Source organism: Nostoc sp. ChiQUE02 (assembly GCF_034531305.2).
Taxonomy (GTDB): domain Bacteria; phylum Cyanobacteriota; class Cyanobacteriia; order Cyanobacteriales; family Nostocaceae; genus Nostoc.
Genome location: NZ_JAVRBN020000016.1, coordinates 1 through 57,671 on the forward strand (window position 1 = coordinate 1; position 57,671 = coordinate 57,671).

Here is a 57,671-nt window from a genome sequence, read left to right on the forward strand (position 1 = left end):
GATGAAGTCTTGAAATTTAATTCTTAATTCTTTTCTTTTTACTTTTTACTTTTACCTTTTGACTTACTAGCCCCTGCCTCCACAGTAATAGGATATTTTTTTAGTTGGAAGTCCCTTAAGGTGCGATCGCTCTGTAAAATTTAGTTCTAATGATGCAAATTTAACTTTTCCGCTTTTCAAGAAAACCCATTCTCTTTATTGTTCAGTCGTAAATACAATATCTTCATACAGCAGTTCAATCGGGCACTCAAATTCAATGCTCGATAGAGTAACGATATCTCCAACCCTGTAGGGATAGTAAAGCCACATCCTCCCCTCACCCCGACAGAAACGCTCAACGGAGATTTTTTCTGAGTCAATCAAGATATACTCTTGCAAACTGGGTATTGTCAAATAATACGTAAATTTTTCACCCCGATCTTTAGCGCTTGTACCTGGTGAAAGAACTTCGATAATTAGCTTGGGATGTTGAATAAATTTGCGGGCATTGGGGTCTTGAGGGTCGCAACTGACAATAACATCAGGATAATAATAGCGGCTCTGAGGAGTGAGTTGCACTTTCACGTCTAATACATTCACTCGACAACCTCCAGAACGCATATGAATGAGGGCGTAAAGCAGTGTACAAGTTAAGTGCAATGTCGTTATGGAGAATTGTACCGCCTGTCATGGCAAATACTTCGCCATTGGCATATTCGTAGCGGGGGTCTTGCTGAGGTTCCCATTCTAGATATTCCTCAACGGTCATTTTTAACGGCTGTTGGGGGATGGCGATCATAACTAAGATTTTTTCACGCTTGGTCTGATTGTAGCTAAATAGTATCAGCAACAAACAGCGGTATCTGGAAAACCTCTCTCTAAATCTCTCATAAAACTAAAGAGACTTTTAATTTTCCCCCTTCCCGCGTCGGGAAGAGGGTTAGGGGGTTAGGTTTTTCGCAAAGGTTCATATTGAGCAATTCCGAAAAATCATTGCGATCGCTCAATCATGTTAGATTATAGTTTGTTGTTTCTCTCAAACACAAAATTTGAGAGTTTCCTACCCATCTCCTCATTGTGGGAATGAAAAAAAAGGAGTTAAAAGTTAAGTTTTTTGAAAATCATGTGCAGCAACACACCTATTCGCAACACCTTATAAGGCTTACCAGACAACACTTATAACCACAATTGAATATCATTGTCAAAGCAAAAATTAAAAAAATATGAATTGCATTTTTACCCTCAAAAAAATGATATGTTAGATACAGAATTGAATTTCGCACGTTTCTGGAGTAGAACGATGTAGACTACTCCAGTTTTTCACCCTCAAACCCTTGGCATTTATTGCTTTGACGGAAGTTGAGGGCAATCTGAGTACACATTTAAATAACCCAAACCTAGTTTCAATTTAGTTAAAGTTATTGCTAGGATTGGGTTTTGGCTGAGTACAAAGAAATCATGAACCCCTATCTATAAACACTAGAACCCCAACCAAAAAATACTAGAACCCCTACCCGAAAAAAACTTTTTTAATTCTTGTAATGCTTGAAGAATTAGGGTTTTTAGTATTTGAGTACAAAAGTAATAAATCCAATAAATTCTATCCTAGAGAGACGCAACATCTGGCTGGGAGACGGCTGATATAAATCTTATATCGCCAATCACCTAACGCTCTGAAACAAAACAAAGCGAAGGGTGAGTGGAGGGATGACATAGCACCATGCCTGAAGTGAAGAGAAGTCGCGGCTGTAAGCACAAATTCTACCCAAGAACCGAACGTTGACACACACCAGCCGAACATCAAATATCTATCGCCTGCCTGACTTGAAAACAAGTCGCCCCAACCCAAGGGTTTGCAGGCAGTGTGGAAGACGCGACTTCAATTCTGGGCATAGAGAGCAGCAACAACATCTCCCACAGTGGCAGCCAAGTCCACCGACCTTTTGCGAAATTCAATGACATCACCGTCTACACGACTCCTCAACTCCAATGCTACGGAATCGCCAACCCAAGCAAAATCAGGTGGTTGCGGCTGCGACAGCACCAGCAGCACCACAGTGGAAAGGGACGAAAAGCTCCAAGAACGCATTGCTAAACATCCCTGCTACAGCGAAGACGCTCATCACCACTACGCCCGGATGCACGTTGCCGTTGCTCCAGCTTGCAACATTCAATGCAACTATTGCAACCGCAAATATGATTGCGCTAACGAAAGCCGTCCTGGAGTAGTTAGCGAATTGCTAACACCAGAAGAAGCAGCACACAAAGCTTTGGTCATTGGTGGTAAGATTCCTCAAATGACAGTTGTGGGAATTGCTGGCCCTGGCGACCCATTGGCGAACCCAGAAAAGACTTTCCGGACATTTGAGTTGATTGCAGAGCAAGCACCAGATATCAAGCTGTGCTTATCAACCAATGGTTTAATGCTGCCAGACTACATCGATCGCATTAAACAATTAAATATAGATCACGTGACGATCACCATTAACATGGTAGATCCAGAGATCGGTGCTAAGATTTATCCTTGGGTTCACTACAGACGCAAGCGTTACAGAGGTCTTGAAGGTGCGAAAATCCTCCACGAAAGACAAATGGAAGGATTACAAGCCCTGAAAGATGCTGATATCTTGTGCAAAGTTAACTCCGTGATGATTCCCGGAATTAATGACCATCACTTAGTCGAAGTGAATCGAGTCATCCGTGAGAAAGGTGCATTCTTGCACAACATCATGCCATTGATTTCTGCACCAGAACATGGCACACACTTCGGTTTAACCGGTCAACGCGGTCCCACACCCAAAGAACTCAAAGAAGTTCAAGACAACTGCTCTGGTAACATGAAAATGATGCGTCACTGTCGCCAGTGTCGTGCCGATGCAGTCGGATTGTTAGGAGAAGACCGCAGCCAGGAATTTTCCAAAGAGAAATTCTTGGAAATGGCTCCCGAATATGACATGGAACAACGCGCTACTGTTCACGAAGGAATTGAGAAGTTTAAAGAAGAACTTAAAGTAGCCAAAGATAAGGCACTAGCCGGTAAGAAAATTGCCAATAGTCCGAAAGTTCTAGTTGCAGTAGCAACCAAAGGCGGCGGATTAGTTAACCAACACTTCGGTCATGCGAAAGAATTCCAAATTTACGAAGTGGGTGGAAACGAAGTTCGCTTTATTGGTCATCGTAAAATTGACCAATACTGCCAAGGTGGATACGGCGAAGAAGCTTCTTTTGAGCATATTATGAAAGCGATCGCAGATTGCAAAGCAGTTTTAGTCTCCAAGATTGGTAACTGTCCTCAAGAAAAATTGCAAGAAGCTGGAATACAGACTATTGAAGCTTACGACGTGATTGAGAAGGTTGCTTTGGAGTTTTACGAGCAATACGTTAAGGAATTAGGGAATTAGAGAATAGGGAGTAGGGAGTAGGGAGTAGGGAATTTCAATATTTACCACTTACCACTCCCCATTCACCAGTACAGACGCGATTAATCACGTCTCTCCCACTCCCCATTTCCCACTCCCCACTCCCCATTCCCCAAAAGGAGAATAATCATGGCTTACAAAATTCTTACTAGCCAATGTATTTCCTGCAATCTCTGTCTAACGGTATGTCCCACAAATGCAGTAAAAGTGGTTGACGGACAGCACTGGATTGACCCTGAACTTTGTACAAACTGTATTGGTAGCATTCATACCGTGCCTCAGTGTAAAGCTGGTTGTCCCACCTGTGACGGTTGCGTTAAGCAGCCTAGCGATTATTGGGAAGGCTGGTTTGCCAATTACAACCGCGTAGTCGCTAAATTAACAAATAAACAAGATTACTGGGAACGTTGGTTTAACTGCTATTCCCAGAAATACTCGGAACAGTTGCAAAAGCGCCAACCCCAAAAAATGGCAGCAGAAGCTTAAATAATTCGTAATTCTTAATTGAAGACAACAATGCAAAATAACTGCATCTATCTCGATAATAATGCCACCACTAAGGTAGACCCAGAAGTTATAGAGGTAATGCTACCTTACCTGACGGATTATTACGGCAACCCCTCCAGTATGCATACCTTTGGTGGGCAAGTCGGTAAAGCAGTGAGAACAGCAAGAGAACAACTTGCAGCTATCCTGGGAGCCGATGAGTCAGAAATTGTCTACACAAGTTGCGGTACTGAGGGAGATAACGCGGCGATTCGAGCCGCACTGTTGGCGCAACCAGAAAAGCGACACATCGTCACTACTCAAGTTGAACATCCAGCAGTACTCAATGTCTGCAAACAATTAGAAACCCAAGGTTATAGTGTTACCTATCTATCAGTAAATCATCAAGGGCAGCTGGATCTAGATGAACTAGAAGCTTCCTTGACGGGTAACACCGCCTTGGTGACAATTATGTATGCTAATAACGAAACCGGCACGATTTTCCCGATTGAACAAATTGGGTTGCGCGTCAAAGAATATGGTGCTATCTTCCATGTAGATGCGGTGCAAGCAGTGGGAAAAATCCCGTTGAATATGAAAACTAGCACCGTGGATATGTTAACCGTGTCTGGTCACAAGCTACACGGGCCCAAAGGAATTGGTGCTTTATATATCCGACGCGGGGTTCGGTTCCGTCCCTTCATGATTGGGGGACACCAAGAACGCGGACGTAGGGCGGGAACAGAGAATGTTCCAGCAATTATCGCCTTGGGCAAAGCTGCGGAACTAGAACTGTTACACTTAGAAGAAGCGATCGCAAGAGAAAGAAGACTGCGCGATCGCCTGGAACAAACTTTACTCGCTACAATTCCCGATTGTGTAGTCAATGGTGACATAACGCAGAGATTGCCCAACACTACAAATATCGGCTTCAAGTATATTGAAGGTGAAGCTATCTTACTATCCTTGAACAAATACGGTATCTGTGCATCATCCGGTTCTGCTTGCACCTCCGGTTCACTGGAACCTTCCCACGTCCTTCGGGCAATGGGCTTACCCTATACAACTTTGCACGGTTCCATCCGCTTCAGTCTTTGTCGCTACACCACAGAAGCAGAAATCGATCGAGTGATAGAGGTAATGCCCAGTATTGTGGAACGTTTACGCGCTCTCTCACCCTTCAAAAATGATGACGCAGGTTGGCTGCAAGAACAGGAGCAAGCATTGGCGCATCGCTAATTAGGGAATAGGCAGTAGGGAATTTACTACTCATCACTCACTACTCCTGTACAGACGCGATTAATCGCGTCTGTACCCACTCCCCACACAGCAAGGGCTAAACGCCCGGCTACCGCTAACAGCACTCACCACTCAGAACTTAATAATATGTGGGACTACACCGATAAAGTATTAGAACTGTTTTACGATCCCAAAAATCAGGGAGCAATCGAAGAAACGAGCGAACCTGGAGTTAAGGTTGCAACGGGAGAAATCGGTAGCATTGCTTGCGGTGATGCTCTGAGATTGCACCTGAAAGTGGAAGTAGAATCTGATAAGATTCTAGATGCTCGTTTTCAAACCTTTGGTTGTACTAGTGCGATCGCATCTTCTAGTGCATTAACCGAAATGATCAAAGGTTTAACCTTAGATGAAGCTCTGAAAGTGTCCAACAAAGACATTGCAGATTACCTTGGTGGTTTGCCAGAAGCAAAGATGCATTGCTCTGTGATGGGACAAGAAGCGCTAGAAGCCGCTATCTACAATTATCGTGGCATACCTCTAGCTACCCACGATGATGACGATGAAGGCGCGTTAATTTGCAGTTGCTTTGGCATCAGCGAATCTAAAATTCGCCGCGTGATTCTAGAAAATCATCTCACTGATGCTGAACAAGTAACAAATTATGTAAAAGCTGGTGGCGGATGCGGTTCCTGTCTGGCTAATATCGATGATATTATTAGATCAGTTCAACAGGAATACGCCTCACCTGCTCTCAACAATTACGGCGTACAAGTTGCCACAGAAATTGTTACATCTAAGCAACGATCGCTAACAAACGTGCAAAAGATTGCTCTAATTCAAAAGGTTCTTGATGAAGAAGTCAGACCCGTACTCATTGCAGACGGGGGAGATGTAGAACTATATGATGTAGATGGCGATCGCGTTAAAGTTGTACTGCAAGGTGCTTGCGGTTCCTGTTCTAGTAGTACAGCAACTCTGAAAATTGCGATTGAAGCCAGATTACAAGATCGTGTCAGCAAGAGCCTTGTAGTCGAAGCAGTTTAGGAATTGCTGTAGGACTTAACGTACTCTACAAATACGCTCTAATATGCATTCAGCCAGGAACAGAAAGTAGGATTTGAACCATATAATTGTCTCCACATCAATGCTTCAATCCTACCAGCAACCGATAGCTAAATTAGCTATCACGGCTAACAGCATATAGGCTTCATAGATTAAGCGCCTACTTGCAAATTTCATCATCCAACTCGCTTCAAAGGAACAGGATATGAGCACATTGTACGACAACATTGGTGGACAACCAGCTATTGAACAAGTAGTAGATGAACTCCACAAACGCATTGCTACAGACAGCCTCCTCAGTCCCATTTTTGCTGGTACAGACATGGCAAAGCAACGCAATCATCTAGTTGCTTTCTTAGGTCAAATATTTGAAGGGCCAAAGCAATACGGCGGTCGTCCAATGGACAAAACCCACGCAGGATTGAATTTACAGCAACCACACTTCGATGCGATCGCCAAGCATCTCGGTGAAGCAATGGCTGTGCGTGGAGTGTCAGCAGAAAACACCAAAGCTGCACTAGATCGCGTCACAAATATGAAGGGCGCTATTTTGAACAAGTAATAGGACTTATGCATTGATTGTTGACAAATAGCAACATCAAGTCCTATTGAATCTTGCAAGCTGAAACACATTATGACGTATTTGTAAATTGCGTGATTTTCTTTGTTCTTTGTCAAAACAAATGACAAAGGACAAAGGACAAAAGACAAAAGACAAAAAGAAAAAAAATTTAACGAGCAAAGAGATGTACTTACTTTCAATAACTTTGGCTGTGGAGCGATCGCCCCCAGCAGGCATTTATGCCAATGCTACCAACGATGCTCTACACGTGCTCACTACTGTCGCTCAACAGGGGTGAACGCAACAGACAAACGCAAAGACCCACCAACCAACCAATTGCAGGGAAACAGGAACCATGACAGACGAAAACATAAGACAGATAGCTTTCTACGGTAAGGGCGGTATCGGTAAATCTACCACCTCCCAAAACACCTTGGCAGCTATGGCAGAAATGGGTCAACGCATCCTCATCGTCGGTTGCGACCCTAAAGCTGACTCCACCCGTTTGATGCTACACAGCAAGGCTCAAACAACCGTTCTTCACCTCGCCGCAGAACGTGGTGCAGTAGAAGATATCGAAATCGAAGAAGTAATGCTGACCGGTTTCCGTAACGTTCGTTGCGTAGAATCTGGTGGTCCAGAACCCGGTGTAGGTTGCGCTGGTCGTGGTATTATCACCGCCATCAACTTCTTAGAAGAAAATGGCGCTTACCAAGACCTAGACTTCGTATCTTACGACGTATTAGGTGACGTTGTATGTGGTGGTTTCGCAATGCCAATCCGCGAAGGTAAGGCACAAGAAATCTACATCGTTACATCAGGTGAAATGATGGCGATGTATGCTGCTAACAACATTGCTCGTGGTGTTCTTAAGTATGCTCACACCGGTGGCGTGCGTTTGGGTGGTTTGATTTGTAACAGCCGTAACACAGACCGAGAAATCGAATTGATCGAAACCTTGGCAAAACGGTTGAACACCCAAATGATTCACTACGTACCTCGTGACAACATTGTTCAACACGCAGAATTGCGCCGGATGACCGTTAACGAGTACGCTCCAGAAAGCAACCAAGCTAACGAATATCGGATTTTGGCTCAAAAAATTATTGACAACAAGAACCTAGCTATTCCTACACCCATCGAAATGGAAGAACTAGAAGAATTGTTGATTGAATTCGGTATTCTCGAAAGCGACGAAAATGCTGCCAAATTAGTTGGTAAGACTGCTGCTGAAGCTCCTGTAAGCTAATTCGCTGCTAAGAAATAACGCTTTAGCACAAGGAAAAAGGAAAAAGGAAGAATTTCACATTTGACCTTTGACCTTTTACCTTTCCCTCTAATCTCCCCCCTAATCTTAGAGGGGACTCCTAGTCCCCCTATGCCCCGATCCTTACGAGTCACAGAGGCTAAATATGACACCTCCAGAAAATCAAAACATCATCGAAGAAAGAAAAGAACTAATTAAAGAAGTTCTAGACGCTTACCCCGATAAAGCTAAGAAAAAACGGGAAAAGCATTTAAGTGTATACGAAGAAGGTAAGTCCGATTGCGGCGTTAAGTCTAACATCAAATCCCTTCCTGGTGTAATGACTGCTCGTGGTTGTGCTTACGCCGGTTCTAAAGGTGTGGTTTGGGGTCCTATTAAGGATATGATCCACATCAGCCACGGGCCTGTAGGTTGCGGTTACTGGTCTTGGTCTGGTCGTCGTAACTACTACATCGGCACCACAGGTATTGATACCTTTGGTACCATGCACTTCACCTCTGACTTCCAAGAAAGAGATATCGTTTTTGGTGGTGACAAGAAACTTGTCAAGCTAATCCAAGAACTAGATGTACTTTTCCCACTCAACCGTGGTGTTTCCATTCAATCAGAATGTCCCATCGGTCTAATTGGGGATGACATCGAAGCAGTTGCTCGGAAGACATCGAAAGAAATTGGCAAGCCAGTTGTACCTGTGCGTTGCGAAGGCTTCCGGGGTGTTTCCCAATCCTTGGGACACCACATTGCTAACGACATGGTTCGTGACTGGGTTTTCACCAGATCCGACCAAGCGAAAAAAGACGGTACACTCAAGTTTGAAGGTACTCCTTATGATGTAGCCATCATTGGTGACTACAACATCGGTGGAGATGCTTGGGCTAGCCGCATCCTGTTAGAAGAAATCGGCTTGCGCGTAGTCGCTCAGTGGTCAGGTGATGGCACCATCAACGAAATGTTGATGACCCCCAATGTGAAGATGAACCTCATCCACTGTTACCGGTCGATGAACTACATCAGCCGTCACATGGAAGAAGCTTACGGTATACCCTGGTTGGAATACAACTTCTTCGGCCCCACCAAGATTGCTGAATCTTTACGGGAAATCGCTTCCAAGTTTGACGAAACAATCCAAGCAAACGCTGAGAAGGTTATCGCCAAGTATCAGCCAACAATGGATGCGGTAGTTGCTAAGTACCGTCCCCGCTTGGATGGTAAGACTGTTGCCATCATGGTTGGTGGTCTACGTCCTCGCCACGTTGTCCCAGCTTTCCAAGACTTGGGCATGAAGATGATTGGTACAGGTTATGAGTTCGCTCATAATGACGATTACAAACGTACCACTCACTACATCGAAAACGGCACTATCGTTTATGACGACGTTACCGCTTACGAATTCGAGGAATTTATCAAAGCGCTGAAGCCTGACCTAGTAGCTTCTGGTGTGAAAGAGAAGTACGTCTTCCAAAAGATGGGTCTTCCTTTCCGTCAAATGCACTCTTGGGATTACTCCGGTCCTTATCACGGTTATGACGGCTTTGCCATCTTCGCTCGCGACATGGACTTAGCACTCAACAGCCCAACCTGGGGATTAATTGGCGCTCCTTGGAATGAAAAAGCTCAGGCTAAGAAGGCTGAAGCTAAGGCTAAGGCTGCCGTTTAGGAAAATGGGAGAGTGAGATAAGTAAGGATAACCTGGGGCTAAAACCCCAGGGGGGAGTTGGGAATACAAAATTCAAAATTGAAAGATTAAAAATTTATTTTGATTTTTGCATTTTGAATTTTGAATCATATTCCCACTCCCTTGTACAGACGCGTAGACGCTCGAAGAGCGGCTTCTCGCAGAGTATAATCGCGTCTCTCACACCTCAATTAGTAAAGAATTCAGTAAGCTTGGAGTCCAGAAGAAATGCCTCAGAATCCAGAAAAAATTCAAGATCACGTCGAGTTATTCCACCAACCTGAGTACCAACAGCTATTTGAAAACAAAAAGCAGTTTGAAAATGGTCACGAAGCCGAAGAAGTACAACGGGTTGCAGAGTGGACAAAAGGTTGGGATTATCGTGAAAAGAACTTCGCTCGTGAAGCTTTAACCGTTAACCCTGCTAAAGGTTGTCAACCACTAGGAGCAATCTTTGCTGCTGTTGGTTTTGAAGGTACTCTACCTTTCGTTCAAGGTTCTCAAGGTTGCGTTGCTTACTTCCGCACCCACTTAACCCGTCACTACAAAGAACCATTCTCTGGTGTATCTTCCTCAATGACTGAAGATGCAGCCGTGTTTGGTGGTCTGCAAAACATGATTGACGGCTTGGCAAACTCTTACCAACTGTACAAGCCTAAGATGATCGCTGTCTGCACCACCTGTATGGCAGAAGTAATTGGTGATGACTTACAAGCCTTCATCAACAACTCTAAGCAAGCTGGTTCAGTTCCTCAAGATTTCCCAGTACCTTACGCTCACACCCCTAGCTTTGTCGGTTCCCACATCACTGGTTACGACAACATGATGAAGGGAATTCTTTCTAACTTGACCGCAGGTCATAAGAAAGAAACCAGCAATGGTAAAATCAACTTCATCCCAGGTTTTGACACCTACGTAGGCAACAACCGCGAAATCAAGCGGATTGCTTCCTTGTTCGGCTTTGACTACACAATTCTAGCTGACAACAGCGATTATTTGGATTCACCAAACACAGGTGAGTTCGATATGTATCCAGGTGGAACAAAGCTAGAAGATGCAGCAGATTCAATCAATGCTAAAGCTACGATCGCTCTGCAAGCACACTCTACACCCAAAACCCGCGAATACATCGAGAAAGAATGGAAGCAACCAACCTCAGTTTCCCGTCCTTGGGGCATTAAGGGTACTGATGAGTTCTTGATGAAACTCAGCGAACTGAGTGGTATTCCCATTCCTGAAGAATTGGAAATTGAACGCGGTCGTGCAGTTGATGCCATGACTGACTCTCATTCATGGATTCACGGCAAGCGCTTCGCTATCTACGGCGAACCAGATTTAGTATACAGCGTAGTTGGCTTTATGCTGGAAATGGGTGCTGAACCTGTGCATATCTTGGTTCACAACAGCAACGAAGTATTTGAAGCAGAAATGAAAGAACTGCTTGCTTCTAGCCCCTTCGGTCAACATGCAACTGTTTGGCCAGGTAAAGATTTGTGGCACATGCGTTCTCTGCTGTTCACCGAACCAGTAGACTTCCTGGTTGGTAACACCTATGGTAAGTACCTGTGGCGCGACACCAAGATTCCCCTCGTGAGAATCGGCTACCCCATCATGGATCGCCACCACTTACACCGCTATGCCACCATTGGTTATCAAGGTGTGATCAACCTCCTCAACTGGACTGTAAACACCCTGTTTGAAGAAATCGATCGCAACACCAACATTCCTTCTAAGACAGATATTTCCTACGACTTGATTCGTTAGAAATTGCGTAGAAACACAACGTGTTAATTAAAGGGTGAAGAAGGGGAGTCGGGAGTAGGGAATAGGGAATAGGGAAATATCCAAACCCAACCCCAATTCCCAATTCCCAATCCCCAATTCCCCTTTTTCTTGATAGCATTTACCCAAGGATTTATCAATGGAAACCATCAATCATACTCACGAACATACTCACACTCATCCTCATCCTAATTACCATCCACCTAACCAGAAAAAACCAGGATGGTTCAACAATCTTCTTAATCCGTTGCGCCGTGTGGTAGATGGAATTCAGGTTAAAAATAATCGCATCGCTCATCTAATTTGCCAAACAATTCCTTGTTGTTGTCCTTTTGAGCGACAAATTAAATTATTTGGGAAGTGTATTGATATCCCACCACTATGTAAACTCAATCCTTTATATGATGAATTTGTAGGATTGCGTTTCCGCGCTCTATCTTACCTGACCGATGTATGTGGAGAGGATGTCACAAGATACATTTGTTAGTCATTGGTCATTGGTCATTAGTCATTAGTTGTTAGTTATCCAAATGACAAATGACAAAGGACAATTAACAATTCAGTACGAGAAGAGAGATGAAAAGCACCCAAGGCAAAATCAACGAGCTGCTGACTGAGACAGGATGCGAACATAATCAGCACAAACAAGCGGAAAAGAAAAACAAATCATGCGCCCAACAGGCACAACCTGGCGCGGCTCAAGGTGGCTGCGCCTTTGATGGTGCAATGATTGCTTTAGTGCCGATCGCAGATGCTGCTCATTTAGTCCACGGGCCGATCGCCTGTGCTGGTAATTCCTGGGGCAGTCGTGGTAGTCTGTCGTCTGGCCCGCAACTCTACAAAATGGGCTTTACCACTGACTTGGGTGAAAATGATGTCATCTTCGGTGGCGAAAAGAAGCTCTACAAAGCGATTCTGGAACTTCACGAGCGCTACCAACCAGCAGCAGTATTCGTCTACGCCACTTGCGTTACAGCCCTAATTGGCGATGATATGGATGCTGTCTGCAAAGCGGCGGCTGAGAAAATTGGTATTCCTGTTGTTCCTGTGATTGCTCCAGGATTCATTGGCAGTAAAAATCTGGGCAATCGTTTTGGTGGCGAAGCTTTATTAGAATATGTTGTCGGAACAGCAGAACCGGAACATACAACGCCCTATGATATTAACTTAATCGGTGAATACAACATCGCCGGTGAAATGTGGGGAGTAACACCACTGTTAGAAAAGTTAGGCATCCGTATTTTGTCTAAAATTACGGGCGATGCTCGCTACGATGAAATTCGCTACGCCCACCGCGCCAAGCTCAACGTCATGATCTGCTCGCGAGCGCTGCTGAACATGGCGAGAAAGATGGAGGAGCGTTACAACATCCCTTACATTGAAGAGTCTTTCTACGGCATTGATGATATGAATCGCTGTCTGCGAAACATCGCTGCTAAATTAGGCGACGCTGATTTACAAGAGCGGACAGAAAAGCTAATTGCAGAAGAAACGGCTGCTTTAGATTTGGCATTGGCTCCTTATCGCGCTCGACTCAAAGGTAAGCGGGTTGTGTTGTATACAGGTGGTGTCAAGAGTTGGTCGATTATCTCGGCTGCTAGAGACTTAGGCATTGAAGTTGTTGCTACCAGTACTCGCAAAAGTACTGAAGAAGATAAAGCCAAAATCAAGAAGTTGATTGGCAACGATGGCATCATGCTGGAGAAAGGCAACGCTCAAGAATTGCTACAACTGGTTAAAGACACTCGCGCAGATATGCTGATTGCTGGTGGACGTAACCAATACACAGCTTTGAAAGCTCGAATTCCTTTCCTTGATATCAACCAAGAACGCCACCATCCTTATGCAGGTTATGTGGGAATGATTGAAATGGCGCGGGAATTGTACGAAGCTCTGTATAGCCCGATTTGGGAACAAATACGCAAACCCGCTCCTTGGGAAGAAGAGGAGGAAGTTTAATGGCGATCGTTACCGCTTCTAACAAAGCACTGACAGTTAATCCCCTCAAGCAAAGTCAAGCTTTAGGTGCAACCTTAGCCTTTTTGGGATTGAAAGGGACAATGCCCTTATTCCACGGTTCTCAAGGTTGTACTGCTTTCGCCAAAGTTGTGCTGGTGCGGCATTTCCGGGAAGCGATTCCTTTAGCTACCACAGCGATGACGGAAGTCACTACAATCTTGGGTGGTGAAGAGAATGTGGAGCAAGCAATTCTGACTCTGGTGGAAAAGGCTAACCCGGAAATTATTGGTTTATGTACCACTGGGTTAACGGAAACTAGAGGAGATGACATTGAAGGTTTTCTGAAGGAAATCCGCGATCGCCATCCAGAATTGAATGATTTAGCGATCGTTTTTGCACCTACCCCAGATTTTAAAGGTGCGTTGCAAGATGGTTTTGCTGTTGCTGTCGAAAGCATAGTTAAGGAAATTCCTCGCGCGGGTGGACTCAGAACTGAACAAGTCACAGTTTTGGCGGGTTCTGCTTTCACACCTGGGGATGTACAGGAAATCAAAGAGATAATCACATCCTTTGGACTAGTGCCAATCTTTGTACCTGACCTTGGCGCTTCTCTAGATGGACATTTAGAGGATAGTTATAGTGCAGTTACAGTCAGTGGGACTACCTTAAAACAGCTACGAGAAGTAGGTAGTTCTGCTTTTACCCTGGCATTGGGTGAAAGTATGCGGGGGGCTGCAAAGATTCTGGAAGAACGCTTTGGCACACCTTATGAGGTGTTTGGCGAACTGACTGGATTAGAACCAGTAGATGAGTTTATCCAAGCATTGGCGATTCTGAGCGGTAATAGCGTACCCGAAAAATATCGCCGCCAACGCCGTCAGTTGCAAGATGCGATGCTGGACACTCACTTTTACTTCGGTGCAAAACGAGTTTCTCTAGCACTGGAACCCGATTTGTTGTGGTCAACAGTGCATTTCCTGCAATCGATGGGAGCGCAAATTCATGCTGTGGTGACAACCACGCGATCGCCTCTCTTAGAAAAACTCCCGGTTAAAAGCATTACCATCGGCGACTTGGAAGACTTTGAGAGTCTAGCAGGCGGTTCTGATTTGCTGATTGGTAACTCGAATGTGGGTGCGATCGCAAAACGCCTCTCGATTCCTCTTTATCGTCTCGGATTGCCCATTTATGACCGCTTAGGTAATGGTCAATTTACCAAAGTTGGCTATCGAGGCACGATGGAGCTTTTATTTGGCATCGGCAACCTGTTTTTAGAGGCAGAAGAAGCGAGAGTTAAGCAGTTCCAAGAGTTCGGAGTTGTGAGCGCTGAGTTTTGAATTCTTCTTCAAGAATTCAGGAGTCAGAATTCAGAATGCTTTTCATAAAGAGTAAAACCTGCCACTGATTGTTTGCCTTTGGTGTTTCCGTAGGGAAAACCACTAAATATGCAGATTTAATTCTGCCAGTCGAACTCTAATTACTCCTGAATTCTGACTCCTGACTCCTGAATTCCTTCTTACCAATTCAAAATTCAAAACTTTAGAGAGGAGAATTACAATGAAAATAGCCTTCACGACGAGTGACCGAGTTCATATTAATGCTCACTTCGGATGGGCAAAAATGATTGATGTTTACGAAATTTCCGATGAGGGATATCACTTCGTAGAAACCCTCACCTTTGAAGGCGAACTCAAAGAAGATGGGAATGAAGACAAAATCACCCCAAAACTTGAAGCAATAGGCGACTGTACGATTGTTTACGTAACAGCAATTGGTGGTAGTGCCGCCGCTCGGTTAATCAAGAAAGGTGTCACCCCAGTGAAGGCGCGATCGGAAGAAGAAGAAATTAGTGAAGTGCTAAATAAGCTAGTCAAAACCCTCAAAGGTAATCCTCCACCTTGGTTGCGTAAAGCTTTACAGCCAAAAACCACAAACTTTGCTGATGAAATTGAAGACGAAGCAACAGTATGACCACAAATAATAGTGTTAACGGAACTGCTACAACTGAAGTCTTGAACTCACCTTTTCTTAAGGTATTAATTAAACAAATCCGTGGTCAAGACAGTTATGGAGTTTATCGTAGTTGGTCGGATGAGTTGATTCTCAAACCCTTTATTGTCACCAAACAAAAGAAACGGGAAATTTCCGTTGAGGGCGAAGTCGATCCAATCACTCAAGCTCGGATTATGGCATTTTTTCGAGCTGTAGCTGCTGGGATTGAACAAGAAACAGGTTTGATATCCCAGGTTGTAGTTGATTTGAGCCATGAAGGATTTGGCTGGGCGCTAGTTTTTTCTGGCCGTCTTTTGCTAGCTGTGAAAACTTTGCGAGATGCTCATCGCTTTGGCTTTGACTCGCTAGAGAAATTAGCAGAAGAGGGAGAAAACTACGTCACAAAAGGTCTTGATTTGGCGAAACGCTTTCCGGAAGTTGGCAAAATTTAAAAATTTTAGATTTTGGATTTGGGATTCATGTTTTAATCATTAGCTTCATCACCATTTGATTAAAACAATATCATCCAATCCAAAATTTAAAATCTAAAATCCAAAATCCAATGTGGAGTAGCTGATTGTGCAAGCAGAAGAAACGAGTATTGAGGAACTACAAGCAAAAATCAGACGCCTCAACAGTAAAGCAGGTCAAATGAAAATGGATCTGCATGATTTAGCTGAAGGGCTACCAACAGATTACAACCAACTTATGGATGTTGCAGCCGCAACTTATGAAATCTATCGCCAGTTAGATGAACTTAAGCAACATCTAAAAAAATTGGAAAATGCTAAATGACCTAAAAGGAAAAAGATACAAGCCCCTAAAATCATGGGGATTGTTAATTTTGACTTTTGACTTTTGAATTTTGAATTCGGAGCGAAGCGACGTGACTGGAACTATTGATGAATTCAAGAAACTCGTAGATGCAGAAGAATTTTTTCAATTCTTTAACATGTCCTACGATTTAGAAGTTGTAAATGTACATCGTCTACATATTCTGAAAAAGTTTTCTCAATACATGCAGGAAATTGATGATAATTCTCCTGATTTGAGTCAAGAAGAGAAACTAAATCAATATTCTTTGGCTTTGCAAAAAGCTTATCAGGTATTTATCGAATCGACAGCTTACGAACAAAAGCTGTTCAAAGTGTTTAACGACAAGCCGAAAAATGTAGTCACACTGACAGAAATCACTTCTGATTAGGAGGTATAAATTGGTTAACCTAACGCCTACCGAATTAGAACGCTATCGTCGCCAAATGATGCTTCCGAATTTTGGCGAAACAGCACAGAAACGCTTGAAGTCAGCGACAGTTCTGGTGACAGGTGTGGGGGGATTAGGCGGTACGGCGGCGCTTTACTTAGCAGTAGCGGGCGTTGGGCGGCTAATCCTAGTCCGGGGTGGTGACTTGCGGCTGGATGATATGAATCGTCAGGTTCTCATGACTGATGATTGGGTAGGTAAGCCAAGGGTATTCAAAGCTAAAGAAACTCTGGACGCGATTAATCCTGATGTCCAAGTGGAAGCTGTTCATGATTACATTACCCCGGAAAATGTAGATTCGTTAGTGCAGTCCGCCGATATGGCTCTTGATTGCGCCCACAATTTTACAGAGCGCAATTTGTTAAATGAAGCCTGTGTGCGATCGCGTAAGCCAATGGTGGAAGCTGCAATGAATGGGATGGAGGCTTACCTGACGACGATTATTCCTGGTGTGACTCCTTGTTTATCTTGTCTGTTTCCAGAAAAGCCTGATTGGGATCAGCGCGGCTTTTCAGTTCTAGGCGCTGTTTCTGGAACACTAGCTTGTTTAACGGCGTTGGAAGCTATCAAGCTAATCACCGGGTTTAGTCAGCCTCTATTGTCGCAATTACTGACAATCGACCTAAATCGGATGGAATTTGCTAAACGCCGTTCTCACCGCGATCGCTCTTGTCCAGTATGCGGTAATAGTGCGCCTTGGAGACACGCACAATCCAATTCGATGGAACCTACAGCCACAGGTATTGCACAAAATAGTTAATTTTCGTCATTAGTCATTGGTCATTAGTCATTAGTGAATAACAAAGGACAACTGACAAAGGACAAAGGACAACCCCACCTGAAATCAGAACAACTAATCGCTACAAATCAGGAGACTTAATGGCCGTTATTTTATCAGAAAAAGCAGAATTTCATCTGCGGGCATTCCTCAAAGGTTCCGCACCCGATGCTAATGGCGCAACTAAAGGTGTCCGCATCTCTGTAAAAGATGGTGGTTGCAGTGGCTATGAATATGCGATCGATATCACCAGTAAACCCCAACCAGATGATTTGGTAAGCCAGCAAGGCAAAGTGCTAGTTTACGTTGATGCCAAAAGTGCGCCCTTATTAGACGGAGTTATCGTTGACTTCGTTGAGGGAGTGATGGAAAGCGGTTTTAAATTCATCAACCCCAATGCAACTGATACCTGCGGTTGTGGAAAGTCTTTCAAAACAGACGACGGTACGCCTACTGGTGTACCTTGCAGCTAACGGAATGATGTTAGGGCTAGGTCAATTGTAGAGACTTCCCGTAGACGCACTCCGCAGAGTTTCAATGCCTTTGAGGTAGCCTCTAGTTCGCTTTGCATTTCTCACCCTTATAGAGAAGCTGACTAAACTTAGCATCTCTGTAAGAAGAAAGGAAGCAAAAAGTAGGATAGGTTGCTCAAAAACTTCGGAAATTAAACCAACTGTATAACGTTTGAGGAGAATCTGAAAATGGCTACCTATCAAGTTAGATTAATCAACAAAAAAGAAGACATCGACGCCACAATTGAAGTTGATGAAGAGACTACCATCTTGGAAGCAGCAGAAGAAAATGGTATTGAATTGCCCTTTTCATGTCATGCAGGATCTTGCTCTAGCTGTGTAGGTAAGGTTGTTGAAGGTGAAGTTAATCAAGAAGATCAAAACTTCTTGGATGACGATCAAGTTTCTAAAGGATACGCTCTACTTTGTGTAACTTATCCTCGTTCTAATTGCACAATCAAAACACATCAAGAAGCGTATCTCGTATAAATTATTACTTTGGTCGCTGTCTTTGGCAACCAAATAAAGCATGAAGGATGAAGGATGAAAATATACTTCCTTCTTCCCTTCAAAATTATTAATTTATAATTCAAATGTTTTCCCCCTTTAGTGTAAATGGCTGTTCATTAGAATTATTGAGAACAGGAGAGCGAGGAATCGTCACTTTCTGTAAAAGTCAGGATGAAACAATCTTAAAAAAACTGATATCAATAGGGGTAACACCAGGAACGATTATTACTTTAGAACAAAACTTTCCATCATTCCTTATTAAAATAGAAAACACATCTTTAGCACTAGATATAGAAAGTATTCGGGCTATTTATGTCCGCATTATTGATAATTTAACTAATTAAAATATATAAGAAATAATATTTTCTTGAACAAAAATTTTTGACTTCGTAATTAAGACCATACATAGCAATTACGAATTAAATTTACCTCACTCCTGTATTAATTAATTCAAGGAGTGAGGTCATTAAATTGAGAGATATAAATGCAATTCGATATTAGTGATAGAGGCGCTTGCAATAAAAGGCAACTTGCCCATTTTTACTCAACAGCAACTATCACATCTGATGATTTAATCACGGCATAAGCCTCCTTGCCTTCTGCAAGTCCCAGCTTTTCTGCTGATGATTTTGTGATTATTGACACTAATTCTACTCCTGGTGCAATTTCTAAAGTTACCTCAGTGTTAACTGTACCAGGCACAACTTTTTTTACAGTACCTTTGAGAGAATTACGAGCGCTAATTTCCATGTTTCGTCTGTTTTTACTTATTTATACTTAAACAAGCTAGCAAATTTGGCTTGAAAAAAGAAAATGTTTTAAATTTCTTAATAACTCTCAGGTCTATAAAGTAAATATCAGCATCATAAGTCGGTTTTATGAAACCAATATTCAATGGAAATGTAGCATCAAATTTGAGCAAGACAATGTGCTTAAGACCATTATTAAAGCTAGTAAAACTTACGCAATAATTTACTATTTACGCAAAAATTCTATCTGCTATTAGTCTAGATAATTAAATTATATTGTAAAAAATACTGCATTTTAATTGTTTTTAAATATTTTTTCCTAGATATATCTAGGGATCTTTATAAATGATTCATAATTCTAACTTATCAGAGTGATAATATATAACTAAGCTAAATTGTTGCTAGTTAACTTAGTATTCAAGCAAAGCAAAACCAAATTCCTGGGTGAGGACGGGGAGTAGATAGTGGAGAAAGATTTTTGTGTTTTGCCAAACTTTTGATACCTAGCAAAGTTGCTTTGGTAAACTACTAAACTTTAGCTACTCGTATAAGATTTTAAAGTAATGGTGGGTAATGCCCACCATTAAGTTTTCCAAGCATAAAATTGCTTAGAAAATACTTAATTATGTGACGTTGAAAGAATAATTATGAGTCAACTAAACAGGCAAGACTTGAGTGAAGCAACAACTCAATGGCTAATAACAAAAGGCTATAACCCTGGGGATATTTAAATCAGCCAGGGGAAAATGGCGATACAGCCTTGATGAAAGCCACAAGAGAGGGAGTTTATGCAGTCGTTAAAGAACTGATTGATGCAGGTGTAGATATCAATGCTCGAAATAGCGATGCCTCCGGCGGGCTACACCTACGCAATAATGCTTTGTGGTTTGCTTGTTTTGGTAATCACTACGATTTAATTAATTTGCTGCTGGCTAGCAACATTAACATTGACAACCAAAATGATAACGGTGCAACCGTTTTAATGTATGCAGCATCAGCCGGAAAGACAGAAGTCGTCAAGTTACTTTTACAACATCATCCTAATTTATATTTGAAAAACTTAGACGACTATAAAGCCATCTATTTTGCTAGCAATGTAGAAGTTTTAAGGATACTTAAAAATGCCATCAAGTCAGATATCGGGCAAAGCTTATCATGACGCTACTAAGCATTCTTACTTATCGGTGCAACTCGATCCAAATTATGTAGATGCTTCAACACAGCCATCTTCATTTAAAGTTTATCCAAAGTTTTATCGGAGAGTGAAATTAAATCTCAATAATCCTGTTCATTCTTTTATCTCGTTAACTAGTGCAATAACCCTGGAGAAAGTGTATAAAGATGGTCCTTATAAACTGCGGGTAAATCCATCAGCAGGCGCTTTGTACCCCACAGAAGTTTATGTACAGGTTCGCGGTGTAGAGGGAATAGTAGATGGTATATATCATCTAGAAGTTGAGAATAATTATCTAACTCTCATCTATGAATTAATTGATGATGGGTTAGAAAGTTATATTATACCTGGGAAACGTATCAACGGATTCATCTTTTTAATTAGTTGCGTTTATTATAGGTCTAGCTGGAAATATCAAAATAGAAGCATGAGATATTGCTTATTAGATAGCGGACACCATTTAGGTGCGTTCGCCTCTGGCGTGGCGGAGCCTCTCGCAGCTTCAGCTTTTCTCCACAACCGAGATATACAACTAATTTTCGACTTTGAGAAAATCGCTCTCAATTCTGATTTGGGATTTGAGAATAAAGAGTTTATTACTGCTTGTGCGGTGTCAGGAGAAGTACAAGATAAGAAAGTCAGAAGCTTGAGGCTGAAAGTTCCTTTTGTCTCTGGTACTAATTATTTTGAATCAAATCAATTTATTGAAGATGCCTATCAAGCAACTACTCTACAAAAGAGTCGCCAGCAGAAATTAGAGTATCCTCAATTTGATTTTGATAAGGATAAATTTTATCAAACTATTTGGAATAGACGTTCTATTAGACGTTTCCGGAAAGAGTCTATTTTTCAAGAAGATTATTTATATATAGTGCAGCAACTTGAGCAGTCAATACCGACAGAAAACTATGAGGAAATAGAAATTTACTCAGTGGTGCATCGAGTAGAGGGAATGACACCTGGGTTATATAAAGGGACATATCTGATTAAAACAGTTAATTTTAGTGAAAAGACAGGTTACTTATGTATTAATCAAGCCATTGCTAGAGATAGCGCTGTAACTTTATTTTTTGTGTCAGATTATTTAAACTATCAAACTGCTATGCAAATAGCTGGTTTTCTTGGACAGAGACTTTATTTAGCTAGTAATTATTTGGGAATTCACTGTAGTGGAATAGGTGCTTATTATGATGATGAAACTCAAGAATTATTAGAAATAAATAAAGATGTACTTTATGGAATGGTAATTGGAAGATAAGTAGGAAGCTAAAGAGAGATGCCTAGAAAGACGTATTACTTAAATGGTGATGACTCACATCCAATACAACCGACATCTGCGGATATTATACTGCGGCAGCAACTAGAGTATTCTATTAGTAGATACTTTTATGATGCTTGCGATCGCACAATTCAAAATCTTCTATCTAATTGTCGGTGGTATGTCACAACCCATGCTAATGCTCTGACATTGGTAATTGAATGTCCCGATCAAGTTAGTAATTGGCGTATTCTGCAAAAAATTGTGCCAATGGGGACATTACTCTACGGAATTGTCAGCAGTGCTAAAATCCGTGTTTACCCTCCAGAGAGTCAAGGCGTACCTTTTGAAATGAGGGTAGATGAACTTTCTGTTTATCGGGATTGGGCGTAATTCGATTTTGGATTTTGGACTTGTCGTGAGCGTTCAGTCGAACGATTTTAGATTTTGGATTGTTAATTAAAAGTTGATATTCTGTTGGATAAGTGCGGTTATTTCTTCAAAAACCAAATCGGCAGAATGTTTGACAACAGGGCTTAACTCCAGTCCAAAACCAAGATTTGCCGCCTCAATTAAATAAACTGTCACCTCTTGGGGAAAGTCATTTTGAAAGATTTTCCGTCCGGCGGCTAAAGCATTATCCCAACGAAAATCGTGCAAGTTATAACTAGGTTCTGGCAAAGTTTCCAGTTCTTTTCCTGGAACTTTAAACACAGCACCCGGTTCAGAACCTGTTGAACTTGCATCAATAATTACTAATTCTTTACTACCTCTAGCTTGAAACATTACTTCCATCCCTGCGGTGCCACAATCATAAACTCGCACATGAGGATGAGGATATTGAGCAAGATATTTCTGTAAGCGTTGGGCGATGATTACGCCTACTGCGTCGTCACTACGATTGAGATTTCCGCAACCAATAATAGTTAGCATGAGATGATATTTAATTGTTTAAGCAGTTGCTCTGTTCAGTTAAAGCGCATTCGCTTGGAGGATGAAAAACTATCACAATCTCACTTTTGGGAACTCACATTTTTTCTCAAAAGGCGTAGGCGTAGCCCGTCGTAGACATCGCTACAATTTCACTAATTCCAGAATATGGGCAACTTGCAACTATAATTTTATAAAAATTTACAGGCAAAAACAAAAAATTAATATTGACTGAATATTAAAAACACTGTCTGCAATAACCCAATGACAAAACCCAAAACACCACCTAAAGTCACAATCGCTTGCAATTCATTTTTCACAATTCCCTCGATTGCAGCTTCTAAATCAGCCGGTGAAGTTGATTTCACACGGTCAACGATCACTTCATCTATCGACAAAATTGGAATGACCTGCGCCACAATTGCTTCTAAATCTTTTTCCAAATACTTCTCTAAAATTAGAGCCAATTCTTGACTCATGACTTCTAAAGAAGTACTTACAACTGGTGAAGTACTAAGACGATTCAGCAGGACTACAGCAATATTTTCCCAATCAACAGAATCAGTTAATCCTTGTAAAAAATCACTACCACTATTTTGCAGGTAATGGCGGACACTTTCGCGGGTGGTCTTTCGTAGTTGCCGCACCGTACCCATTGGCAAGTTTTGTAATGATAAATTTTGCAGTAATTTCCTAATGCGATCGCGCATTTGCAAATCTTGAGTCAATTCCTGCAAGCGAGTATTGGTAGCCTCCTTTTCATCCAAGCAAAAAGTCCGTAGCCGCGTCAGAGTGTTACGTAAGCCAAACAAATTTGCTACTACCCAATAAGTCCCACTGGTTTTTTCGCGGAAGCCTTCATCGATAATTTGAATCGTGCGATCGGTCAAAAAATCAACTATCGCTTGGCGCAACATATCTGGCGGTAAAACTACTTCCAACAACCAATCAACAAGCCGCGTAGCTTGTTCTTCACTCAGTTGAAATTCCAGCAATATCTGGTCAAAAATTTGATTGATCTGCGCTTCCAAAAAATCTTCACGTCGTGCCAAAACCTTGAGTAAGCGTGGCAAGGATTCCCCAAGTAAATCACGCAAAATTCCCGCTACAATTTTGGCACTTTTCTGGTTTTTATCTGTTTTAATTTGTTCAATCGCCAGTCGTAACAACCAGAGAATTGCTGCTTGCACGCGTTCTGTTTGCAACAAACGCCGCGCCAGATTTTGCAATTCTTGTGGTGTCAGCAGTGACCCCATGATTGTATTAGAAATGTTCTTAGCCAGACGTTCCTGGTTGCGGGGAATCAATCCAGGGGTGAAGGGTACTCTTCGTCCAGCAATATAAATTGCTCGGTAAGGACGGAACAACATTTTTATGGCTATATCATTTGTGAAATAGCCAATAATTCCACCCAGTACCGGGGGAGACACATAAAGCCAAAGATGAGACCAGTCCACAGGGTTTTGGATTTTGGATTTTGAATTTTAGATTCTAGATTAGAAATTAGGGATTGGGGATTAATAATTGGTATTTGGCAGTTATTAATTGTTAGTTGCTTGTTCACTAACCACTAAGGATTTTCCATTACCCATTTCGCAATCCCCAATCCAAAAGACGCTTGCAGACTCGCTAACGCAAATCCAAAATCTAAAATTTGCTGACTACCAGCACTCCCATCATACCGTTCGCAATGGGGTAGTGTGTGGCAACAGCAAAACCAACTTGATGAGCTAACTCTACTTGCTCTTTCCCTATGGGAAAGCGGTCTAAGCTAGGACTGATGTAAGCATATTCTTCTTTTAACCCTAAATAATTGGCAACTGGCACCACAAAATTGTCCAGATACAACTGCTGAAAGGCACGTAGTTGAGGATTACTCGGTCGATGAAAGTCTAAAATTGCGGCTTTAGCACCCGGCTTCAAAACCCGGTATAACTCTTGGAGACTGCGGGGAATATCTTTAACATTTCTTAAACCATAGCCCATTGTGGCAGCATCAAATTGATTATCCTCAAAGGGTAAATAAAGCACATCAGCTTCTACCCAGGCGATCGCAGGTTCGGGATACTGCCAATGTGAGCGTTCTTTAGCAGTTTCTAGCAGGTTTGGGGAAAAATCCACTCCGTACACCTGTCCTGTTGCTCCCACGCGTCGTGCCAAACGTAAGGCTAAATCACCACTACCGCAACACAAATCTAATGCAGTATCACCCGATTTAGCTGCACTCCATTTCACTGCCATTTCCTTCCATATTCGGTGCTGTCCCAGACTCAACCAATCGTTCAACTGGTCATAAACTGGAGCAATACGGTTAAAAATGGCTTGGATTTCGTTAGTCATTGGTCAATAAGTCATTGGTCATTGGTCATTAGTCATTAGTCATTTGTCAAGGATAAAGGACAAATGACAAAGGACAAATGACAACTACACAGTGGTTTGATGGCAAGCACTACTAGTAAGAGCGATCGCCACCAGTTGGGCTGATAAATTAATTAGCATTAATTCATCTTCCCGCAAAGTGCAAGGTTGTTTCCACTGTAGCGACAATACGCCCAAAAGTTGATTACGGTAGCTAATTGGGATCACTAAATGTGCTTGCACACCCGTATTCTGGTAGTGAATAGCATCAATTAATTTAGTGTCTTTAAGTACATTTAAGGAAACTTGCATTTGCCCAGTGGCGATCGCTTCCCTTGTTAGTGGGTCTTGAGATAGCCAATTCTCTATTGTACCTGTATAGCTGTAAGTTCCTTGAGTTGCAACCAGAGTATTTCCATCTGTAAGTTGTAGGATACAGCCTTCTGCCCCAAAAGTCTCACTCACAGCCCTAGCAATTGGAGCAAGAGTTTCCTCTAAGCTAGAAGCAGCTTGAGTTACCTGTACCAAAACACTCAGCAGCGCCATTTGAGCATGAGCACGGCGTAATTCTTCTGTACGTTGCTTGAGCAAGTCGTAGGTTTCTGCTGCTCTTTGCACCACTGCCTTCAGTTCCCCTGGATCCCAAGGCTTGGTGATATATTTGTAGACTTGCCCAGCATTAATCGCTTCTACCAAGTCTTCAATATCAGTAAATCCGGTGAGAATAATTCTCACCGTATCGGGAAACTGAGGTACAGTCTTGCTGAGAAACTCAGTTCCTTTCATTTCTGGCATCCGTTGATCGGAGATAATCACTGCTACCTCCCCTTCTGCTGCCAAAACTTGTAGGGCGTTCACCCCACTATCAGCTTTCAGAACATTAAAGTCGCGTCGAAATGTGCGATAAAGTAGATCGAGATTATCTGGCTCATCATCAACTACCAGGATTTTCAGCTTTTTTGGTCGTTCGAGAGTCATTACTTGATATTGGACTTTATCAATTTCGACACTGGGATTATCCATAAGATATTTCCTTTAAATATTCACTCTCTTGTTATATTCCATACCAAGTTTAGTTGAGAATAGCCAAAAATTGCCAAGGGTTTATACGGAGTTATTTTGCATATTTTAAAACGCGAATAGTGAGCGCTACAGAGTCAATTTACCGCGTAATTCTTTCCTCCTGCCTCCTGCCTTCTGCCTCCTGCCTTTATACAGCAGTTTTCAAGTAGATGAGGTGCAAAATACAGAACTCAAAATCAGACACAAAAAGTTTTTACTTCCTTCCTCCTGCCTTCTGCCTCCTGCCTCCTGCCTCCTGCCTCAAAACCCGTAGCTTTGTACTTTATGTAAAAGGAAACTACTGCAAGTTTTTACAGATGAACTCAAGGCAGTAGGTCTGGGTAGTTCATAGATTAGAATAAGACTTGCTCATGAGGTATTAACCAACCTCTCAAGTTGAAGCTCGCACTCCGATTATGACTGATCTACCACCCAACGCTCAGAATCCCGAAGACAATGCTATAAACGATGTAGCACAAGAGTTACTGCGAAGGCTGAGGCAAAAACAAGGCAACTGGGTGGAATGGGGAACGGCGATCGCCTCGTTGCTAAAAACCGGTTACAACCCCCAAGAAATTTTTGAGGCGACTGGATTTGAACCGATTCAACAGAATCAGGTGGTTGTTGGTTCCCAAGTTTACAATTCTTTGGAAAAGTTTGGAGTATCGGAAGCAACGCGATCGCACTACGCCACACGTGGCAGTGATGTTTTATATGAACTGCGTTTACTTACTCAAGAAGAACGCGCCGCCGCCGCCGAACTCATCTTCGTCCACAATGTTGATGCCGATGAAGCACGGGAAATAGCAAAAGCACTTAAAGAATTTTCTTATTACCGCACTTTGCCAGAAGGGTTTTCTGCCCATCCTGGGGATGCTGTTGCTCACCAAGTTTGGAAATTGGCACGCCAAAATGCAGATTTACAACAGCGATCGCGCCTAATCGCTAAAGGTTTACGCTTTGCTCACACGCCAGAAGCCAGGAAAAAAATCGAACAACTACTGACTGATTTTACTACTGTTCCCCAGCGTCCAGCGCCAATTTTACCCTTTTACCGCCTGGAATTTGAAGAACAATTACCCCGAATCTTGCCCGTAGTAGGCGAGTTGCCATTGTCACGACAAGACTTGCAAGCTGTGCCCATACTCACAGAAATTGAACCATTTCGGATGGTCAAGTTTTCTGGAGAGCAAGCTTGGGTACCGTTACCAGGTTGGCAAGTGCTGTTGGCGGCAGAAGATCCAGTAGTAATTTTAGCGAATAGCGATCGCTTCCCCATGCAAACCCAAACCCAAGTAGGGCCAGTTGTAGTGGTGATAGATCGTGCCCAACGAGAATGGGATGCCTCCAGCTACTTTGTTGTCGAAAATGGTGGTGAATTAGATTTTCAGTGGTTTGAAACTGAGCCAGAAATTCCTCTACTAGGACAAATTATCATCATCGTTCGTCCGAAGAAAATTCTGGATGAAGAATTAACTAAGGATTCCTGGCAAATTGATGAATAAATTTAATTTTAGACAGAATTAACTCCATGATGTGATTTGTTAAGACTGTCCAAACAGCACATAGCAGATGGGGCATTGGTTCAATTTTCTGTTTGACCAATGCCGCCAGTTGCTTTAACTCTTGTACTTGGTACGGGCCGAATCTTCTTAACTAGAGTTGATTAATACCCCGTCCCTTGTAGGCGGTCTTTTAACTCAGCACTCTTCATCTTTAATTTGACAATATAGTATTTATACTTGTTGTAAAGATACCAACTCTTTAAAATTTTATGAGCAAAGTTTATTTGATAACCGGAACTTCAACCGGATTCGGTCGATCCCTAGCGGAAGCAGTTTTAGAGCGTGGCGACAAAGTTGTGCTGACGGCGCGAAAACCCGAACAAGTAGCAGAATTGGTACAAGCAAATCAGGAAAACGCTATTGCCGTTCGGCTTGATGTCACAAACGCCGAAGATAGAGATGCGGCTGTTAAAGCTGCCGTCGAACGTTTTGGGTGCATTGATGTCCTAGTCAACAACGCAGGACAAGGTTCTCTTGGTGCTTTGGAAGGATTTTCATCCGAGCAAATAAGAAAACAGTTTGAAGTTAACTGCTTCGGCGTAATAGAAATGACCCGCGAAGTGTTACCTGTGATGCGTAAACAGAAATCTGGTCACATTTTGAATATTACTTCAATTGGTGGGTTGGTTTCGATAGGTGGATTCGCGCTCTACTGCGCGACGAAATTTGCAGTCGAAGGTTTTGCCGAAGGCTTGCGTGATGAAGTCAAACCGCTTGGCATTAATGTGACGATTGTTGAGCCGGGTGCATTTCGTACCAACTTTGCCGGTGATGCCAATATGCAACCCGAAACGGAAATTGATGATTACAAAGCGGTAATCGATCCGCTTCGAGAATATCTCTACAGTGGTAACGGTAAACAGGCGGGCGATCCGAAAAAGGCGGCACTTGCGATGATTCAAGTGGTCGAATCGGAGAATCCACCGCTTCGGTTGATGCTCGGCTCGGACGCTTACAGTTTGTGGGAGCAAAGGCGGACAGCAGAACGCCAGGAATTTGAGAATTGGCGAGAAATCGGAATTCATACTGCTTTTGAAGGGGCGGTAGTTACGCCAATCGGCGGGTAATACCATTTCACTTTAAAATCGATACAAATAGCCAGCAAGGGGGCAGGGAGCAGGGAGCAGAGGGAAAAAATTAAGGGACTTACAACTAAAAAATATTCCATTGCTACTGTTGACCGTTGACTGTGAACCGTCAACAGTCAACAGTCAACGACCTCAAGCGGAATAATTTATTTTTTGGAGTTCCCTAAAAACTAATCATTTGTATTAGGCATTTCGTGAAATGGTATAAAACGCGAATTATTTTGGTTGAATAAAAGAGTTTGACCTGAAGGAGAATCTATTGAGATTCCCCTTCAGGGTTTTTATGTTTGGGGATCTCTCTGAAGACTACTGATTGATTTGTGATAGAGCTATTAGCTAATTAATTTGCAATTCAAAAATATTTGTCATCACAGATAAACACCAATGATTTTTCATATCTGCGGTTTTGGAATTAGAATTATTAAATATAAAAATATCAATGTCAGACACTAAATTTACCGCTACTGTGCCTCAAGAATTACTCCACTCAGAATTGTCTGAGCGATCGCCTGTTCCTTCGCTGCGGGAGAAGATTCTCGCAATCCGCAACAGTCTACGCCCAGGACAACAGCAAATGGCTGACTGGCAATCTGGCCCCCTGGCTATTTCTGCCGTTCCTGGCGCAGGCAAATCTACTGGGATGGCGGCGGCGGCGGCGATCGCGATCGCACGTCAGTATGAACGTTCATCCTCGCGCCGTCAGTTGGTAGTTGTTACCTTTACTCGCTCTGCTGCTGCCAATATTAAAGCGAAGATTCGCAAATTTTTACGAGATGATTTATCTCTACCTCAGACAGGCTTTTTTGTTTATACTCTACATGGTCTAGCGTTGAATATTGCCAGCCGCCATTCTGATTTATCGGGTTTGCAGTTAGAAAACGTCACATTAATTACACCAACCCAAAGTCACCGCTTTATCCGAACTGCTGTAGAACAATGGATTGGAAATCATCCAGAGCGATATTTACGGTTATTAGAAGGTCATCAATTTGACGGAGAAGAGACAGAAAGGTTGCGTCGCCAATCGGTTTTGCGAACAGAAGTATTACCAGAATTGGCTAATACGGTAATTCATGAAGCAAAAAGTTCTGGGATATCGCCAGAAAAATTGCGGGAGTGGAGTCAACAAACCACAGACGAATATGCAATTTTGAGCGTAGCGGCGGGATTGTATGAGCAATATCAAAACCTAATGCGATCGCGTGACTTCATCGACTACGATGACATGATTTTAGCCGCACTGCGGGTTTTAGAAAATGGCAGTGCCCGTCGCATTGAGCAAAACCAAGTATTCGCTGTCTTTGAAGACGAAGCCCAAGATTCTAGTCCTCTTCAGACGCAGTTGTTAGAAATTTTGGCGAGTGATGCGGGATATCAGGGGATGAATACAGACGCGATGAATCGCGTCTCTACGCACTCCCCACTCAATCTAGTACGAGTTGGCGACCCTAACCAGGCGATTAACTCTACCTTTACGCCAGCCGATCCAATTTATTTCCGGCAATTTTGCGAAGAGTGCGATCGCATCGAACGATTGGCAACGATGGATCAAGCCGGTCGCAGTACTAGAATTATCATTGAAGCTGCTAACTTTACCCTCAAATGGATCAATAATCAGTGGTTAGCAACAACCAACAACAAACAACAGACTCCTGATAACCGACAAGTACCATTTCGCTTGCAGACAATTCGCCCTGTTGATGCTGGCGATCCGCAAGCTAACGCTAACCCTGCACCGATAGGACGAGGACTGGAACTTTATACTCCGCGTGATATTCATCACACCGTTGAATTGTTATCTCAAAGGGTGATTGAGTTATTTGGTGAAGACCCAACAAAAAATAGTGCAGCGATTTTAGTCCGAGAAAATCGTCAAGGACGATGGTTGGCAGAAGCTCTGACATCTGTGTGTAAAGAGCATAAAATTACACTTTACGATGTGGGAGAACGCGATCGCCGTTCTCATGTTCCCCAAGAAATTTTGGCATTATTGCAATTTTGCGATCGCCCCCACTCCCCCGATTACCTCAAAGCCGCACTAGAAGCATTAGTACAGCGCCAATTAATTCCTACCCAAGACCTCAATGCCCTTGCTAGTCTTCCAGAAGAGTTTTTGTATCCTGGCCCTCTAGCAGCACCACAGCCAGAAACAGTACAAAAAGCTGCACGTTTGTGTCGCAGTTTACTTCGTGCTCGCTTGGAATTACCCCTATATCAGTTAATTTCCTTTCTTGCCTTGACCTTAAATTACGACCAGGCAGAATTAGCAACTGCTGACAAACTCGCAGAACGGGTTAACCAGCAGATAGCTGGCAATAGTTCGATGGGGGGAATGCTGTCAGCTTTAAGTGAAATCGTCAGTTCTGAACGGTTTGAACCAGTGGAAACTGAGGATTCAGAAGAACGTTACACCCGTCGCGGCCAACTGACGATTATTACCATGCACAAAGCCAAAGGACTGGACTGGGACTATGTTTTTCTTCCCTTTCTGCACGAAAACTTGATTCCTGGGAGATTTTGGGTTCCTCCCCAAAGCCAGTTTTTAGGCGACTTTACCTTATCAGAAGTAGCCCGTGCCCAAATTCGCGCTACTCTCCACGAAGAATCTATTATACCGGATGTTACTCAGGCATGGGAGGTGGCAAAGAATTTAAAAACATCTGAAGAGTATCGTTTACTCTATGTTGCTATGACACGAGCGAAGCTTCTGTTGTGGATGTCTGCGGCACAGAAAGCGCCGTTTACTTGGAGTAAACCAGACAATTTACAAGAACAAGCGCCTTGTCCGGTGTTTCCAGCATTAAAGCGCCAGTTTCCTGAATGTGTGATGAATTTAGCGGCAATGACTAAACAAGCCTGATGAAAATTCTGAAACAATTGAATGGAAACTGAGTTTATGATACAGCGTCAAATAAACTATCGGTATTATCCGTTCAATTTTCAGAAAGATATATGAAATCAATCATCCAAGCATCTGCCGTAATTAAAAATGCCTTTCAGTCACCCAGAGGAGTTTTATTGACGCTGGCGTTGACGAGCCTACTATCTTGTGGATTTGGAGTTACTGAAAACAATTCTGCTCTGGCTATTCCTCGCCTAGACAGCACTCAATTGTCCCAAAGACCCGAATCCAAGTTGCCGAAGGCGATCGCTAATCAGATTTTACAGGATGCATCCAAGCGTTCCGGCATACCTAAACGGCAATTACAGATTACCCAAGTCACATCGAAAACCTTTGGTAATCCTTGTGAGTTCAATTTTGGAGAAATTTGTACTAAGGAATATAACCCCGTTGAAGGCTGGGAAGTAGTTGTCAGAGTCGGTCAAGATTCGTGGACTTACCATGTAGATAAATCTGGAAAGCAAATCGTTTTAGATCCAAAGGTTAGTGGTTTACAGGCATTACCGAAGGCGATCGCAGATGCAATTTTGAGCGATGCCTCAAAGCGTTCTGGGGTGGGAACTGCTGATTTAAAAATTACTCAAGCTACACTAAAAACCTTTGGAAATCCTTGCCAGTTTAGCTTTGGCGAAGTCTGTACCCAGCAGTACGACCCAGTTGAAGGCTGGGAAATAATTGTCAAGCTTAAAGAGCAATCTTGGACTTACCATGTGAATAAATCCGGTTCGCAAATAGTTTTAGATCCCAAAGTCAGCGCCACTGAAAAAAGTTAAATAAGCTGTTACGTATAAAAAATTGCATCTTTACTCGTATTCGCGTAGCGGCGATCGTAGGAGAAGGTTGTCATTGGGGACAAATGACTCTAACTCCTTCTCCCAAGTATGGGAGAAGGAGTTAGGGGATGAGGGCTATCAAGATTTTGCACACTTGGGATACTCCTAAAGTGCATCTGCTTAGTCGCAAAATAAATTGTGCTCCCAAAATTCACGTCAAGAATTAATAAATTCTTACCTTGCTAAAAACTAGTTGTAAACTACCAGCTTTGAACAAGGTAAGAGTTAATTGTAGCGGGCTACAAACTGAGCCTCTTTTTTGCTTTTATTAGCTACTTAACCCTGATTCACTTACCAAGCCAAATAAAGTCAAATGTTCCTGGAGCCGTTTGCTCAAATTTAAATCCTGGTGGTTTAGTTTCTTCTTGGTAAGTAAGTTCAGCTTGGTTTTGGTCATTATTCCATTTGATGTACACAGTACCTGTAGACAAATAACTGTAGTCAGGTTCTTCTAAACGTAAATAAATTCCAGTTGTCAGTGGTGGGAAATTGGGCTGATTTGTCGGCAGAGACCCTATAATACGATATTCATTATTTCCATCATCTGTACGATCTGTTGATTCTCCGACCTGATCTGTCTGACATTTCAAAGATAAACTTTTGCCGGCTCCAGATTGATCAACTAAGCGAAATGCCACTACTGAATTGCTGGTATCAACAACTTTGAATCTAGAGAGACCTCTTATACTAGAAAGATCCGGGTTATCTGTGTCCCACTCTTCATATATGCCAGTCGCATTACAATGCTGCCAAGCTAGAACTTTAATTAGTTCTCCAACTTTAACAGACAAAAATTTATCATTAAGTGACCCAGAACCACCATTACAAGTAGTCTGATCTCCTTGATCCTTCAAATATGAATGAGCTTTACCCTGAAAGTTCTTTCCTTCAAAGAAGATTGCTTCATTATTAGACATGATTGACCTCATTTAGATATAACTAATTTAATGTCTTGTTAGTGTTTCTAAAAAACATTAAATTTACTACATTCTTCAACTCAAGCATGACTATCCAACACTCATCACTCATCAGTTTACTGAGTAAGTTTTTATATCGGTAAACTTTTAGATTTGACGTTGGATTCTTATATGTTTCTTCTTGTCAAATCACAGTTGGAACTGTTTTTTAATGCGAATGCTTTTTTGAATTCGCTGAAATTAACAATATAGTTACTCGATTGATCAAGCAAGTAAAACCTCAGTAATTTTACTTTTATTCATAATTATAAAGTACACATAACATACTGAATAAGCAAAATCCATAACTGATTTTTTGCAATATGTGACTTTTTTTTGTAAGTTTAAATTTATCTAAATTACGTGCAGCGTACCGCAGGCAAGACACGGTTTAGCTACGCTATAAAGTGAGCCTGGGTAACGATGCTCGCTTTTCTTGGTATAGCTGCGCTATCGTTATCGCCTGGGTTAGAGAAACCCTTTCGCAACATCTACGGACTACCGTTGCTTCCTCTATAATTCGTTTAATCGAATTCTCATAGTATATAATTGTGGATCGTGTCGAATTAAAGTTAGACCATGCCTAAACTAAAGACTCGAAAAGCCGCAGCGAAGCGATTCCGTGCCACCGGCACCGGCAAAATCGTCCGTCGTAAAGCGTTCAAAAGCCACCTTTTAGAGCACAAATCTTCTGACAAAAAGCGTGGTATGCGCCAAAGTGCGCTTGTACATGAACGCGATGAACTTAACGTGCGCTTGATGCTCCCATATTTGTAAGTATTTTAGGAAATAAGTTATGACTCGGGTAAAACGCGGTAATGTAGCTCGGAAACGCCGCAATAAAATTCTCAAACTAGCTAAAGGTTTTCGCGGTTCCCATTCAACTCTGTTTAGAACTGCCAACCAACAAGTGATGAAGGCACTACGGAGTGCCTACCGCGATCGCAAAAAGAAAAAGCGCGATTTTCGTCGCCTCTGGATCACCCGCATCAACGCTGCTTCCAGGCAACACGGCTTGAGCTACAGCCAGTTGATCGGTAACTTGAAAAAAGCTGATATCCAACTAAATCGCAAGATGTTGGCACAATTGGCAGTCCTCGATCCAGCTAGCTTCGGCAAAGTTGCTGAACTAGCAAATCAAGCTAAAGGATAAAGGTGGCAAGGGATGTATAACAGATGTAACAAATGGCAAGTAATTACTCGGTTACATCTGGTATTATCCGCCACTATTTTTTGGATTTTTTGCTTTTCCATAGTGGGGACGGGATCAACTGCATCTGCTGCGGAAATGCCAGAAATTCAGCAGCGGGGCTATTTAAATGTTGCCGTAAAAGATAACTTGCGTCCCTTGGGGTTTAGAGATGCTAACGGTAATTTGCAAGGCTTAGAAATTGACTTGGCAAAGCGATTGGCAGTTGACTTGCTTGGTAAAGCTGAGGCTGTCAAATTTCAACCTGTAGCGAATCGCGATCGCCTATCTGTAGTTTTAGACAAGAAAGTTGATTTTGCGATCGCTAGAGTCACAGCAACCGAATCTCGCAGCCGCATAGTTAGTTTCAGTGTTCCCTACTATTTGGATGGCACTTTATTAGTTACAAAAGACACCTCAGTGCAAAAGTTGAGTAATTTGGCAAAACAAAAAATTGCCGTACTCAAAAACTCCAGCACTATTGCTCAAGTGCGGTACTATGTGCCAAATGCTGAGTTAGTAGGAGTGAATTCATATCAAGAAGCGCGAGAGGAAATAGAAAATAATACCGCCGCCGCCTTCGCCGCAGATGCTAGCGTTCTGAGCGGTTGGGTACAACAATATCCCGAATATCGGCTACTACCAACCAAGCTATCAACTGAACCCTTGTCTGTAGTAATGCCCAAGGGATTGCAATACGATGAGTTAAGACGAAGCGTGAATCAAGCGATCGCTCGTTACTTAGAAGAAGGTTGGCTCCAGCAACGCTCTCAATATTGGGGTTTACCGTAAATTGGTCATTGGTCATTGGTCATTGGTCATTAGTGAATAACAAAGGACAAATGACAAATGACAAATGACAAACTTTATAATATTTGTATTTGCAGCAATGGATAACAGTCTAGCCGTTGTTTATCTCTCAATTTTGGTGGTTATACTCACAATTGCAGCCGTGGGTGTTTTTCGCCAAATTTTCAAAACTCGCAAGATTGAAGGCTCTTTTGCAAGGTTGCGAAAGAAGTTAGAGAAAGAAAAGGGTACGACTCAAGAATATTATGAGTTAGCCAGTATTTATTCAGAAAAAAAAATGTATTCCCAAGCGATCGCGCTATTTCAAAAAGCTCTCAAAGCTGCCGAAGAAGAGGGAGAAGAAGATATCGCCCCCATTTACAACGGACTCGGCTATATTTATTTTACCCAAGAGCAATATGACTTAGCAATTCGTCAGTACAAAGAAGCTCTCAAATCTAAACCAGACTACGTAACAGGATTAAATAATCTCGGTCACGCCTACGAAAAGAAAAAATTAACTACTCAGGCGTTACAAAGTTACGAAGAAGCACTCAAATTAGCTCCAAATAACTCTATTGCTAAACGTCGTGCTGAATCTTTACGCCGTTTGGTTTCGGCGTAAGATAATGTCCAGGTAATTAAGCATAATACCCGGAACCCCACCCCGCCAAAGCTGTGCTTTAGCTCCCCTCCCCGCAAGCGGGGAGGGGTTATTTAATTATAATTAATTTAGCTTTAGCCTCTTAATTTATCGGTTTTCAATCTTAGGCTTGGAAATAGATAACTATAAGTCTTTTGTAAAAATGTAAAAAATGATTAAACGGCTAAAGCGTTTTTTGTGGCTATCTATTGCTATCATTTCCATCATTTCTATCTCAATCGGATTAATCGAAATATTGACGGCTCAACAGCCTTCGATTTCCCATCCTCTCACTTCGCTAACTGAGGCAGAAATTAATACAGCTGTTTCGGCGATCAAAAGAGAAAAAAAATTGAGCGAAATGGCAGCTTTTCCACTGATCGCTTTACAAGAACCAGATAAAGAAGAAGTTCTGAAATTTACACCTGGTAAAGTCTTCCAGCGAAAAGCTTTTTTGGTAATCTATGAGCGATCGCTAAATAAAACATTTGAAGGTATCGTTGACCTGACAAGCAAAAATTTAAATTCCTGGAAAGAAATACCATCTGTTCAACCTGCGATCGTCGCTTCAGAATATGAACTGGCAACTGAAGCTTTTCAATCCGATCCCCGATGGCAAACAGCAATGAAAAAGCGGGGAATTACAGACTTCAACCAAGTCAAAATAAGTTGTTGGGCACCAGGAATCCTGAGTAAACAGGAAGAGGCAACAGGAAATCGTCTTTGTCGGGGCTTATTTTACTACAAGGGCCAACACTGGAATTCTTACGGCAGTCCAATTGAAGGAATACTGGCAACCGTTAATTTGAACACAGGTAAAATTTCCAGTTTCATGGATAGAGGGATAGTTCCTTTTTCTAAAGAGAACTGGAACTACGATGTAAAGTCCTTGGGGAAATTACTTTCACCGCTTAAAGCATTAAAGATTCTCCAACCAAATGGTGCAAGTTTCCAAATCAAAGGCAATGAAATTAGCTGGCAAGGTTGGAAATTTCGCTATATAATGCATCCCCGCAGTGGATTAGTGCTGTACCAAATGACACAAAACGATGGGGAAAATATCCGACCAGTGCTGTACCGCGCTAGCCTATCGGAGACGGTAGTGCCTTACGGCGATCCGGATCCCGCTTGGTCATTCAGAAATGCCTTTGATGTTGGGGAATACAATTTTGGTTCTCTAGCAACCACGATGGAGTTAGGTAAGGAAATTCCGGAAAACGGTATTTTGCTAGATGCTGTGTTTGCTAATGGCGAGGGAGAACCTTATGTCATGCCACGAGTTATCGGGATATACGAGCGAAATAACGGTATGCTCTGGAAGCACTATGACTATGGCACGCAGCGCAATGATGTCCGTCGCAGTCGAGAATTAGTCATGACGATGACTGCGGCCATTGACAACTATGATTACAGCATCAATTGGATCTTTCACCAAGATGGGACTTTGGAAGTCCAAAATGAATTAACGGGTATCGTACTGGCGCAGGGAACGGCTGCCCAAAAGCAATCTGACAATGATTCTTATGGTCGGCTAATCGCTAAAAATATCTTCGGAGTAAATCACCAGCATTTTTTCAACTACCGCCTAGATTTCGATGTCGATGGTCAGGCTAATTCTGTAATGGAAATGAATGTGAAAGCTTTGCCGATGGATGAGAAAAATCCTTTAGGAAATGCGATCGCAGTTGCAGAAACTCCGCTAGCCAAAGAAACGGCTGCTGTGCGCGATTTGGATATGAAAAGCAGTCGGGAATGGATGATTGTTAATGCAGATAAAAAGAATGCTCTGGATGCTGCACCTGGATATATGCTGATGCCTGAAGGAAATTCCATATTTTTCCCTGTGGAAGGCTCGAAAATCCGGGAAAGGGCAGAATTTGCGACTCATCACGTTTGGGTAACAAAATATAAACCTACTGAACTTTATGCTGGGGGAGATTATCCTAACCAAACTCAACCAGGACAGGGCTTACCAAAATATATTGCAGACGACGAAGCCTTGATGGGTGAAGATATCGTCCTGTGGTACACAATGGGCGTAACTCATATTCCGCGATCGGAAGATTGGCCTGTGATGCCTGTTCACCGAGTTGGCTTTAAGCTAGTCCCTAGAGGATTCTTTAGCCGGAATCCAGCGATAAATTTGCCTGAGTAAAATATTTGTTGGCTCAAGTTTCCTGAATTCAGGTTTTTTGTTATGTCTAAAGGCGGTAACTTGAATGCTGATAAACTTATATAGTTCAAATACTGGCACTTGTTAAAAGTAGGATATCTAATGAACTTTCCAGAAATTAATATTCCCGGTAATGGCAAGCTGCACGCTCGTTTAATTACTTCCTTAGGTGAAATTGTAGTTCGTTTGGAAGAAGAGCGAACCCCCAACACCGTCAAAAACTTTGTCGGTCTAGCAACCGGAACAATCGACTGGAAAGATCCTAAAACTGGTGAATCTGGTAAGGGAACTCCAGCTTACGATGGGGTTCGCTTTCACCGGGTCATCCCTGATTTTATGATTCAGTGTGGCGATCCTCTGAGTCGTTATTTGGATACAGCCAACCGATGGGGTACTGGTGGGCCAGGATATCAATTTGAGGATGAGTTTCATCCTGAATTGAGACACACTGGTGCAGGTATCCTGTCGATGGCTAATGCTGGACGCGGTACTAATGGTTCGCAATGGTTCATTACAGAAGCACCAACGCCTCACCTTGACAACAAACATAGTGTTTTTGGTGAAGTTGTCGAAGGTCTAGATATAGTTAACAAGATCGCTAATGTGCCTACGACTAGAGATCGTCCGAATCAAGAAGTGGTGTTACAAAAAGTAGAAATTTTTCGGCAGTAATTAACACCTCGGTTTGTAGTAAGCGCTAAAGTTCTTACTACGAACTTGCTTATCCATCAAGATTTTGCAGCCCCATCGCAATTTTACTGTGTTTTTCAATTTGCCCCATCACTTGTTTTGCCCGTTGAATAACTACGGCTGGTAAACCCGCCAATCTTCCCGCTTCAATTCCATAAGACTTATCAGCACCTCCTGGTTGAACTTGGTGCAAAAAGATAATTTGGTCGGGTAATTCTTTCACCGTTACCTGATAGTTAGCCACATTCGGGATAATGCTAGCCAGTTCATTTAACTCGTGATAATGAGTGGCAAAGATTGTGCGTGACCGAATATCCACTGCTATATATTCTGCCACCGCCCAAGCTATGGAAAGACCATCAAATGTTGCTGTTCCGCGACCAATTTCATCTAATAATACTAACGACCTAGATGTAGCATGGTTGAGAATATTTGCGGTTTCATTCATTTCCACCATGAAGGTAGATTGACCAGTTGCTAAATCATCTACTGCACCGACACGGGTGAAAATGCGATCGCATATTCCCAATCTGGCAAATCTAGCTGGTACAAAACTACCAATCTGCGCCATTAACTGAATTAATCCCACTTGGCGCAAATAACAACTTTTGCCACTGGCGTTTGGGCCAGTGAGGATAATCAAATCGGGATTGTCATTTGTCATTTGTTCTTTGTCATTTGTCCTTTGTCCTTTGTCATCTACTAATGACTCTTGACCCAATTGCGTCGAATTCGGCACAAAGAAACCCGCAGGTAAAGACTGTTCCACCACCGGATGACGCCCATCAACAATGTTGATCTCCCTTCCTGACAACATTTCTGGACGACAGTAACCTTGATGTACCGCCAACTCAGCTAAACCACACAACACATCTGCCGCCGCCACTGCACGAGACAGATTGCGAATTACTTCCGCCTCTTGTCCTACCTCTTCCCGCAACGCCGTAAAAATCTCATATTCCAACTGATTTAAATCATCTCGTGCCGTGAGAATTCGCGCTTCTCGTTCCTTTAAATCTGGGGTGATGTAACGTTCCTCATTCGTCAGGGTTTGCTTGCGGATATAATTAGCGGGTACTTGGTCAGCTTTGGTGCGGGAAATACTGATGTAATAACCAAAGGTTTTGTTAAATCCTACTTTCAGTGTCGAAATTCCTGTCTTAGCCCTCTCATCAACTTCCAAGTTGGCAATCCACTGCTGATCCGCTTCTACAGTCGCCTTCCTCTCATCCAAGAGAGGATTTATACTGGGGCGAATCAATCCGCCTTCTTTGATTAGTATGGGTGGTGACTCTACAAGATGTGCGTGTAACTTTTGTGCCAATTCTTCCAATACAGTTGGAACTTTCTGCAAAGCTTTGAGGAAAGGAGAACGCGCCTCTCCTACTAAGTGAGATAATTCCGGTAAACGGGAGAGGGAATCTGCCAAAGCTACTAAATCTCTCGCATTAGCTGTACCAGAACCCGCCCTTCCTGTGAGTCTTTCTAAGTCATAAATTTGACGTAATAACTGCCGCAAATCTTGACGCAGGGGCGTATTTTCCATCAACTCTTGGATGGTATCTTGCCGCGCCCGAATGCCTTTAATATCGAGTAGCGGTTGCAACAACCACCGCCGCAAAGCACGCCCACCCATCGCTGTACTAGTTTTATCTAACGCCCAAAGTAGGGAACCGTGAAAAGTTCCATCCCGGACGGTTTGGGTAATTTCCAGGTTACGGCGGGTTTGATTGTCAACAATTAGGTAGTCGGTGGCAGTGTAGGTGCGGAGTCTTTGAAGGGTGACAGGGTTTTCTTTTTGAGTATCTTCCAAGTATTCCAGAAGACCACCAGCCGCACGGACGGCGAGGGGAAGATGATCGCAACCGAGTCCTTCGAGCGATCGCACCTTAAATTTCTGCAATAATCTAGGTCTAGCTTCTCCTTGGGAAAAAGGTACTTGCGATCGCAAACTATAACAAAATGATGGTGGCAAACACTCCGGCAGATGCGGCGAAGTTTCTCCCGGACGCAGCAAACTACCTAAATCAGGTGCATTTGTCGGAACCAGCACTTCTGAAGGTTGCAAGCGCATTAATTCCTGTGTCAAATGTTCTAAATCACTACTTTGAGTAGTAAGGAATTCCCCTGTAGAGATGTCTGCATAAGCTAAACCCCAATGATTTGCAGCAATTACTACTGCTGCTAAGTAGTTATTGCGACTGGATTTGAGCATTCCTTCTTCTAGCAAAGTGCCGGGTGTAAGAATGCGCGTTACTTCCCGTCGCACCAATCTCCCAGCAGCTTCTGAAGCATCTTCCACTTGGTCGCAAATTACCACTGCATAGCCTTTTTCTACTAGCAGCGTCGCGTAGCGTTCCCAAGCGTGATGCGGAACACCAGACATCGCCACCCGTCCCTGTTCCCCAGCTTGCTTACTAGTGAGGACTAATTCCAATTCTTGCGCTAGTTTTACAGCATCTTGGAAATAGCATTCAAAGAAATCTCCTACCCGATACAGCAATACGGCGTGAGGATATTTATCCTTTGTCTCGACATAGTGCAGGTACATTTGACTTAGCTTGCTGCGGTCTACCTGTCGATGGTCAGAAATAAAAGTACTCGCGTCTGGTTTGGTAGATGGAGTTTCAGAGTGAGAGGCGGTCATAGATGCTATCGAGTTACGCACGGAAATTCCACAATATCCGATGATAACGTGATGTGAAAGTTGAATGGCGATCGCTCAAGAATTTTTTACCTTTATCTGAAAAATGGTGCTGTGGTATTTGTCTAACTATTGGTAAGAATATTATCCAGTATAGAAAAGCATGAGATGCCATAACATCACGAGTTTTGCAGCATAAGTGTGATTTTAAGCAGTAATTAGGGAAATATAAGTTTGATTAACTTTGCTATTATCGCAATGCTTGTTCGGGGTGTTACCAGAAAGGTTACTTCAAAGTAAAGGATTGAAAATATGGTGGTTATACATAGCATGACAAATGCTAATAATCTGAACTTGCGATTAGAGTCTACTTTGCAAGAATTACCACTTTGGTCTGTTTACCTCGATGCAGATAGTCCAGCAAATGATTTGAATACACTCTTTAAGGAAGAGCCTTTACTACCAGGAATTATTCTGGTGAAAAATCATGACTATGTGGGAATGATTTCCCGGCAAAGGTTTTTTGAGCACATGAGCCGTCCCTATAGTTTTTCACTATTTTCTAAACGGCCTGTGAGCAATCTGATTAACTTTATGCAGCCAGATGTATGTGTAATTTCTGAAGATACGCTGATTGTAGAAGCAAATAAGGTAGCCTTGCAGCGAGAACCTCAATTTGTATATGAGCCGATTTTAATAGAAACTCAGTTAGGTAACTATAAGCTACTAGATTTCCATCAGTTACTTTTAGCCCACTCCCAAATTCATATTTTAACACTAGCTCAACTAGAGAAAGTAGAAGAACAATCTAGAATCACCAAAGTAGGTTTTCGTACCCTTAAGAATAACTATACTCGATTAATTCAGAATGAGAAAATGGCTGCTTTGGGACAACTTGTTGCTGGCATTGCACACGAAATCAACAACCCTGTAAACTTTATCGCTGGCAACCTTGTTTATGCGATTAACTACACTCAAGACTTACTACAATTAATTAGCTTATACCAACACCATTATCCTGCACCAGTAGCAGAAATTAAAGCTGCGATCGCGGAAATTGAACTAGAATTTTTAACTAGTGATTTCCTCAACCTTCTTAATTCTATGAAATTTGGGACTGAGCGTATTCAAGAGATAGTTCTTTCTTTACGTAATTTCTCTCGCCTCGATGAATCTGATAAAAAAATAGTTGATATTCATGAAGGTATTGATAGTACTCTAATAATATTACAAAGTCGTTTAATAAACCAGCAAACAGGTCAAACAATCACTATTTCTAAACATTATGGAAATCTTCCACTAGTGGAATGCTATGCTGGATTAATAAATCAAGTGTTTATGAATATTCTAGCTAATGCTATTGATGCTATATTCGATAGTGATGATTACTCAAATTTGAATTTTGAATCAGCTTCTTTACCTCAAAAATCACCCTTAATTAGTATTCATACCGAAGTTACAGATGAGCGGCAAGTAGTTATTCGCATTGCCGATAATGGTGCAGGAATTCCTAAAGATATACAAAAGCGATTATTTGACCCCTTCTTCACCACTAAACCTGTTGGTAAAGGTACTGGATTAGGGCTATCTATTAGCTATCAAATTGTTGTAGAAAAACATTGTGGTCAACTGCAATTCATATCTAATATAAAAGAAGGAACCGAGTTTATTATTACAATTCCTATCCAACTCAGTTCATGAGAAGTTAGTTGAAAAAGCTCTATTTTAAATAAATCGAGATGAATAGCGATGCCTGCGGCGGGCTACGCCTACGCTTAAGGATATTTTACCCTTTTTTGCGAGTGCTTCGACGCGTAGGTGCTGGGGTAACTGGTTCATAAGCCTTGAGTCCCCCATCGCCTGTAAAAATTTCTACTTGAAAGGTGCTACTGGTTTTGGCGTAATATTCAGCCACAGTTTTTATTGTCGCATCTCCAATGGAAATCTTTCTAGATGCTAAAGTAGGCCATTCATTAGCTAACTGTTTTAATTGTTCTGAATTCCAAAGTTCACCCACTTGAGTTTCAAAAACTCCCCAAGGTATAACTCCATCTGCTACTTTCACTAAAATACTACCAAAAGCTTGAGCAATTTCATATCGTTTAGAGTTAGCTTGTGCAATATGATTACCAGTTTCTATAATTGTTGCTATTGGTAGTATAAACTTTGCACCTTGTTTTTCTTCTGCTTGAAAACGGGCTTCAACTCTTTTTTTATCCCATTTATCATTATCAGAACCACAAGTCTCTTTACCAGGTACACCTAAATAAACGCAAAGTATGGATGTATCAATAATTAGAACCTTTCTCATGTTTTACTTTACTTATTATCAGAAAGGCTCTTTTCGATTGCACCTTTAGTTGCTAGTTTGCCTAAACTACCCGACGCTAATAAAAGAGGAAGATTTTCAATATCTTCTAAAAGTGTAAGCTTGCTTTCTCCAGTTTCTTTATCACGGTGTGCAACAACCACAAACGGAACTATCTCTGGCCCTAAAGCATCAAGTAAAGCTGGATTATGGGTAGTTATTAAAATATCAATTTTTCTTTTGCTGCCAATTTCACGTAGTATTCTGACTAGCAATTCTGCACGGGAAGGATGAAGACCATTATCTATTTCTTCAATTACTAGTTGGCTACCTTCTGGTCTTGTGAGTAGTGCTGTGATAATTGCTAGAAAACGTAAAGTTCCATCTGACATAGTTCTAGCATCAATTTCTGTAATATGACCAGCTTTCCATTCTTCCTGACAGTAAAGCATGGCATCAGTACCGAATCTACCAACTTTTTCTGCCCATATTTTTTGAATATCGCCTTCTGGGAAATCTTTGATGTAGGCTGATAAAGTTGATTCTAATTCATTTTTTCGTTCATCGGGTAATGCTGCTAGGACACCTGCGATATTAGAAGCATCACTTTCTAGTGTATCAGACAGTAGTGAATATGATCTCATTGTAGAAGGAATGGGATTTAAAACAAAAGTTCTTTTTAATGCTTTAATAACTAAATATGTGATATTTCTAATTCTTTTGGAAACATCATCAACATTCTTTAAATTGTATTTTTCAGCAATCTTAATTACACCTAATCCTGACGCCATACCGCTTCCTTCTAATGTATTTAATGCACTTCTAATAGGAAGGAAACTATCTGGCTCTCTGATTGAAAATTCACTTAATAAATCTGAATTTTTAGATTGCACATCTAGTATTTGTATGAACTCTCCTACGATTATTACAATAGGTTGTGTTTGTATTTTGATTGCATATAGATAATCAGTATGTTCATCATCACCCTGAACCATAAATTTTAATGTAAACTCAGTTTCTGGTTTAAGTGCTGCCCACTCCACACCACCTCGAATCGAGGAAAGTATTTTATCACCTGCTAAAGCTGCTTCAATACTCTCACCTTGTGTTACTCTTTGTAAAAATTCAAAAGCCTCAACTACATTAGATTTACCACTTGCATTTGTACCAATCAGAACAGTCAATGGGTCAAGTGGAAGCTCCGCATAACGGAAACTTTTCCAGTTTTCTAAGATGAGTTGCTTAAGCATGATCAACTCCAAAACTCTACCTACTTAAATTTAGCTCCTAACAATGGCGTTGGCAAAGCCCGCCGCAGGCATCGCACAAAGTTTTTTCATACTTCAATATCTCACTAAAAAACAGCAAAGCCAGCAGACAGAGTAAAAATTGCGTCATTACTCTATCCAACTGGCTATATTTTGCTATGATTTTGACGATTTATTTTTCTGGTGGCAAATCTAGGCTGTAAACAATTTCGCCTGCCAAGTTACGCAATGTTACAGTCATCACCTTTGTATTTCCATCAATCTTGACTCCTCCAAAAAATTGCAAACCTTCACTTGGGGGTCGATTTGCTTTCGTACCTGGAGGAAGGCTTTGAAATACTAATTGTGGGCCAAAAGTATTTTCCAATTGGTTAGGCCCAAATGTGCCAGAGTTAAGAGGCCCGGCGACGAACTCCCAAAAAGGCTTAAAGTCGGTAAACTGTGCTTTGGCGGGGTCGTAATAGTGGGCTGCTGCATAATGTACATCAGCAGTTAACCAAACAACATTCTGGATATTTTTGTTTTTGATAAATCGTAATAAATCGGCAAGTTCTAATTCTCTTCCTAAAGCTGGGCCATCTCCATTCGCCCAAGCTTCAAAATCAGTGCTACCGTCTCTAACTATCAGCCCCAAAGGCATATCACTAGCAATCACTTTCCATGTTGCTTTTGATGACAGCAATTGCCTTTTCAACCATTGCAATTGTTTTCTGCTCAAAAATTCTGTTTCTTTACTTGGTACTGGCTGACGATTGGGAGTATTTGGCCCTCGGTAGGTGCGCTCATCCAGCATGAAAATGTCTAGTAATGGGCCATAGTTGAAAGAGCGATAAATTCTTGCTTTATCTGGATTATTGGTTGCATACCCAATAGGTAAATATTCCAAAAACGCTTGTCTTGCTCTTTGGGCTAGCAAGTTAACGTCCTTAACTGTGTAGCGATTATCGTTTAAAAGAAATTCACCAGGATACCAGTTATTTGTGGTTTCGTGGTCGTCCCACTGTGCCAACATGGGAACTTCAGCGTTGAAACGCTTGATGTTTTCATCAAGCAAATTGTAAATATAATTGCCACGAAATTCGGTGAGAGTTTCTGCTACTTTTGATTTTTCTGGTGTAGTTATATTTCGCCAAATTGTGCCGTCGTCTAGCGTAACTTCTGATTGAATGGGGCCATCAGCATAAATATTATCGCCAGAATGGATAAAAAAGTCGGGATTAAGTTGGCGCATAGTTTCATAAATTTTCATCCCACCAAAATCAGGATTAATTCCCCATCCTTGACCGGCGGTGTCGCCACCCCAAACAAAGAATATATCTCGTCCATATTTGGGGGGAGTTCGGAAAGTACCATGAAAGGGAGCGCTGTAAGTACCTTGATAATCTAAATCTTGGAAAATCACCCGATAAAATAATTTTTGGTCTGGGGGTAGATTCTTCAGATAAAGTCGTGCTGTAAAGTCGCTATTTTTTAAAGCATTGGGCCCCACAACTCGCTGCACATTGCGAAAAGATTCGCTGGTAGAATATTCTACGATCATTTTTGCGGGGCGATCGCTCCGACTCCAAATGACAATGCTATCGTTAGATATATCCCCACTAGCTACGCCATAAGGTATGGCAGGACGCATTTTATCTGATGTGATAATTGCAGGTGCTTCGGCAAAAACTTGTGATTTGGATACAAGATTTGTGGCAATAATTCCACCTGCTGTGATAGTTGAACGCAGCAAAAACTGGCGACGGTTTAGCTTCAATAGTTGATCGGATTGCATACTAAATAATAGCAAGCTTAAACTAAAGTATTACAGAATAAGTGTTTACCATACTCTGTTATGGCAATAAGTAAAGATTGAGTTATCTAAGGGTTAATAAAAAAATTAAAGTTAGAGATTATTTATCAAACTTTGCTTAGTTTGGTTTATTTACAACTGTGTAATTTATCACCTTTGCCAACAAGAGAAACACATCTCGACTTAGATGTGTTTCTCTTCCATAATTGACAGAGCTTTACTACTACAGCACGACTACTGCTGAGATAAACGCCGCACTTCTTCACCTACCAACATCTGATGGGCTTGTGCCAAAACTTTTGGTATTTTATCAGCGTGGGGATTGCGGGCGAGAGATTGCCGCAAGTCTAATTCGTCTAGTCGATCAGCTTTGTTGCCAGGAAACCAGTGATTGCCATTGCCAAGCAGGTTGTAGCGCATTTTAGCATACTCTAGCAGGTCGTAAGCGATCACTAAATTCCGTAGCCACAAAATCACTCGAATATTTACCTCACCAGGGGTTTCCTCAAAGGTTGGTAGATTTGTCTGCCAAGATTTTACCCAATCTTCTCCCAAAGTGGCGATCGCTTCTTCCTCCAACCTTGCTAAAATTGGTGGCAAAATTGACCATGCTTGATCTATTAATTCTAAAGTCTTCAGGTGTTCATCAAAATCTTGTGGTTTGGCTGCTCCCAAACTTAGAGTATGCACCTCTTGATGACTCAAACAAAATAAATCATTAAACACCATTGGACTCAAAGGGGCGCAAAGATTTACTAATTTTTGTGGAGGTTCATACAACAAACCTCCTTTATTAGATGGGCTAATGATAAATACTCCCATATCGTGGCGTTTAGCTGCTTCAATTGCCGCCCAATTCCATTGATTAATGTAGTACCAATGCAGGTTTACATAATCAAATAGATTGGTATTAATTGTCTGCACAATTAACTCTGTTGAGCCATGTGTAGAAAAGCCAATAAATCTGACTTTTCCCTCAGCTTGCAACTGCTGCGCCACTTCTAAACAGCCACCGGGACGAACGCTGTAATCTAACGACTCAGCATGATTAATGCCGTGCAACCCTAAAAGGTCAACATAATCTAGCTGGAGATTTTTCAATGATTGTTCAAATGTCTCCCGGAATTTTTTCGCATCTGCCGTTGGACTGATTTTGGTTTGAACAATCAACTTTTCGCGGGGAAATTGGGGTAGAACTCTTCCCAATTGCATTTCAGAAGTGCCATAACCACGAGCAGTTTCAATATGATTAATCCCAACCTCGACAGCCCTTCTAATAGTTGCTTCGAGATTCGCCTGGTTATCAGCAGGAATTTCATTATTGGGAACATCCTGCCATTTGAACTGATATCTCATGCCACCGCAGGAAAACACTGGCATCTGTAATTCTGTACGGCCAAATCGTCTATATAGCATCAGTGGATTATGGATTGCTTACCAACTTAAAATCTAAAAACGACAGTCATTCGAGCTTTCAGTGCCACAATAATTACCTCTGTTCAATCTGTGACCCAAGCAAGATTCATCGCATTATCAAATTGGTCAAGTCTTTTGGTTATTAGACTGTGACCAGAATTCCAGTTCCACAGAGTCATTATCTCATCCTATAGCAATTCGATTTGATTCCTGAATTTACTTGCGTGGGCAGGGAACAGGAAATACAATCTTTCCTATGTTCAACAATCACAACCAAGTTCTTAGCTAGAATTTACCCAATTGATCCTCCCACGGTTGCCCAAATATCGCGCAAGCCCTCATTTCGATAAAAAGCTGTGGGATTCTTGCATCAAAGAGGTTTTGTGAACTTACCCTCATCAAGCATCGTAAAGTTTAATTGCAAAAAAAATCTCTTCCATCTAGAAGTGATAATTTAGTAATTGAAGCTACTAAATAAGCTTCCCTGGCAGATATAACAGCTGCATCTGGTTGGAATGTAGTAAGAGGTAAAAGACGCTGTTTAATTTACATCTGTCTCGTGAAAACACAGCAACACCCAACGCGAAAACTGCTATTTCCTCAAATATGGAAGATTAGGGGGCGCTGTAACTGATTTTCATTGCTTATTTACAGAAGTGATGAAGGTTAGTACATCCCTGGCTTAGGATAAACAAGGAGAGGAGATAGTTCAGCGAGTAGAGGTTTGGGTGTTGTTGTGTTTAAAGAGAAGTCTGAAAATAGTGACTCCTCTGGGTGTAAGATTATACTAAGTTGAATAACGAGAAACAGTTTAAATAGCGCCTTATGTCAATTATTGCGCTCAGAGCGTGGTATCTACAGGATTATGAACCGATTCCAGAACTGGAAAAACGTCCACCAGACATTCGCTTAAGCAAAAAAAGCCTGCTGAGATCGGCATTGCGAGCAGACTTTTTGGAAGAAAGCGACGAAGTTAAGAAATCAACCTGGTTTGGACGCTATCTGGAAGGGGAAGATATTGAATTTTATATTGAAGGTAGTGGTGGCTATTGCGTCGCTAACATTGACTTAATTAGTCATGAAATTTATTTCACGAAGCAGGCGCTGTTGGCTCAGTTAGAACCAACGATTTTTTTATCCTATCAAACTGAGTATGCCGCAGCGACAAATGCTCTCAGAGAAGAACTGCGAAAAAGTTTGGATAGTTTAAACTTGCGATCGCGCCTTCCCCTAACATTAGTAGAATCCTCTCGTCCTAGCGGTGCTACTTTCCGAATAAACCGCACGATCATGCGAAAAATCCGTAAGAGTTTGTTATTTATCGCTGACACCACACCCATTGCTAGTATTGATGGTAAAGAAACCCCCCAATTAATTTCCAGTCCGAATGTCTGTATTGAGATTGGCTATGCCATCCAAAGTAAGCGGTCTGAACAGATTCTATTAGCGCAAATGCAACGTCCAGACTTTGAAGGGCAATTTCCCTTCGACTTACCTACACAGCAGATTTTGCAATTCCAAGACACCACAGAACTGAATAAAATCCTAACAGGAACGATTCAAAACCAGCTAGCACGATTCAAATTGTTTTTTTGAGCAATCCGTGATGTCAATCAAAATAAACGAACAGGCTTTTTTTGCAGCTGAGAAGTAATTGAGCTTACCCGATCGACCACAGAAATCATGTATTTGTAATCTGGTACTTGTCCATTGGGTACATACCCCACTTCTTGAGCTAAACCTGAAGGCGAATCACTCAGCACTTTGCGGATAAACTCTTGACGGTTACGTTCTACATTCGGCCCAATCAAGACCACACCTAATGGTACATAGTGAGGGTCTTTAAATAGTATGCGGAATTCGGTTGGGGCCAACTGTGAAGCGTAGAGACTTAATTCAGCCTCCGAGACAGCACAGGCGATCGCTTTTCCTTCAGCCACCAGTTCCAGCGCGGCTTTGGGTGTGGGTGCAAACAGTATGTCAGCTAGTGTTGTACCATAAAGATTGTAAAGAGGAAAATAATATCCTGTTGCTGAACCTAACTGACCTAAAGCCACTGTTTGACCTTGCAGCTGTTTCAACTCAGCGATCGGACTTTCTTTGCGAACAACGAAGATTGAGCGCAAATTATTAATACCTATTAAAGGAAATAAGGGAATATATTGGTAGCGTGCGATCGCAATAGCCGCTAAACCCGGTGGAGCAAATACTAATGACCAAGCACGAGCGTTAAGGCGCTCAACCGCTCTATTTTCATTAAAAGCAGGCTCTAGCTGAATATATGCATTTGTCTTTTCACCCAAGTAACTATTGAATTTAGCATATTGGTTAATTATCTGTTCGCCTCCACCATAGTTGATAACACCAATAGTTAACGTGCCCTCAAATGGCTTTCGTGGTTGGCAGGCAGCAAATGTCAAACCTAGCAGATTAAACAGAAAAAAACGACGGGGAAATCGCAAAAACATCACTAATTATGGTTAAGAAAATAACTTGGTTCTCAAGACTAATTTAGATAAGTTTGAATGCTGCCTAAATAGGTTATCTTGCAGCAAAAAATTAATATTTATTTAAATATTGTTGAGATGCTTTCTAACAGGTATAAATAAATATTAGACAAACTCAGATACCACCTTCGTTGGTTAGGTTATGTTGAACAACATTACGTTAAAAAACTTAAAAATAGGTGCTAAATTTAACTTACTTTTAATATTAGTTTTCATAGTCAGTATTTTGGGAAGTGGCGTTGCCTTATCCAGTGTACTTCAAGGGAGAGCGCAAAATGAAGTGGTTTCTCAAGCGCAGATTCTCATCCAAATGGTGAACGCAGTGAGAAACTATACACAAAATCGTATAGATCCCTTATTAGAGCCTAGACTAGATAGTAATCCAACGTTCATGCCTGAAGTAGTACCAACTTTTTCCTCTAAAGAGGTTTTTGAAAATTTTCGGAAAAAGGCTGAATATAAAAACTTTTTTCATAAAGATGCAACACTTAATCCCACTAATTTAGCGGATAAAGCTGATAGTTTTGAAACTCAACTTGTAGAGCGTTTTCGCAACGAACCTAATACTCTAGAAATTACTGGCTTTCGTAACTTGTCAGAAAACGAAGTATTTTACATTGCGCGACCACTCAAGATTACACAACAGCAATGTCTGCGATGTCATTCTACACCAGATCAGGCTCCTAAGAGTCAGTTGGCAACTTATGGCTCAGAAAATGGTTTTGGCTGGCAACTCAATCAGATTGTTTCTGCCCAAATCATCTCTGTTCCTTCTGAAGAGATTTTTGCCAATGCCAAACGGACTTGGATATTGATAATGGGACTTTTAATTACGATCTTTGCGATCGTAGTTTTCTTAATTAACTTCTTAATCAAAAAATATGTAATTCAGCGCATCAGAAGAATAGAGAAAATAGCCCAAAAAGTTAGCATTGGCGATATGAGTGCTGATTTTGAAGAAAGCTCTAATGATGAAATTGGCGGGTTAGCAGAAGCATTTAATCGGATGAAAGCTAGCTTAAAAATAGCTATGGATATGCTGAATAACCAAGGTTAAACAATTAAAAGTTCAAGGAAGTAAGCGTTGCTGAAATAACAACGCTTTTTTAGGTTCGGGAATTTGTGAGGCTAAAATTTTTACAAATTCTGCACGAGAAACTTGTCCAGAAGATTTAACAGTTTTTTGGACTAGGAACTTAGCTATTGGGCCAATTAAATCAGCCAACTCCCGCTCACACTGATGTATAAAGCTCTCACTGATTAGTTGAGGTTCTTGGCTAGGTAAATTATTTGACTTAATTTCAGATTTAACAGTAAGTTCCTGTAATAGAGTAGGTTTCTCTAGTAGAAACATTGTTTTCTTCTGAAAATCAATTTGTTGATTTACTCGAAGATGAAGCGCCAATTGACTAATTAATTCTTCGCAGTTGGGCGCTGATGCCGCAACTTGCCGTAGTAATCTTGAGGCAACAGGGCCGACAAACTCCAAAAGAATTTTTTCCAAGCGACTGTAACTTTCCGCAGACAGAATAGAAGCAGGCGGATGCCCAATTGAGTTTTGTTGAGAAAGTAAAGCTTGAGGCGGTTGTGTAAAAGATGGTCGCTGAAGTGATTGCGCTTCTACTCTAGTATCCAAATGCTTAAGCACCTGTAGGACTTCAGCCGCAGACTGATAGCGCTGTTTAAAGTGGTGTAGCACCATCTTAGATAGCACAGATGCTAACTCAGAACTGACGTTAGCCTGATGCTGCCAATAGATTTCTCCTGTATCTGGGTCTTCCTCAAAGTTTATAGGATGTAACCCTGTCAGCGATTGGATACCAATAATGCCCAAGGAATAAATATCGCTGTTATGGCGGGGCTTACCTTGTCCCTGTTCTGTAGACATATATCCTGGGGTACCAATGATAATAGTAGCCCCCATGTGTCCTGAAACTGTAAGCAGTTGAGTTTGGACTTGTTTGACTGCGCCAAAGTCAATTAACACTAACTTACCGTCTTGTTGCCGCCTGATTATATTGTCCGGCTTGATATCTCGATGGATAACGTTGTGGCTGTGAATAAATTGCAGAATACCCAACACCTGGTGGAGCAGTTGAATTACTCGATCTTCTGTCCAACGTTGATTGGGGGATAGTTCCGCTTTCAGAGTATGCCCTTCAATGAACTCTTGCACCAAGAAGAACTCTTGGTTGTCTTCAAAATAGGCTAACAACCGAGGAATCTGGTCATGGTTACCCAGTTGTTCTAGTGTTTCTGCCTCACTGCTAAATAGCCGTCTAGCAGTTTCGAGAAATTCAGGGCTACGAGTGACGGGCTTAAGGTGTTTGACAACGCATTTCGGAAAACCTGGCCGATGAGTATCTTGGGCTATGTAGGTTTGACCGAATCCACCTCCACCTAAGACTTGAAGGACTTGGTAACGTCCGTCTAATAATTGTCCTAACATTGTGTCACTTGCCTAAGTGCTCAAATTCATCTTGGCACAATTGCCAGTTTTGGCAAGGTTTGTTAAGAGAGAAAGTAGGTAGGTAGTGGTGAAATTTCAAGGTTTTTTGAGGATTGTACTACAAGTTCATGACTCCCTAGACTCCAGTTCGGCTTGCAGCGATATTATTGTTGAAGCTTTAATTCGTCAGAAATCAGCAGTCTCTCAACTTTTGAAGTAATTGCCGGTTGAGAGACTACGGTAACTTCTCCTAATGCAGTTTTATTTACAAAGTAGGTGATTCCCCGAAAGCTCAATTTATAGGCTACTGGTGTTAGAGGAACCTCCACCGATTTAGAATTTGGATCAACACGATAGTTAACGCCACGGTACATGAGATTATAAGCTGACCCAATTTGAGGAACTGGTTGAAACGGCTGTTCTGTTTTTTTGCTGCCAAATTTTTTTTGGTCATATTCATAGCTCAGACCACGATAGTAAAGTTTCATAATTTTCGCTTCCTGAATAACTGTTGTTTAACAATGTCAATGACTTATCAGAAGTTGATTGGAGAGTTATGCAAGAGCTAAAGTCAACTTACACTTTTTAAGGAACTGGTTAAAGGATTAGGCGTCTAGAGTGAAGAGTCATTGGGCATTGAAAAGAGGCAGAGGGGCGGTGCTGCTCTTGCTGAGGGGAAAACTCTTCTCCTTTGCTCCCTGCTCCCTGCTCCCTTGCTTCTTCTCTCATCCCCACCTCCCGTATGCTTACCCTTTTCATTCGGGGGTTACGTGGTTAACAATGGGTTGAATGTTTTTTAAATGATTCAACCTTATGGCTAGAACTCCAAATGAATATGCCGTATACCTCCTACTGGAAAGCGGCCACCGAGAAGAAATACGTTTTCCTACTATTCAAGAGTTTCAGAAGTGGTATAGCGGCGAACTTGTGCCAAAGTCTGCTTCTAATGACTTTATTAGCGTGCCGATCAAAAATATTCAAGGGGAGTATATGGTAGTAAGACCCTCTCGGATCGTGGCAATCCGGGTAGAACCCGTTTTTAGTTCCAGTGTTGAAAGATTCAACTAAATGATGAGAAAAACCCTTGCTTTGCTTTCCTTGAGTTTGGGAATTGCCTTTATAAATCCTCTCTGGTTGGCTGTTGCTCAGGTTCCTAATGTACTGCCTCTGCCAGTACCGACTACTCCTGATCTCCCGCCTCTGCCAGTACCAATCACTCCTGAGTTAACGCCGCCGCTAAAACCAATCGCGATCGGAAGCGATTGTACGCTCCAGCAGACTTGCTTGGGTTGGGATGACCAAATTTGGGGTCAACGGGGTAAAACAGGCGATCGCAAAGCGCTGTTGGCTTCCATTGATAACAGTCTGGTTTACCTAACAAAGAGTGAGGCGATCGCAGCATATCAAAATTATCCAGTTGAGGGAATTACCCTCGATCGCGTCCGCCGGAGTTTGCTACGTTTCCGCCAACTCGTTGTCAGTTCTAAGTCAGCAGCGCAATTACAAGCCGCTGTTCGCCGGGAGTTTGTCTTCTACCAGTCCGTGGGCAACGATGGCAAGGGTACTGTTAAATTCACTGCTTACTACGAACCTGTTTACACCGCTAGCCGTGTCAGGACTGCAACATACAAGTATCCCCTTTATCGGCTACCACCTGATTTCAGCCAATGGCCGAAACCCCACCCAAAACGAATTGATTTGGAAGGAAAGGATGGTTTACAAGGGAATAAGAGCAAGTTGCGCGGTTTAGAACTGCTTTGGTTCCGCGATCGCCTAGATGCATACATGGTGCATATCCAAGGTTCTGCCCAAATTAAATTAACTAATGGCAAGACAACATCAATTGGCTATGCAGGCGGAACTGATTACCCTTGGACTAGTATCGGCAAAGAACTAGCGAAAGATGGCAAACTTCCACTAGAAGGATTGACAATGCCACGTCTGATTAGTTATTTCCGGGGAAAGCCCCAGGAGTTGAACAATTATCTGCCCCGCTGGGAAAGATTTATTTTCTTCCAAGAAACAGGTGGTAGAGGAGCGACTGGTAGTATTCATGTGCCAGTAACAGCAGAACGTTCCATTGCTACAGATAAGTCTCTCATGCCTCCGGGAGCGCTAGCGTTGATTTACAACTCATTTCCCTATCCTGCCAGTCGTGGCAAACTAGAGAGGCGTACTGTTAGCCGCTTTGTGCTTGATCAGGATACAGGAAGCGCCATCAAAGGCCCGGGCCGAGTGGATTATTTTATGGGGTCTGGGAAATTAGCAGGCGATCGCGCTGGCATCACAGGCGGTAATGGGTCACTATATTATTTGCTGCTCAAAGAATAGATATTGGGTATGGGGAAGGGAGCAGGGAGCAGAGGGGAAACTAATTTTTTATTCTCCCCTTTGCCCCCTGCCCCCTGCCCCCTGCTTCCCCACTCCCACCTAATACGGCGGATAAGCAAAATCATCTTCATCAGCATAAACATAAGAGTTGGAAACTCCTGCCATTGCCAATTTAGGCGTTTCTGATTTGACAGGTTCCTTTCCAAAATCTTTGTGTTCTTCAAAAGTCTTGCAAATCATTGCAGACTCAAGAGAATCAGAAGCAATTAAATATTGTGTTAAAGTTCCTACCGTGGGATGTTTGTAATCTACAGTTGAAGCTACTAGAACTGTATTTGGTTCAATGCCTCTTTCTTCACACTCAATTATTGGGCAAAAAATCCCGTGAGCATGGAACAAAGGCCCTTTTGGTGTCAACGGTTGCTTGCGATAAACAGCATAAGCTTTTTCTAGTTCAGCAACGAATCCACTAACTACTTTGCCTTGTTGATATTCGCAGTAGGTTTTGCTGAAACTCGCTCCGGCAGCACCATTAAGAGTTAGTTGTAGTGGTGATTCATGTAAAAACTTTTTATTCTCCCCCACTATAAAAATTAGATAGCGAGTAAAGGTTTTAAATTTAAGTTTGTCGGCTAAAAAAGCATCATAATTCTCTTTGAGCGTACCCAGTTTTAGACCACTTTCCCGGTCTTTGACAGATAATGGCCCCCGACGCACTAAAACCAAGCGTGGGGTAGTGCTAATAAAGACCGTTTCGACTCCAGAGCTAAATTCATGCTCCACTTGCTGCCAATTATCATCTGGCACAAAGCCGACAGCATTAGCATTATCTAGCTTAATCGCCAAACCGTGGGATTGCATACCATCTGTGCCATACCGAGGATTAATCATCTGACACCAGGGAAGGACTTGAGAAGGCGGTGCATTGAATTTCTCGTCTTCAAAGTCGAAATTAGCAGATGCTTTCATCGTTTTAGGCTATCAAAGTGTTTTATTGAACAAGTTTATCGGCAGGGCGCTGAGGAAAGGAGAGCCAGAAGGAGAGCGTTAGTACGAGCATCACCCGTCCCTTACATGTCGCCCTCAAAAGAAGGTCGAATGTGCAATCAAACTGGCGTAGTAGTTTTTCCAGATTAAGGCAGAATCAATCTATGTTGCAATTCCTGTTTCGTTTTGTAACAACAGCTCCTCATCGAAACAGTGCTGGGCACTCAACACTTATTGCTCAATATTGTTTTGGTGAACTCATAGCAGCGAGAGTCTTTAAATCTGGCACTTCTAGGTCAGGTTGACTTAGTCGCGAATCTGTAGTGTGTGCTCCTTTTTGGTCTGCTCGACGGTTTACCCAAACTGTTGATAGTCCCAGAGATTTGGCTGTAACGATATCGTGATATACACTAGCAGCGACGTGTAATATCTGCTCTAGCGGCAAATTAATTCTTTCAATAGCCAGTCTGAAGTTGTTTAAGGAGGGTTTGTAACTTTTTGCCTGTTCTGCTGTGATTATCTGGTCAAATTTTACCTCCAAGTGTTTTGCCGAGAAAGCAAAGAGATCGTCATCGACATTTGAGATAATTACCAGCTTAAACTTTTGCTTTAAAGTTCTAAGTGCCTCAACTGTATCGGGGAAAGGCAGCCAATACTGAATCGAATTAGCAAGTAAATTTAGTTCGTCAGCAGTAGGCTCAAAGCCAAATCGCTCACCAAATTTCTGAACTACTCTCTTCAACACTTCTCGATATTTGATATATTCTCCTTTTTCCAGTTCTGCTTCAAATTCAGCAAAAAGTTCCAGAATTTGCTCGTCATCCAAATTAGTGTTGTGTGCTAGCAGAAGTGGCTTTAGCACCTTTAAGATACCGTTCTCCCAATCGATTAGGGTTCCGTAACAATCAAAAGTTAAAGCTTTGTACGGATTGAAGTCAATCACCTTTTTATACTCCAGAGCTTGATTAATAGTGTTTAGTTTTCATAAACCAAAAGATAGGTGAACCCATCTGCGTTGGCGCAGCCCGCACTTCTCTACGAGACGCTGCGCGTAGCTTGCTTCCCCGTAGGGGTACGACAAAGCTCAGTGACCACCGCAGGCATCGCCACATTTGCCGCTC

55 protein-coding genes and 2 pseudogenes are annotated in these 57,671 nt (G+C 42.0%); 38 read left to right on the forward strand and 19 right to left on the reverse strand.

Translation table 11 applies throughout. The features are described from left to right. Window positions 1-195: 195 nt before the first annotated feature. Window positions 196-778: pseudogene (locus tag RM347_RS17630) on the reverse strand (Uma2 family endonuclease). A gap of 1,001 nt (window positions 779-1,779) precedes the next feature. Continuing rightward, window positions 1,780-1,941: a hypothetical protein gene (locus tag RM347_RS17635; RefSeq protein WP_428850572.1), complete on the reverse strand. Its 162-nt coding sequence runs from the start codon at window positions 1,939-1,941 to the stop codon at window positions 1,780-1,782. Here RM347_RS17635 and nifB point away from each other — a divergent pair. The 9 genes from nifB to nifK all read left to right on the forward strand — a co-directional run bounded on the left by nifB (window position 1,935) and on the right by nifK (window position 11,456). Continuing rightward, entirely contained in the window at window positions 1,935-3,380 is a 1,446-nt protein-coding gene (gene nifB, locus RM347_RS17640) for a nitrogenase cofactor biosynthesis protein NifB (RefSeq protein ID WP_428850573.1), read from the forward strand. The two genes, RM347_RS17635 and nifB, sit on opposite strands and share 7 nt — an antisense overlap. A gap of 147 nt (window positions 3,381-3,527) precedes the next feature. Further along, window positions 3,528-3,884: a 4Fe-4S binding protein gene (locus tag RM347_RS17645; RefSeq protein WP_322720657.1), complete on the forward strand. Its 357-nt coding sequence runs from the start codon at window positions 3,528-3,530 to the stop codon at window positions 3,882-3,884. A 30-nt stretch (window positions 3,885-3,914) separates the two neighbouring features. Beyond that, complete coding sequence (gene nifS / locus RM347_RS17650; RefSeq protein ID WP_322720656.1) at window positions 3,915-5,123, forward strand: cysteine desulfurase NifS; 1,209 nt, start codon at window positions 3,915-3,917, stop codon at window positions 5,121-5,123. A 147-nt stretch (window positions 5,124-5,270) separates the two neighbouring features. Further along, window positions 5,271-6,170 carry a Fe-S cluster assembly protein NifU gene (gene nifU / locus RM347_RS17655; protein ID WP_322720655.1) on the forward strand — a complete coding sequence of 300 codons (900 nt, stop codon included), beginning with the start codon at window positions 5,271-5,273 and terminating at the stop codon, window positions 6,168-6,170. Between the two features lie 223 nt (window positions 6,171-6,393). Beyond that, complete coding sequence (locus RM347_RS17660; protein ID WP_012407221.1) at window positions 6,394-6,750, forward strand: globin; 357 nt, start codon at window positions 6,394-6,396, stop codon at window positions 6,748-6,750. Window positions 6,751-6,871: 121 nt separating this feature from the next. Next, window positions 6,872-7,048, forward strand: coding sequence for a hypothetical protein (locus RM347_RS17665; RefSeq protein ID WP_322720654.1), 177 nt, complete (start codon window positions 6,872-6,874; stop codon window positions 7,046-7,048). Between the two features lie 57 nt (window positions 7,049-7,105). Continuing rightward, window positions 7,106-7,999, forward strand: a complete 894-nt coding sequence (nifH, locus tag RM347_RS17670) for a nitrogenase iron protein (RefSeq protein WP_118163822.1) — start codon at window positions 7,106-7,108, stop codon at window positions 7,997-7,999. A 163-nt stretch (window positions 8,000-8,162) separates the two neighbouring features. Then, entirely contained in the window at window positions 8,163-9,674 is a 1,512-nt protein-coding gene (gene nifD / locus RM347_RS17675; RefSeq protein ID WP_322720653.1) for a nitrogenase molybdenum-iron protein alpha chain, read from the forward strand. 246 nt (window positions 9,675-9,920) lie between these two features. Beyond that, complete coding sequence (gene nifK / locus RM347_RS17680) at window positions 9,921-11,456, forward strand: nitrogenase molybdenum-iron protein subunit beta (RefSeq protein WP_322720652.1); 1,536 nt, start codon at window positions 9,921-9,923, stop codon at window positions 11,454-11,456. Between the two features lie 27 nt (window positions 11,457-11,483). Here the strand turns inward: nifK and RM347_RS17685 are convergent, their stop codons facing one another. Beyond that, a complete protein-coding gene (locus RM347_RS17685) occupies window positions 11,484-11,624 on the reverse strand; it encodes a hypothetical protein (RefSeq protein ID WP_428850574.1) in 141 nt (46 codons plus the stop codon). Between RM347_RS17685 and RM347_RS17690 the strand changes: the two genes are divergently transcribed. From RM347_RS17690 to RM347_RS17740, 11 genes are all read left to right on the forward strand, one after another. Continuing rightward, window positions 11,614-11,961, forward strand: a complete 348-nt coding sequence (locus RM347_RS17690; RefSeq protein WP_322720651.1) for a Mo-dependent nitrogenase C-terminal domain-containing protein — start codon at window positions 11,614-11,616, stop codon at window positions 11,959-11,961. The genes RM347_RS17685 and RM347_RS17690 overlap by 11 nt on opposite strands. Before the next feature lie 89 nt (window positions 11,962-12,050). After that, on the forward strand, window positions 12,051-13,433 hold the full coding sequence (nifE, locus tag RM347_RS17695; RefSeq protein ID WP_193947865.1) for a nitrogenase iron-molybdenum cofactor biosynthesis protein NifE: 1,383 nt from the start codon (window positions 12,051-12,053) through the stop codon (window positions 13,431-13,433). After that, a complete protein-coding gene (gene nifN, locus RM347_RS17700; protein WP_322720650.1) occupies window positions 13,433-14,770 on the forward strand; it encodes a nitrogenase iron-molybdenum cofactor biosynthesis protein NifN in 1,338 nt (445 codons plus the stop codon). Before nifE ends, nifN begins: the two co-directional genes overlap by 1 nt. Window positions 14,771-14,990: 220 nt before the next feature. Continuing rightward, window positions 14,991-15,404 (forward strand): nitrogen fixation protein NifX, encoded by a 414-nt coding sequence (nifX, locus tag RM347_RS17705; protein ID WP_118163727.1) that lies wholly within the window; start codon window positions 14,991-14,993, stop codon window positions 15,402-15,404. Further along, complete coding sequence (locus RM347_RS17710; RefSeq protein WP_322720649.1) at window positions 15,401-15,877, forward strand: NifX-associated nitrogen fixation protein; 477 nt, start codon at window positions 15,401-15,403, stop codon at window positions 15,875-15,877. The genes nifX and RM347_RS17710 overlap by 4 nt, the downstream gene beginning before the upstream one ends. A 127-nt stretch (window positions 15,878-16,004) precedes the next feature. After that, window positions 16,005-16,220 carry a CCE_0567 family metalloprotein gene (locus RM347_RS17715; protein ID WP_322720648.1) on the forward strand — a complete coding sequence of 72 codons (216 nt, stop codon included), beginning with the start codon at window positions 16,005-16,007 and terminating at the stop codon, window positions 16,218-16,220. 91 nt (window positions 16,221-16,311) lie between these two features. Beyond that, a complete protein-coding gene (gene nifW / locus RM347_RS17720; RefSeq protein WP_322720647.1) occupies window positions 16,312-16,629 on the forward strand; it encodes a nitrogenase-stabilizing/protective protein NifW in 318 nt (105 codons plus the stop codon). A 10-nt stretch (window positions 16,630-16,639) separates the two neighbouring features. Further along, the gene (locus tag RM347_RS17725; RefSeq protein ID WP_109012239.1) at window positions 16,640-17,449 is read left to right on the forward strand and encodes a HesA/MoeB/ThiF family protein; all 810 of its coding nucleotides are present in this window, start codon (window positions 16,640-16,642) and stop codon (window positions 17,447-17,449) included. 119 nt (window positions 17,450-17,568) lie between these two features. Continuing rightward, window positions 17,569-17,940: a HesB/IscA family protein gene (locus tag RM347_RS17730; RefSeq protein ID WP_094327427.1), complete on the forward strand. Its 372-nt coding sequence runs from the start codon at window positions 17,569-17,571 to the stop codon at window positions 17,938-17,940. A gap of 228 nt (window positions 17,941-18,168) precedes the next feature. Then, window positions 18,169-18,468 (forward strand): 2Fe-2S iron-sulfur cluster-binding protein, encoded by a 300-nt coding sequence (locus RM347_RS17735; protein WP_322720646.1) that lies wholly within the window; start codon window positions 18,169-18,171, stop codon window positions 18,466-18,468. Window positions 18,469-18,572: 104 nt separating this feature from the next. Continuing rightward, complete coding sequence (locus RM347_RS17740; RefSeq protein ID WP_322720645.1) at window positions 18,573-18,833, forward strand: FeoA family protein; 261 nt, start codon at window positions 18,573-18,575, stop codon at window positions 18,831-18,833. A gap of 196 nt (window positions 18,834-19,029) precedes the next feature. On the opposite strand, the gene RM347_RS17745 is transcribed toward RM347_RS17740, so the two are convergent. Next, on the reverse strand, window positions 19,030-19,239 hold the full coding sequence (locus RM347_RS17745; protein ID WP_196511255.1) for a TOBE domain-containing protein: 210 nt from the start codon (window positions 19,237-19,239) through the stop codon (window positions 19,030-19,032). A 646-nt stretch (window positions 19,240-19,885) separates the two neighbouring features. Here RM347_RS17745 and RM347_RS17750 point away from each other — a divergent pair. From RM347_RS17750 to RM347_RS17760, 3 genes and pseudogenes are all read left to right on the forward strand, one after another. Then, window positions 19,886-20,397, forward strand: a pseudogene (locus RM347_RS17750) (ankyrin repeat domain-containing protein). Next, window positions 20,360-21,670 carry a nitroreductase family protein gene (locus RM347_RS17755; RefSeq protein ID WP_322720644.1) on the forward strand — a complete coding sequence of 437 codons (1,311 nt, stop codon included), beginning with the start codon at window positions 20,360-20,362 and terminating at the stop codon, window positions 21,668-21,670. The pseudogene RM347_RS17750 and the gene RM347_RS17755 overlap by 38 nt, the downstream one beginning before the upstream one ends. An 18-nt stretch (window positions 21,671-21,688) precedes the next feature. Next, on the forward strand, window positions 21,689-22,063 hold the full coding sequence (locus RM347_RS17760) for a hypothetical protein (RefSeq protein ID WP_322720643.1): 375 nt from the start codon (window positions 21,689-21,691) through the stop codon (window positions 22,061-22,063). Between the two features lie 66 nt (window positions 22,064-22,129). Here the strand turns inward: RM347_RS17760 and RM347_RS17765 are convergent, their stop codons facing one another. From RM347_RS17765 to RM347_RS17780, 4 genes are all read right to left on the reverse strand, one after another. Further along, a complete protein-coding gene (locus RM347_RS17765) occupies window positions 22,130-22,603 on the reverse strand; it encodes a hydrogenase maturation protease (protein ID WP_322720642.1) in 474 nt (157 codons plus the stop codon). A 218-nt stretch (window positions 22,604-22,821) separates the two neighbouring features. Further along, window positions 22,822-24,057, reverse strand: coding sequence for a DUF445 domain-containing protein (locus RM347_RS17770; RefSeq protein WP_322720641.1), 1,236 nt, complete (start codon window positions 24,055-24,057; stop codon window positions 22,822-22,824). A 190-nt stretch (window positions 24,058-24,247) separates the two neighbouring features. Next, window positions 24,248-24,940 (reverse strand): bifunctional demethylmenaquinone methyltransferase/2-methoxy-6-polyprenyl-1,4-benzoquinol methylase UbiE, encoded by a 693-nt coding sequence (gene ubiE, locus RM347_RS17775; protein ID WP_322720640.1) that lies wholly within the window; start codon window positions 24,938-24,940, stop codon window positions 24,248-24,250. Window positions 24,941-25,024: 84 nt separating this feature from the next. Next, window positions 25,025-25,981 (reverse strand): response regulator, encoded by a 957-nt coding sequence (locus tag RM347_RS17780; RefSeq protein ID WP_322720639.1) that lies wholly within the window; start codon window positions 25,979-25,981, stop codon window positions 25,025-25,027. A 455-nt stretch (window positions 25,982-26,436) separates the two neighbouring features. Between RM347_RS17780 and RM347_RS17785 the strand changes: the two genes are divergently transcribed. The 4 genes from RM347_RS17785 (at window position 26,437) to RM347_RS17800 (ending at window position 32,348) form a co-directional block, all read left to right on the forward strand. Further along, entirely contained in the window at window positions 26,437-27,525 is a 1,089-nt protein-coding gene (locus tag RM347_RS17785; RefSeq protein ID WP_322720638.1) for a RuBisCO accumulation factor 1, read from the forward strand. Between the two features lie 269 nt (window positions 27,526-27,794). Further along, window positions 27,795-28,652 (forward strand): oxidoreductase, encoded by an 858-nt coding sequence (locus RM347_RS17790; RefSeq protein ID WP_322720637.1) that lies wholly within the window; start codon window positions 27,795-27,797, stop codon window positions 28,650-28,652. A 460-nt stretch (window positions 28,653-29,112) separates the two neighbouring features. Beyond that, complete coding sequence (locus RM347_RS17795) at window positions 29,113-31,533, forward strand: ATP-dependent helicase (protein WP_322720636.1); 2,421 nt, start codon at window positions 29,113-29,115, stop codon at window positions 31,531-31,533. A 92-nt stretch (window positions 31,534-31,625) separates the two neighbouring features. Beyond that, the gene (locus RM347_RS17800) at window positions 31,626-32,348 is read left to right on the forward strand and encodes a hypothetical protein (RefSeq protein ID WP_322720635.1); all 723 of its coding nucleotides are present in this window, start codon (window positions 31,626-31,628) and stop codon (window positions 32,346-32,348) included. 347 nt (window positions 32,349-32,695) lie between these two features. Here RM347_RS17800 and RM347_RS17805 read toward each other — a convergent pair whose 3' ends face one another. Continuing rightward, the gene (locus RM347_RS17805; protein WP_322720634.1) at window positions 32,696-33,325 is read right to left on the reverse strand and encodes a beta/gamma crystallin domain-containing protein; all 630 of its coding nucleotides are present in this window, start codon (window positions 33,323-33,325) and stop codon (window positions 32,696-32,698) included. A gap of 618 nt (window positions 33,326-33,943) precedes the next feature. Between RM347_RS17805 and rpmI the strand changes: the two genes are divergently transcribed. The 6 genes from rpmI (at window position 33,944) to RM347_RS17835 (ending at window position 38,830) form a co-directional block, all read left to right on the forward strand. After that, entirely contained in the window at window positions 33,944-34,141 is a 198-nt protein-coding gene (gene rpmI / locus RM347_RS17810; protein WP_069069782.1) for a 50S ribosomal protein L35, read from the forward strand. A gap of 19 nt (window positions 34,142-34,160) precedes the next feature. Then, window positions 34,161-34,517, forward strand: a complete 357-nt coding sequence (rplT, locus tag RM347_RS17815; RefSeq protein ID WP_069069781.1) for a 50S ribosomal protein L20 — start codon at window positions 34,161-34,163, stop codon at window positions 34,515-34,517. A 12-nt stretch (window positions 34,518-34,529) separates the two neighbouring features. Continuing rightward, window positions 34,530-35,345 (forward strand): transporter substrate-binding domain-containing protein, encoded by an 816-nt coding sequence (locus tag RM347_RS17820; protein WP_322720633.1) that lies wholly within the window; start codon window positions 34,530-34,532, stop codon window positions 35,343-35,345. A 97-nt stretch (window positions 35,346-35,442) separates the two neighbouring features. Continuing rightward, window positions 35,443-35,967, forward strand: coding sequence for a tetratricopeptide repeat protein (locus tag RM347_RS17825; protein WP_322720666.1), 525 nt, complete (start codon window positions 35,443-35,445; stop codon window positions 35,965-35,967). Between the two features lie 190 nt (window positions 35,968-36,157). Continuing rightward, on the forward strand, window positions 36,158-38,140 hold the full coding sequence (locus tag RM347_RS17830; protein WP_322720632.1) for a primary-amine oxidase: 1,983 nt from the start codon (window positions 36,158-36,160) through the stop codon (window positions 38,138-38,140). A 120-nt stretch (window positions 38,141-38,260) separates the two neighbouring features. After that, window positions 38,261-38,830 carry a peptidylprolyl isomerase gene (locus RM347_RS17835; RefSeq protein WP_322720631.1) on the forward strand — a complete coding sequence of 190 codons (570 nt, stop codon included), beginning with the start codon at window positions 38,261-38,263 and terminating at the stop codon, window positions 38,828-38,830. A gap of 49 nt (window positions 38,831-38,879) precedes the next feature. Here the strand turns inward: RM347_RS17835 and mutS are convergent, their stop codons facing one another. After that, window positions 38,880-41,495: a DNA mismatch repair protein MutS gene (gene mutS, locus RM347_RS17840; protein WP_322720665.1), complete on the reverse strand. Its 2,616-nt coding sequence runs from the start codon at window positions 41,493-41,495 to the stop codon at window positions 38,880-38,882. Window positions 41,496-41,804: 309 nt separating this feature from the next. Here mutS and RM347_RS17845 point away from each other — a divergent pair, with 309 nt between their 5' ends. Continuing rightward, window positions 41,805-43,193, forward strand: a complete 1,389-nt coding sequence (locus RM347_RS17845) for an ATP-binding protein (protein WP_322720630.1) — start codon at window positions 41,805-41,807, stop codon at window positions 43,191-43,193. An 85-nt stretch (window positions 43,194-43,278) separates the two neighbouring features. Here RM347_RS17845 and RM347_RS17850 read toward each other — a convergent pair whose 3' ends face one another. The 4 genes from RM347_RS17850 to RM347_RS17865 form a co-directional block, all read right to left on the reverse strand. After that, window positions 43,279-43,803 (reverse strand): hypothetical protein, encoded by a 525-nt coding sequence (locus RM347_RS17850; protein ID WP_322720629.1) that lies wholly within the window; start codon window positions 43,801-43,803, stop codon window positions 43,279-43,281. Window positions 43,804-43,811: 8 nt separating this feature from the next. Beyond that, window positions 43,812-45,050, reverse strand: a complete 1,239-nt coding sequence (locus tag RM347_RS17855; RefSeq protein WP_322720628.1) for an AAA family ATPase — start codon at window positions 45,048-45,050, stop codon at window positions 43,812-43,814. Between the two features lie 190 nt (window positions 45,051-45,240). Further along, window positions 45,241-46,842: an alkaline phosphatase D family protein gene (locus RM347_RS17860; RefSeq protein WP_322720627.1), complete on the reverse strand. Its 1,602-nt coding sequence runs from the start codon at window positions 46,840-46,842 to the stop codon at window positions 45,241-45,243. Between the two features lie 252 nt (window positions 46,843-47,094). Beyond that, window positions 47,095-48,276, reverse strand: coding sequence for an aldo/keto reductase (locus tag RM347_RS17865; RefSeq protein ID WP_322720626.1), 1,182 nt, complete (start codon window positions 48,274-48,276; stop codon window positions 47,095-47,097). A gap of 825 nt (window positions 48,277-49,101) precedes the next feature. Here RM347_RS17865 and RM347_RS17870 point away from each other — a divergent pair. Then, window positions 49,102-49,872, forward strand: a complete 771-nt coding sequence (locus RM347_RS17870; protein WP_322720625.1) for a hypothetical protein — start codon at window positions 49,102-49,104, stop codon at window positions 49,870-49,872. Window positions 49,873-49,889: 17 nt separating this feature from the next. On the opposite strand, the gene RM347_RS17875 is transcribed toward RM347_RS17870, so the two are convergent. Further along, window positions 49,890-50,744 carry a phosphate/phosphite/phosphonate ABC transporter substrate-binding protein gene (locus RM347_RS17875; protein ID WP_322720624.1) on the reverse strand — a complete coding sequence of 285 codons (855 nt, stop codon included), beginning with the start codon at window positions 50,742-50,744 and terminating at the stop codon, window positions 49,890-49,892. 181 nt (window positions 50,745-50,925) lie between these two features. Here RM347_RS17875 and RM347_RS17880 point away from each other — a divergent pair, with 181 nt between their 5' ends. Continuing rightward, window positions 50,926-51,840: a Tll0287-like domain-containing protein gene (locus RM347_RS17880; protein ID WP_322720623.1), complete on the forward strand. Its 915-nt coding sequence runs from the start codon at window positions 50,926-50,928 to the stop codon at window positions 51,838-51,840. 12 nt (window positions 51,841-51,852) lie between these two features. On the opposite strand, the gene RM347_RS17885 is transcribed toward RM347_RS17880, so the two are convergent. Then, the gene (locus tag RM347_RS17885; RefSeq protein WP_322720622.1) at window positions 51,853-53,232 is read right to left on the reverse strand and encodes a serine/threonine-protein kinase; all 1,380 of its coding nucleotides are present in this window, start codon (window positions 53,230-53,232) and stop codon (window positions 51,853-51,855) included. 164 nt (window positions 53,233-53,396) lie between these two features. After that, a complete protein-coding gene (locus RM347_RS17890; protein ID WP_322720621.1) occupies window positions 53,397-53,720 on the reverse strand; it encodes a DUF4278 domain-containing protein in 324 nt (107 codons plus the stop codon). A 325-nt stretch (window positions 53,721-54,045) separates the two neighbouring features. On the opposite strand from RM347_RS17890, the gene RM347_RS17895 reads away from it, so the two are divergent. Together RM347_RS17895 and RM347_RS17900 are read left to right on the forward strand one after the other, a co-directional pair. After that, the gene (locus RM347_RS17895; protein WP_069073729.1) at window positions 54,046-54,300 is read left to right on the forward strand and encodes a hypothetical protein; all 255 of its coding nucleotides are present in this window, start codon (window positions 54,046-54,048) and stop codon (window positions 54,298-54,300) included. 3 nt (window positions 54,301-54,303) lie between these two features. Further along, on the forward strand, window positions 54,304-55,563 hold the full coding sequence (locus RM347_RS17900; protein ID WP_322720664.1) for a murein transglycosylase A: 1,260 nt from the start codon (window positions 54,304-54,306) through the stop codon (window positions 55,561-55,563). 99 nt (window positions 55,564-55,662) lie between these two features. Here the strand turns inward: RM347_RS17900 and RM347_RS17905 are convergent, their stop codons facing one another. Both RM347_RS17905 and RM347_RS17910 read right to left on the reverse strand, forming a co-directional pair. Beyond that, window positions 55,663-56,532, reverse strand: a complete 870-nt coding sequence (locus RM347_RS17905) for a DUF5895 domain-containing protein (protein WP_322720620.1) — start codon at window positions 56,530-56,532, stop codon at window positions 55,663-55,665. A gap of 256 nt (window positions 56,533-56,788) precedes the next feature. Continuing rightward, window positions 56,789-57,493 (reverse strand): haloacid dehalogenase type II, encoded by a 705-nt coding sequence (locus RM347_RS17910; protein ID WP_322720619.1) that lies wholly within the window; start codon window positions 57,491-57,493, stop codon window positions 56,789-56,791. Window positions 57,494-57,671: the final 178 nt, after the last annotated feature.

Coding starts and splice junctions, on each gene's coding strand:
- RM347_RS17825 (WP_322720666.1), top strand. CDS start 35,443: ATGGATAACAGTCTAGCCGTTGTTTATCTCTCAATTTTGGTGGTTATA.
- RM347_RS17865 (WP_322720626.1), bottom strand. CDS start 48,276: ATGCTATATAGACGATTTGGCCGTACAGAATTACAGATGCCAGTGTTT.
- RM347_RS17805 (WP_322720634.1), bottom strand. CDS start 33,325: ATGTCTAATAATGAAGCAATCTTCTTTGAAGGAAAGAACTTTCAGGGT.
- RM347_RS17905 (WP_322720620.1), bottom strand. CDS start 56,532: ATGAAAGCATCTGCTAATTTCGACTTTGAAGACGAGAAATTCAATGCA.
- RM347_RS17830 (WP_322720632.1), top strand. CDS start 36,158: ATGATTAAACGGCTAAAGCGTTTTTTGTGGCTATCTATTGCTATCATT.
- RM347_RS17780 (WP_322720639.1), bottom strand. CDS start 25,981: ATGGATAATCCCAGTGTCGAAATTGATAAAGTCCAATATCAAGTAATG.
- RM347_RS17890 (WP_322720621.1), bottom strand. CDS start 53,720: ATGAAACTTTACTATCGTGGTCTGAGCTATGAATATGACCAAAAAAAA.
- RM347_RS17835 (WP_322720631.1), top strand. CDS start 38,261: ATGAACTTTCCAGAAATTAATATTCCCGGTAATGGCAAGCTGCACGCT.
- nifH (WP_118163822.1), top strand. CDS start 7,106: ATGACAGACGAAAACATAAGACAGATAGCTTTCTACGGTAAGGGCGGT.
- nifU (WP_322720655.1), top strand. CDS start 5,271: ATGTGGGACTACACCGATAAAGTATTAGAACTGTTTTACGATCCCAAA.
- RM347_RS17885 (WP_322720622.1), bottom strand. CDS start 53,232: ATGTTAGGACAATTATTAGACGGACGTTACCAAGTCCTTCAAGTCTTA.
- RM347_RS17880 (WP_322720623.1), top strand. CDS start 50,926: ATGTTGAACAACATTACGTTAAAAAACTTAAAAATAGGTGCTAAATTT.
- RM347_RS17660 (WP_012407221.1), top strand. CDS start 6,394: ATGAGCACATTGTACGACAACATTGGTGGACAACCAGCTATTGAACAA.
- nifS (WP_322720656.1), top strand. CDS start 3,915: ATGCAAAATAACTGCATCTATCTCGATAATAATGCCACCACTAAGGTA.
- RM347_RS17895 (WP_069073729.1), top strand. CDS start 54,046: ATGGCTAGAACTCCAAATGAATATGCCGTATACCTCCTACTGGAAAGC.
- RM347_RS17735 (WP_322720646.1), top strand. CDS start 18,169: ATGGCTACCTATCAAGTTAGATTAATCAACAAAAAAGAAGACATCGAC.
- RM347_RS17795 (WP_322720636.1), top strand. CDS start 29,113: ATGTCAGACACTAAATTTACCGCTACTGTGCCTCAAGAATTACTCCAC.
- RM347_RS17820 (WP_322720633.1), top strand. CDS start 34,530: ATGTATAACAGATGTAACAAATGGCAAGTAATTACTCGGTTACATCTG.
- nifK (WP_322720652.1), top strand. CDS start 9,921: ATGCCTCAGAATCCAGAAAAAATTCAAGATCACGTCGAGTTATTCCAC.
- RM347_RS17850 (WP_322720629.1), bottom strand. CDS start 43,803: ATGAGAAAGGTTCTAATTATTGATACATCCATACTTTGCGTTTATTTA.
- nifB (WP_428850573.1), top strand. CDS start 1,935: ATGACATCACCGTCTACACGACTCCTCAACTCCAATGCTACGGAATCG.
- ubiE (WP_322720640.1), bottom strand. CDS start 24,940: ATGACTAACGAAATCCAAGCCATTTTTAACCGTATTGCTCCAGTTTAT.
- nifE (WP_193947865.1), top strand. CDS start 12,051: ATGAAAAGCACCCAAGGCAAAATCAACGAGCTGCTGACTGAGACAGGA.
- RM347_RS17900 (WP_322720664.1), top strand. CDS start 54,304: ATGAGAAAAACCCTTGCTTTGCTTTCCTTGAGTTTGGGAATTGCCTTT.
- RM347_RS17870 (WP_322720625.1), top strand. CDS start 49,102: ATGTCAATTATTGCGCTCAGAGCGTGGTATCTACAGGATTATGAACCG.
- RM347_RS17745 (WP_196511255.1), bottom strand. CDS start 19,239: ATGGAAATTAGCGCTCGTAATTCTCTCAAAGGTACTGTAAAAAAAGTT.
- RM347_RS17740 (WP_322720645.1), top strand. CDS start 18,573: ATGTTTTCCCCCTTTAGTGTAAATGGCTGTTCATTAGAATTATTGAGA.
- RM347_RS17635 (WP_428850572.1), bottom strand. CDS start 1,941: ATGTCATTGAATTTCGCAAAAGGTCGGTGGACTTGGCTGCCACTGTGG.
- nifX (WP_118163727.1), top strand. CDS start 14,991: ATGAAAATAGCCTTCACGACGAGTGACCGAGTTCATATTAATGCTCAC.
- RM347_RS17845 (WP_322720630.1), top strand. CDS start 41,805: ATGGTGGTTATACATAGCATGACAAATGCTAATAATCTGAACTTGCGA.
- mutS (WP_322720665.1), bottom strand. CDS start 41,495: ATGACCGCCTCTCACTCTGAAACTCCATCTACCAAACCAGACGCGAGT.
- RM347_RS17755 (WP_322720644.1), top strand. CDS start 20,360: ATGCCATCAAGTCAGATATCGGGCAAAGCTTATCATGACGCTACTAAG.
- RM347_RS17685 (WP_428850574.1), bottom strand. CDS start 11,624: ATGGTTTCCATTGATAAATCCTTGGGTAAATGCTATCAAGAAAAAGGG.
- RM347_RS17760 (WP_322720643.1), top strand. CDS start 21,689: ATGCCTAGAAAGACGTATTACTTAAATGGTGATGACTCACATCCAATA.
- RM347_RS17800 (WP_322720635.1), top strand. CDS start 31,626: ATGAAATCAATCATCCAAGCATCTGCCGTAATTAAAAATGCCTTTCAG.
- nifD (WP_322720653.1), top strand. CDS start 8,163: ATGACACCTCCAGAAAATCAAAACATCATCGAAGAAAGAAAAGAACTA.
- RM347_RS17710 (WP_322720649.1), top strand. CDS start 15,401: ATGACCACAAATAATAGTGTTAACGGAACTGCTACAACTGAAGTCTTG.
- RM347_RS17785 (WP_322720638.1), top strand. CDS start 26,437: ATGACTGATCTACCACCCAACGCTCAGAATCCCGAAGACAATGCTATA.
- RM347_RS17790 (WP_322720637.1), top strand. CDS start 27,795: ATGAGCAAAGTTTATTTGATAACCGGAACTTCAACCGGATTCGGTCGA.
- RM347_RS17730 (WP_094327427.1), top strand. CDS start 17,569: ATGGCCGTTATTTTATCAGAAAAAGCAGAATTTCATCTGCGGGCATTC.
- RM347_RS17860 (WP_322720627.1), bottom strand. CDS start 46,842: ATGCAATCCGATCAACTATTGAAGCTAAACCGTCGCCAGTTTTTGCTG.
- RM347_RS17875 (WP_322720624.1), bottom strand. CDS start 50,744: ATGTTTTTGCGATTTCCCCGTCGTTTTTTTCTGTTTAATCTGCTAGGT.
- RM347_RS17855 (WP_322720628.1), bottom strand. CDS start 45,050: ATGCTTAAGCAACTCATCTTAGAAAACTGGAAAAGTTTCCGTTATGCG.
- nifN (WP_322720650.1), top strand. CDS start 13,433: ATGGCGATCGTTACCGCTTCTAACAAAGCACTGACAGTTAATCCCCTC.
- rpmI (WP_069069782.1), top strand. CDS start 33,944: ATGCCTAAACTAAAGACTCGAAAAGCCGCAGCGAAGCGATTCCGTGCC.
- RM347_RS17690 (WP_322720651.1), top strand. CDS start 11,614: ATGGAAACCATCAATCATACTCACGAACATACTCACACTCATCCTCAT.
- RM347_RS17665 (WP_322720654.1), top strand. CDS start 6,872: ATGACAAAGGACAAAGGACAAAAGACAAAAGACAAAAAGAAAAAAAAT.
- RM347_RS17645 (WP_322720657.1), top strand. CDS start 3,528: ATGGCTTACAAAATTCTTACTAGCCAATGTATTTCCTGCAATCTCTGT.
- rplT (WP_069069781.1), top strand. CDS start 34,161: ATGACTCGGGTAAAACGCGGTAATGTAGCTCGGAAACGCCGCAATAAA.
- RM347_RS17765 (WP_322720642.1), bottom strand. CDS start 22,603: ATGCTAACTATTATTGGTTGCGGAAATCTCAATCGTAGTGACGACGCA.